Raw genomic sequence first — 55,924 nt, 5'->3', positions numbered from 1 at the left:
GGATCTGCTGAACGACGAGCGGCGGCGCGCGACGGCGGCGATGCTGGTGTACGCCGCGGAGTCGGGGTCGGTGAGCCCGGAGCTGGTCGCGGAGGTCTTCGGGGCTCCCGGAACGGATCCGGCGGCCGCGGCGGAGCAGTTCACCCTGGGCGGCCTGCTCGCCGGTCCGCGCCGGTCGCGGCGCGAACCGGCGCGGACCCGTCCCGGCCCGGGCGGCGACACCCGGCCGGTGGACGGGGTGTGCGAGGCGGGCGGTCTCATACCGGCGCGGCGGTGAATCCCGCGCCCGCGCGCGCGATCACCTCGTCGAGCACCTCGCGGGAGCGGCGCAGGTCGGCGATCATCCGGTCGATCCGGTCCCGCTCGACCTCCAGCTCACGCACCAGCCCGGGGGTCGCCGCTTCGTCCGCGCCGCCGTCGGTATCGCGCAGGCAGGGCAGGATCTCCACGATCTTCTTGCTGCAGAGTCCGGCCGCGAACAATTCCTGGATGTGGATGACCCGGTCCACCGCCTGCTCCGGATAGTCGCGGTGACCGCCCGGAGTCCGGCCGGCCGCGAGGAGCCGCTGCTCCTCGTAGTAACGCAGCGACCGTTCGCTGACGCCGGTCCGCTGTGCCAGCTCACCGATTCGCATTCTCGCCTCGCGATCCCACAGGACTTGAACTTCACATCAATGTCAGGTCTTACCTTCTCGGCATGACAACCACCGCGCCCCGCGTTCTATTCACACCCACCCGCCTGGCCGGGCTCGAACTGCCACATCGCCTGGTCATGGCGCCGTTGACCCGCAACCGCGCCGAATCCGACGGGACCCCGTCCGAACTGATGGCGACCTACTACGCGCAGCGGGCCGGAGCGGGACTGATCATCGCCGAGGCGGCCACGCCGAACCGGGTCGGGCAGACCTACGCCGATATTCCCGGTATCCACCGGGACGAGCACATCGCCGGCTGGCGTCGCGTCACCGAGGCCGTCCACGCCGCCGGTGGCCGGATGTTCCTGCAGCTCCAGCACGGCGGCCGGGTCGGCCATCCCGACAACAGCGGACTGGTGCCGGTGGCGCCGTCGCCGATCCCGCTGCCCGATACGGTGCACACCCCGTCGGGTCATCGGCCGGCCGTCACCCCGCGCGAACTCACGACCGCCGAGATCGGCGCGACCGTCGCCGATTTCGTGACCGCGGCGCGAAACGCGATCGCGGCCGGGTTCGCGGGGGTGGAGGTACACAGCGCCAACGGCTACCTGCTGCACCAATTCCTGGCCCAGAACACCAACCGGCGGACCGACTCCTACGGCGGCCCGGTGGCGAACCGCATCCGTTTCACGGTGGAGGTCGTGACGGCGGTGGCGGCCGCCATCGGACCCGAGCGCGTAGGACTTCGTATCTCTCCGGCGAATCCGGTCAACGGCATCGCCGAGGGCGATACCGCGGCCATCTACCCGGCACTGGCCACCGCGCTGGCCGGTCTCGGGCTCGCGTACCTGCATATCGTCCGGATCGACGCGGACGATCCGCTGCTGCGTGAGCTGCGCGGGCGCTGGCCGGGCAGTCTGATCGCCAACCCCGCGCGGGCGGGCGACAGCCGCGATCCCCGTGCCATCGAACAGGAGGCCGTCCGCCTCCTGGACGCGGGCGCCGATCAGATCGCCCTCGGCCGCGCCTTTCTGGCCAACCCGGATCTGGTGGAACGTCTCCGTATCGGCGCTCAGCTCAATCCGATACGCGATACGCACCTCATGTACGTGGGCGGCGCCGAGGGCTATACCGATTACCCCACCCTCGCCGAGGCCGCCGCGCCGCGGGAGGCCGCGTCCTGAGAGCGACCGTCCCGCGGCCATATCCGGGTGAGTGCGCGGGCCGCCACGCCGGGGACCGCCGATACGCACGGCCGGATCCGCTCATTCGAGGTGGGCGATGGCGTCCCGGTAGCGTCGTCCCAGGGTGCGGATGTGGTCGACGAGTTCGGGTGGACCGTCGATCCGGAAGTCCATCATGAGCATGCTCAGATAGATGGCGATGGTCTCCATCGCGTCCGCCCCGGTGAGCAGCAGGCACGAGTTCTCGTCGACCGGTTCCACCACGCCGACCGCGGGATTGATACGGGCGATCACGGTTTCGGCGGGCGCGAGCACGGTGACCCGGGCGTGTACCCGCCAACCCGTCGACGCCACCTCACGGAGCACGAAGGCGACCAGATCGCTGTCGGGCGGAGTACGGCCCGCGAAGCGGCGGGTGCCCGGCACGACCCGGCCCACCCGCGCGACCGGAAACGCGCGCCAGCTGTGCCCGTCGAGGTCGTATCCGACCAGGTACCAACGCCGCTGCCAGCTCACCAGCCGGCAGGGCTCCACCTGCCGATCGTCGAGTTCGACGACTCGCGCCGCCCGGACCGCCGCCGCGATGGTCGCCAGCGTTTCCGCGGGTACGGGTGCGTCGGGTTCCCGGGAGCCAATGGTGGCCGGACCCACCGCGGTGGCCTCGCGCAGCGCGTTCACGGTGCGCTGCAGACGTTTCGGCAGGATCCTCTCGAGTTTGGCCAGCGCGCGGGTGACGCTGTGATCGATATCGGCGATCCCGGTGGACCCGTCCTCGGCCAGCCCCATCGCCACCGCGACCGCGATGGCCTCGTCGTCGTCGAGCACCAGGGGCGGCATGGTGGCGCCCTGCCCGAGCCGGTAGCCGCCGACCGGGCCGCGGGTGCCGTGCACCGGATAGCCGAGTTCGCGCAGCCGGGCGATGTCCTGACGCAGGGTCCGGTCGGTGACGCCGAGCCGCCGAGCCAGCTCCGGTCCGGTGTACCCGCGGTCCTGGAGCAGAGACAGCAGACGTAGCACCCGGGTTGTGGTGGAGGTCACATAATCCTCCTTCGCGGTGAAGTTCTGATCAGGAAGAAAACGAGCCTAATAGCGCCATAGTCTGAGTTCAACGCCGGAAACGACCGAGAGGCAAGACAATGGACACCACCACTCCCGAAATCACCACCCAGCTCGCGCCGGTCTGGCGGGAGGTCGTCGCCTCCGCGCACGAGGCGCTCCGTTCGGTCGTCGCGCGGGTCGAGCCGGACCAGTGGCAGCTGGAGACCCCGTGCGCGGAATGGAACGTCGCGCAGGTCGCCGAGCACGCCGCCGGCGATCAGCGCGCCTTCGCGGCCGCGCTCGGGCTGGGTACCGGCCCCGACTACGACCCCTTCTCGCCCTCCGGAACCCTCGCCGACGGCCCCGTCGCACTGGTCGCGGCGGCCCTCGAGGAGACGGCCACCGCCTGGGCGACGGTCACCGACGACACCGAGAACGTGCCCACCCCGCTGCCCTTCGGCCCGCTGCCCACCCCGGTCGCCGCGGTCCTCTGCGCCCTGGACGCGGCCGTGCACGCCTGGGATATCGCGATCGCCACCGGCCAGGAGTCGCCGCTGACCGATGAGCTGTCGGCGCCGATCCTCGCCGCCGCCCGGGGCCGGATCGAACCGCTGCGCGATTGGGGCGCCTACGGCCCGGTCGTCGCGGGCGAGGGGTCCGATACCGACCGGCTCCTGCGCTACCTGGGTCGCCGGCCCCGCGCGTGATCACGCACGGCTCGCTCGCATCGACGGTGGGCGAGCCGGGCGGGTCTACTCCCCCGGTGTTTTCCGCGCTCCGGGCGAGCCTTCCGCGACGACCGTCTCCCCCGCCGCGTTCCGGCCGGCCCGCCGGCCGGAGAACACGCAGTCCGATAGCGACAGGCCGCTGACGTAGGAGTTCACGCAGATACCCGCGGCCGTCCGGCCCGCCGCGTACAGGCCGGGGATCACACCGCCCCCGGCGGCGCGGACCGCTCCGGTCTGCTCGTCGACGGCGAGACCGCCGACGGTGAACATCGGGCACGGATTGGTCAGGCTCGGTTTGATGGAGACATCGAGCATCCAGTACGGACCCGCGCCCACCGGGCGGACGTATTCCGCCGGTTTGCCCACCGGGTCGGGTGCGCCGGTGGCGTAGGCGGAGTTGTGCTCGGCGACCGTCTCGCGCAGCCCCACCGGGTCGACCCCGGCGGCGGCCGCCACCTGATCGAGTGTCCTGCCCCTCTTGGCCTTGCGCCGCATCACCTCGAACTGCATCCGCTGGAACCAGGCCGCCTGCGGGCCGATCTGGGAGATCGCGGTACGCATGAGCGCATCGTCTGCCAGCAGCCAGCCGATACCGTCGTGCCGGTTGATGAGGGCGTCGCCGACCGCCGCGCCGTAGCGGGTCTCGTCGATGACGCGCTGTCCCTTGCCGTCGACCAGCATCGCCCCGGCGAACGAGCTCGGCGGGAGCAGGAACCGCCAGGCCGACACATTGCTCATCCGGTCGGTCGCGGCGCCGACACCGCGCCCCAGTTCGATCCCGCTGCCGTCGTCACCGGAGCTGCCCAGGGCCAGGCCGTTCTTGTAGGCGGGGGCGTAGGCGTGCAGCATTTCGCGGTTGGCGATGAAACCGCCCGCGGTCAGCACCACCCCGCGCCGGGCGAGAACCCGGATGGTGGTCGCGTACCGGCGGTCCAGCCGGGCCAGTTGCTTCTCCAGGGCGCGGCGCAGCGGCGGGTAGTAGATGCCCGGTTTGGCGGCGATCGCGGCCATCCGCGTATAACGGCTCTTGACGCGCGCGGGCGCGTCGCGCAGCGTCCGGCATTCGACTCCGACGACCGCACCGGCGCCGTCGGTGATGAGCGAGGTCGCGGTGGTCAGCGTTTCCACCCGCACACCGCGCTCGGCCGCCGAGCGGGCCAGCGGCGCGAACAGTTTCTTGCCGGAGGTTCCCCAGCCTTTGACGCGGTGACCGCGCTGGGCCGGGGTGATATCGGCGAAGGCGCCGGAGATCTCGCTGCCGGAGTAGTACAGGTAGTAGTCGTTGTTCGGATACGAGGTCTTGTACGGGCACAGCGATGCCTCGAACGGCACTCCGTGCCCGGTCAGCCAGTCGATCATGGCGGGACTGTCGTCGACGAAGCGGCGCAGGGTCGCCGGGGAGACGGCATCACCGACCTCACGTTCGAGGTAGGCCAGCATCAGTTCCGGGGTGTCCTCCACCCCACCCGCGCGCTGCACCCAGGTGCCGCCGCCCGCGTAGATGATGCCGCCGGACAGCGCGGTGGCGCCGCCGCCGGTGAAACGATCCAGCACCAGGACCTGGGCCCCGTCTTCGGTGGCCTGCAATGCGGTGGCCGCACCGGCCGCGCCGTACCCCACGACCACGACATCCGCGGTGAGGTCCCATTCCTGCGTCATCTATCAACTCCACCAGAAACTGAAACGAGTTTCCCTGCTGTTTACGCTGCGGATCAAGTCTTCTGCCAGACAACATAGACCTACAGCGGCTTCATTCTATAACGTGTTCTACATGAACGATCGGGAATACGATGTGGTGGTGGTCGGCAGCGGCGCCGCCGGGATGACCGCCGCCCTCACCGCCGCGCACAACGGGCTGAGTGTGGTGATCCTGGAGAAGGCTCCCTACTACGGTGGATCGACCGCGCGCTCGGGCGGCGGGGTGTGGATCCCCGGCAACAAGGCCCTGCGCGATTCCGGCGGTCCCGACGACCGCGAGGAAGCGCGCCGGTACCTGCACAGCATCATCGGCGACGTAGTGCCCGCGGAACGGATCGATACCTATATCGACCGCGGCGCGGAGGCGATGGATTTCGTCCTCGCGCATTCGCCGCTGAAGATGGAATGGGTCAAGGGCTACTCCGACTACTACCCCGAGGCCCCCGGTGGCCGCGCGGGCGGGCGGTCCTGTGAACCCAAACCGTTCAACGCCAAAATCCTCGGCGAAGAGCGGTTCAACATCCATCCGCCCTATTCGAAGGCCCCGCTGAATGTGGCGGTCACCCAGGCCGATTTCGTCCGGCTGAACCTGATCCGCCGCCATCCCAAGGGCGTACTGCGGGCACTGCGGGTCGGGGTGCGCACCTACTGGGCCAAGTTCACCAACAAACACCTGATGGTGATGGGCCAGGCCGTGATCGCCGGGATGCGCAAAGGCCTGATGGACGCGAACGTGCCCCTGCTGCTCGATACCCCGATGACCAAACTGGTCGTTACCGACGGCAAGGTCACCGGCGTCGAGGCCACCCACAACGGCGAAACCGTCACCTTCACCGCCCGCCACGGCGTGATCCTGGGCAGCGGCGGATTCGAGCACAACGCGGAGATGCGGGCCAAGTACCAGCGTGAGCCGATCACCACTGAGTGGACAACCGGCGCCGCCACCAATACCGGCGATGGCATCGTCGCGGGTATGGACGCGGGCGCCGCTATCGGCTTCATGGAGGACGCCTGGTGGGGTCCGACGATCTTCAAGGGCGGTAAGCCCTGGTTCGCGCTGTCCGAGCGTAATCTGCCCGGATCGATCATGATCAACACCCGGGGCGAGCGGTTCGGCAACGAATCCGCCCCCTACGTCGAGGCCGTGCACACCATGTACGGCGGCGAGTACGGGCAGGGCGAGGGGCCGGGCGAGAACATCCCCACCTGGCTCGTCTTCGACCAGCGGTACCGCAACCGCTATATGTTCGCCAGCCTGCAGCCGGGCCTGAAGTTCCCGTCGCGCTGGATGGAGAACGACCTCATCGTCAAGGCCGCGACCCTGGACGAACTGGCCGAGAAGATCGGCGTTCCCGCCGATAAGCTCGCCGCCACGGTCGAGCGGTTCAACGGGTTCGCCGAAACCGGCAAGGACGAGGACTACGGCCGCGGCGACAGCCAGTACGACCGCTACTACGGCGACCCGACCGTCAAACCGAATCCGTGCCTCGCCTCGCTGGTCCAGGGTCCGTACTACGCGGCCAAGATGGTGCCGGGCGATCTCGGCACCAAGGGCGGCCTGGTCGCCGATACCGCCGCCCGGGTCCTGCGCGAGGACGGGACCCCGATCGACGGTCTCTACGCGTCCGGCAATGTCTCGACCCCGGTGATGGGCCACACCTACGCGGGCCCCGGCGCCACCATCGGACCCGCGATCGCCTTCGGCTATCTCGCGGTCCACGACATCATCGACCGCAAGAAGACCGCGGCCTGAGCCGCCGGCGAGGAGATCCGTATGCCGATCGATCCGAAAGTCGCTCTGGGAGCCGAGCTCCCGAGCAAGGAATTCTCCTGGACCGCCTCCGACGTCCAGCTCTACCACCTGGGTATCGGCGCCGGTCACCGCTGGACCGACCCCGCCGAACTGCGCTACCTCGACGACCGGGAACCGCAGGTACTGCCCACCTTCGCCACGGTCGCGCACACCCTGCGTGATACCGACCCGCCGAAGGTGAAGTTCCCCGGTGTCGATATCGACCTGGCGAAGGTGGTGCACGGTTCCCAGGAGGTGCAGGTGCACCGGCCGCTGCCCGCCTCGGGTAAAGCGACCCGCACCGGCCGTATCAGCGAACTGTGGGACAAGGGCTCCAACGCGGTGATCGTGCAGGAGTTCACCGTCACCGGTTCCGACGGCGAAGCACTGTGGACCGAACGGTCCTCCATCTTCGCCCGCGGCGAAGGCGGTTTCGGCGGCGAGCGCGGTCCGAGCAGCAAGGCCGATCTCCCCGAACGGGATCCGGATTTCGACGTCACCACCGCGACCCTCCCGCAGCAGGCCCTGCTCTACCGCCTCTGCGGCGACCGCAACCCGCTGCACTCCGATCCGGAGTTCGCGAAGGGGGCCGGTTTCCCCGCGCCGATCCTGCACGGCCTGTGCACCTACGGGATCATCTGCAAAACCGCCACCGATACGGTGCTGGATTCGGTGGCCGGCAAGGTGACCGGATTCAAGGCGCGTTTCGCCGGGGTGCTGTTCCCCGGGGAGACGCTGCGGTCGCGGATCTGGCGGGAACCGGGCCGGCTGACCATCAGCGCGACCGCGGTCGACCGCGAGAACGCGCCCGTACTCGGCGATGTGGTCCTCACCTTCGCCGACTGAGCGATGCCCGCAGTGTGGCCGGCGACCTCACCGGAGGTCGCCGGCCACATGGCGTTTCCGTCAGCTGATCGTCCCGGGTGGCGCGATCCATTGCGCCGGCTGACCGGTGACCTCGGCGACAGTTTCGAAATCGCGATCGTAGTGCAGAATTGTCAAGCTGTTCGCCTCCGCTGTCACCGCGATGGCGAGATCCGCGACCCCCGCGCTGCGGTGCCACCCCCGTTCGGTCAGCAGTTGTTGCACCTGGTGTGCTCGCGACCAGAGTTTGTCCGGAGTGACCGCCCACCCGAACAACTCCCCGAGCAGCTCCCTCTTCCGTAGCCGATCCCCCAGGGACTGCGCCCCGAACAAGAGTTCCAGCTCAACGACATCGCACGTTGCGACAACTCCCGCGGCGAAAGTCTCATGCCAGGTCTTGCGCAGCGCCGGATCACGCATTACCCGAACCGCAGCAGAGGTGTCGATCAGGTAGCTGATCACCGCCGGTATTCGGACTTGTTCAGCAGGACATCGAAATCGCCCCGCTCTGCCATCTCCCCGAGTTCGTTCAGCGCCTTGACTCTTTTGAGTCGCTTGGCGACCTCGATGAGAGCGGCGTTGACCGTATCCTTCTTGGTGCCGGTCCCCAGCAGTCGCTGTGCTTCGGCGAGAGCCTCGTCATCGACATCTATGAGTAGTTTGGACATCCGCCCTCCATATATTCGAAATATCCACTTCCAATATATCGGATATCTCAACTGGTGGCGGTACCGGCGCGCGACTCCGGCGGGTCCGACGTGGCCACCGCCGCCGGCGCCCGGTTGCCCCGGATGCGGTCGGCCCAGCGGATCGCGGAGGTCGCGCCGGCCGAGACGACGACCAGCACCAGCAGTGGCACCAAGTAGACGACCGGAGTCGGCACCGACCGGGTCGAGGCGGTCTCCCGGACATCACCGGTCGCGGGTCGCGGACCGTCCGCGACCCTGCGCACCGGATCGTCGGGTGCGACAGCCGACGGGGGCGGCACCGGGGCGAGCACGATCGGCGGGCCGCCGGGCACCGGCAGGGCGAGCGGCGGAGCGGGCCGCGGTGGGGGTACGCGGTGCAGGGCCAGATCCGTCGCCACCGCCGTGAACCAGCCCAGGATCAGACCGGTCGCGGAGCGCCCGTCCGAGGTGAACACGGCGTTCGGGTAGTCGACGTGACGGCGCACGGTATCGGCGTAGCGCAACCACTGTGCGGGGTCGAGGAGCTCGGCGTTGTCCGCGCTCAGGGCGCCGAGGGAGTCGAAGGTCTTGGATACGAGGTTGAACGCCGTCCGCTTCGGTATCGGGCGCTCGACCGCGGTGACCAGCGCATCCGCGGTCCGATGCAATCCGGACAGCGGGTCGGGCGCCGTGGCGATCGCGGCGACCTCGACGGGGGTCAGCGCGACGCCGACGATCGCCAGCAGCGTGTTGAGCGCGCTGGTCCCCAGTTTGAACAGCGCCTGCCGGGCCTCCGGCTCCCCGCCGGACCGGGGATCGGCGGCTTCGGCCAGCCGGACGCTCAGCGGTTTCTCCGGGGTCAGCGACAGCGTTCCGAGGGAATAGCCGTTCAGGTCGTGGTTGACGACGCTGGTCGCGGTGCGCGAGAGGGTGGCCGAGAAGGCATCCGAGATCGAGGTGAGCGCGGCGAGGGGATCCGACGGAACGAGCTCGGCCTGACCCAGGATGTTGACGATCATATGCAGCAGCGGCACATCCGGCGGCGCGTCACAGGCGAGGTCGCCGGGCAGGCACAGCGAGGCCACCCGGCCGGTGAGCGCACCGAAATCCGCGGCGATATCGCTCAGCGGACCGATACCGCCGCCGGGCATAGCGCGTTGCGAGAACCCGGGCACGGTACCCAGTTCCGCACCCGTGGTCCCCGGCGCCGGATCGGGCCGGTCGCGACCCGGCAGACCGGGCAGGACCGGGGCGCCCGGCGCGCGAGTGGGGTCGGCGAGCAGTGCCACCGCCGCCACCCGGTCCGCCGGAACGGCAGAGCCGCCCGCACCCACTTCACGCGCGAACATGGACACCACATGGGCGCCCTGCGAGTAGCCGATCAGGCCGAGCTGGGTGCGTGGACAGCGTTCGAGGACATCGGTCGCCATATCCCGCAACTGTCCCAGCCCTTCGGCCGCCGACGCGGAATAGGGCACCAGGGCGCCCGGCAGAGCACCGCCGAATGCCGCGGGATAGGGCACATACGCCTGCCCCACCCGCTGCCCGAGTGCCTCGGTCAGGGGATCCAGCACCGTTGCCAGCAATCCCGTGACCGCCGCACCCGCGGCGGAGGCGGCCGATGATTCACCGGTGCCCTCCACTCCGAGCACGAAAAGACTGTGGCATTCGCCGGACGCGGCACCGGCGGAGGGGTTTTCCTGAGCGATCGCGATCGACGGCCCGGCGGCGACCGTGAAAACGGATAGCGCCGACAGCACGACGATTCCGCGGAGTACTCGATTCCCCAGCGTTCGGGCACACTTCATCCGGACCTCCGAACGGAACGCCGCGCGCGAGCCCCGGCGGCGACCGATGACGTGTTCTGCGGGTGGCGTTACGGAATCAGGAGCCCGATAACGAAGTCCAAGACCGCGCCGACCACCTGTCCGACGGTGCTGATGAGCATTCGTTTACTCCTCACCCACAGGGAATTCGCCGACGCGAGAAATCAGATCGCCGACCGTTTCGGAAAAACAGAAAGACGACACCTACCCGCCTCGCCAACAAGGCGCAGGCCGTGCGAGGCGGGTAAGGCCATAGTGCAACTACCGAGAAAACAACGTTTGCCCCCGACGGGGATCACGAGCTACCTCGGGTCGAGATCACGAGCTCAGAGCAGGATGCCGATCAGGCCGGTGAGCAGGCTGCCGACGGACGCGAGCAGATCGGTAAGGAACATTTTTCGCCTCTTTCTATCGGTTGCGTTGATCGTCCGGGCAGGCGCCCGGACCACGTGATCGCGTACCTCCACAAAGCGGAACAGCCTGTGACAGCGCCGATCGCGCCTCGAGAACAGCCGAACGATGAAGCCGGGAGGAGCAATCACCAACTATTCGGCACCGGTTCGCGGGTGGATGGCCCAAAACGTGAAGTTTGTTTTGTAGCCGCATATTTGGACGAGTTGGCAGTTGGAGGCCGTGAAAACTCGCTCTCCCACAGGATTTCACGACCCCACCCCGGGGTAATCTGCGCCCCCATCGAATCGGACCGATCCTTCGGTTCGGGGAACCGGAATCGTTCCGGCGCGGCGGATCTCGACGGACTGCCGACCACCCGGGTCGCCTCCCCTCTCGCGGGTCCCGGCTGTGCGACCATGGGCCTTCCGGGGGAAGGACAGGGAGGTGCCGACCATGGGCCGGGAACCGGAAACCGGGAACGATCCGTTCGGCGGGCTACAGCCGACCGGGCACGAGGTTCGCAGTGGAAGGCCGTGGGACGCCTCCTACACCGACGGACCCGCGCCCTGGGATATCGGCGGCCCGCAGCCTGCCGTGATGCGCCTGGCCTCGCGCGGGGCGTTCACCGGCGCGGTGCTGGACGCGGGTTGCGGCACCGGGGAGAACGCCTTGCATATCGCGGCGCTGGGCCTGCCGGTGCTGGGTTTCGATATCGCGGAGACGGCGCTCGCGGCGGCCCGGGAGAAGGCCCGGCACACCGGAATCGGCGCCGAGTTCGTCACGGCCGACGCCCGCGACCTGGCCGGACTGGGCCGCCGCTTCGACACCGTGCTGGACTGCGGCCTGTTCCACAGTTTCGACCCCGGTGAACGACCCGGCTACCTCGCGAGCCTGGCCGCGGTCACCGACCCGGGCGCGACGCTGTATCTACTGTGTTTCAGCGACGAGGGGACCGATCCCGGGCCCCACCCGGTGGCCAGGGACGAACTGGCCGCCACGTTCGATCCGGACGGTGGATGGCGTCTCGCGGCGATCGATCCCGAACGAATCGAGACCCGCTTCCACCGGCACGGCGCACCGGCCTGGTCCGCGCGCGTCGAGCGAGTCGGGCGCCCCGGGTAGACGGCGGCGGGCGGTACGGCCACCGGTCCCGTGCCGGACCCGATGGCTCCGGTCTCCCGCTGCACGCGGACGGCCGGGCACGTTGACGCGTCAGTCCTCCGGTTCGGCGTCCGTCCGGCCCGGTCCGGTACCCGGCCCCGCGGTCTTCGCCGGCGTGGGGCGGCGGCGGGTCGCGGTGATGCTGTAGGTGAGGATCGACGACAGCAGGATCACCAGTACGGGCGCCGCCACCGGCGCCCAGGGCAGCTGGAAGGGCAGCAGCGCCGCGCCGCAGGCCGCGAGCGTCCACAGGATCGCGCCCAGTACCGACGGCAGGGTCGTGGGGACCACGCCGCGGGGCGCGGTGACGGTCGCGATGTTCAGCAGATACGTCGTGGCGACCAGACCGGCCGCGGCCGAAGCCACCAATTCGGTATCCGACAGGCCCAGCACGCCGATCACCAGCAGGACGGCGGCGATCGCCGACCAGCGCCACCACCAGCCGACCACCACCAGCACGATCGCGACCGGAGCGGCCCACGGCTGGATCAGAGCCACCAGCAGCACCAGCAGCGTCCCGGAGAGATGGGCCAGGAAGGCGATCATCGGCGCACCCGGATCATCCGGCGATGCTGTGGCAGCAGGCGCATCGTCTGGTCCAGCCGGGTATCGGCGGCCCAGGGCACGATATCGACGCCGACCGTGCTCATATCCCGGTACATCGAGGTCCGTTCCAGCTGCCACATCTTGTCCATGGTCGGATCCAGGTCCTGACTGAACGGGCTGCCGCGCAGCACATCCACCGCCACCACCACATGTCCGCGTTTGCGGAGATCTATCAGGGCGAGGGCGAACTGGGTGTCCAGCAGAGTGGTGAACGCGACGATGATCGCGCCCAGCGGGACCGCGGCGTACGGGGCCAGGGTGCCCGTGGTGGCGATGTATTCGTCGCCGACGTCGAGCACGGTGTCGACGATCCGGTAGAACTGGCGCCGGCCGATATCGGGTCGCAACCAGCGCGGGTGCTGTCCCAGGCACACCACCGCGGTTCGGTCACCGGCCTGCAGGGTGGACTGCACCACCTGCGCGGCGCCGCGAACCGAGAGTTCCAGCGCGTCGCTGGCGGGGCCCGGCGCCTGCTGGGAGGTGTCCACCAGAACCACCACATCCGCCGACCGGTTGGTGAGGCGTTCGGTGACGTAGAGGCGGCCCCGGCGGGCGCTCACCGGCCAGTTCACTATGCGCAACTGGTCGCCGGGGGCGTAGGCGCGGATATCGGCGTACTCCACACCCGGGCCGTGCCGGCGGGTGAGATGGACGCCGAGACGCTCCGGGAGTTCGGTGCGGGGCAGCCGCATCCGCTGCGGGTCGGTGATCGGGTAGACGTAGACCTCCCCGGCCGGCAGGGTCGCGGTGGCCAGTGCCATACCCGCCGGGCTCAGGGCCTTGACCCGCACCGAGATCGGATAGCGACCCCACCGCTGCGCCGAAACGGTCAGCCGCAACCCGGCCGGCGACGCACCGGAATCCACCGCCTCCTCGACCGTGACCGTCATCCCGTCGACCGCCACCGGTTTACACCGCAGCAGCGCATGCCCCTGGTCCACGAACGCGGCGATCGCCACGGTGACCTGCTCGTTCTCGAAACAACGCTGGGTTCCCGCCCCGTCCACCTGGATCCGGGTGCGCGTCACCTGCCAGGGGGCGCTGGCCAGGACACCGAGCATGGGCGCCGCGAACACCACCAGTTGCCAGCTGCCCGAGATCACCGCGCCGAAGAGCGCGACCGCCGAGGCGATGGCCAGCAGATACGTCAGCGGGGCGGGGCGCCAGCGCAGTCGCGCCTCCACCGTGGCACTGGCGTCGCGGTGTCTCATTGGGTAGCGGCGCGCGGAACCGGGAGGCGGCGCAGGAGTTCGCCGATCACGTCCTCACCGCGGATACGGCGCACCCACATCTCGGGGCGCAGCGTGATCCGGTGTGCCATGGCCGGAACCGCCAGGGCCTTCACATCTTCGGGGACCACATAGTCGCGGCCGTTCAGCAGCGCCCGCGCCCGCGCCATCTGCACCAGATCCAGTTCCGAGCGCGGGCTCGCGCCCACCTCGACCTGCGCGTGCGCGCGGGTCGCGCTCGCCAGCGCGACCACATAACCCACCACATCCGGGTGCACCGAGACGAATTCCACCGCGTGCCGCATCTCCAGCAGGCCTTTGGCGTCGACGACCTGATTCACCCGCGGCTGCACCGCGCCGCGTTCCAGACGCCGCCGGATCATCTCGGTCTCGTCGAGTTCGGACAGGTAGCCCAGCCGGAGCTGGATGGCGAACCGGTCCAGCTGCGCCTCCGGCAGCGGATAGGTGCCCTCGTACTCGATGGGGTTGTCGGTGGCCAGCACGACGAACGGCTGCGGTAGCGGGAAGGTTTCACCGTCGATGCTGACCTGCCCCTCCGCCATGGCCTCCAGCAGCGCGGCCTGCGTCTTGGGCGGAGTCCGGTTCACCTCGTCGGCCAGCAGCATATGGGTGAACACCGGGCCGCGGCGGAAAGTGAAACGCCCGGTGGACATATCGTAGATCGTGGACCCGAGCAGATCCGCGGGCAGCAGGTCGGGGGTGAACTGCACCCGGGTGAAATCCAGCCCGAGCGCTGCCGCGAAGGATCGCGCTATCAGCGTTTTGCCCAGCCCCGGCAGATCCTCGATGAGCACATGCCCGCCGGACAGGATCGCGATCATGATGAGCTGTAGCTCTTCGCGTTTACCGACGACGACCCGGGAAACCTCCCGGAGCACGGCTTCGGTGCGTTGGACGGTGGCGTCCAAGGGCATCGTCATGTCATCTCTCGCAATGCGTCGACCCGTTTCACATTCTCTGAAGGCGGCTCAGGATCTCGTCCAGAGCCGCGCGACCCGGCGCGGGCGTGTTCTGGTCACGCAACGCCGAGTCCGCGGGATCCACCCAGCGCCACAGTTCGGCGCCGAACAAGTGGACCCCGGCGTTTTCCAGTGCCCGCCGGTTCTTGCTGACCCGCAGGCCGGCGGACAGTTGGAATTCCTTGGCCAGCAGCGGGCGCAGATGGCGATCCCAGTCGGCACGGCTGCCGTCGGCGCGATCGACGAGCATCTCGGCACGGGCATACCAGTGGCGCAGCATCTCGGCGGGCCCGTTCTCCATCTCGTCGGCGGCTTCCTTATCGCGCTTCTCCGGGCGCAACAGCACCCAGACGAAGCAGCACAGCGCGAACGCCACCGGTACGCCCGCGGCGACCAGCATGAAATCGCGGGCCCGCAGATAGGCGGCCACCTCGAACAGCGCGACGGCGACGATCGCCGTCACCACGATCCACGGTCTGCTCACAGCGCCCCCGTCCGGTTCGCGACCCCGCCGAGCGGCAGATCGGGTGGATAACCGCCCGGATCGGCGGCCACCGCCGCGGGCACGGCGGGTGACGCCAGCCCCTGCAGGTCGGCGAGCACCACCCGGAGAAGCTGCTCGGCCCGCATCCGCTGCCATGCCAGCATCGAGTGCGGGCTGAACCGCGCCTCCTCGAACAGCGCGACCAGTTCCCGCGCGGAGGCGTCGCGCAGGGCCCCGTGTTCGAAGGCCCGGGCCAGCACCTCCATCGGGGTGTCCGATGCCCGGGGCGCCACCCCGCGGGCCCTGATCAGCCCGCGTTCCATCGCGAGGTAGCAGGCGATGATGGCGGTCCGCGGATCCTGCCCGGGCGCGTTCATCGCGGCCAGACCCATTTCGGCCGCTTTCACCAGCGAATCGGTTTCCATGGCCAGGCGTTCGCCGGCGGCGGCCTCGTCGTCGCCGGGTTCCTCGGCCCGCTCACGTCTGGTGGTATTGACGGTCACCACCGCCAGACCGGTCACCGCGACCGCGACCAGTGTGCCGGCGGCGGCGGTCGCGAGGATCATCCCGGTGCCGGTGAGCACGGGCTGGTCCTCGTCGGTTCCGGGCGGGACGGCGGTGGGCTGATCCGCCGGGCGATTGTTCGCCGGAGGTGCGGGGACCTGCTCGGCGGTGCGCTGGAATCCGATGAAGTAGACGGCGAAGAAGATGGCCGCCAGGACCCCGGCGACGGCCAGGATGAACAGCGCGACGAGCCCGAGCCGGCCCAGCCGCCAGCTGTGCGCGGCCTCCTCCAGGTCGGGCATGGCCAGCGGTAACCGGTGCTGGCTGGCGATCACCCCGGCGAGCAGCACCACGATGGAGACGGTGAGCAGCACCGGCATCAGGGCGACGGTGAGTGCGGTGGGCGTACCGCCGTCTTCGGGGGTTTCCGATACCCCCGGGATGTTTCCGCGCAGCGCGACGACAGCGCAGAACAACAGCGCGAACACCGCCACAATGCGCGCGATCAGCGCCCGCGACCCGGCCAACCCGATACCTCGAACCTGCGTACTGCCAAGAACAGCCACATATTTACATGCCGGACGGCCGGTCCGGGAGTGAATCGACAATATGAAATGCCAAGTTTTCCACCTTTACCAGCCCCTTGCCGGCAAACCTGCTGTCCATCGAGGAATCAACAGTCATATCTTGTTCCCCCCTGTGAAATCTCACAACCCCCGAACGGGATTACCGGACGGCGATATGCGCTCGCCATCGAGTAACTACACGGCGCGGCCGAGCCTCTCCGCGCCGCTCGTACCGGAGCGGCGCGGAGGGTCCCCGGAACAGTTCCCGGTCGGGTTCAATCGCGCTCAGCCCGCGTCGGCGCTGAGCACCAGTCCCGACGTGGGCACGCCCGTACCGGCCGTGACCAGCACATTCTCCACATTGTCGACCTGATTCACCGAGGAACCGCGCAACTGGCGCACCCCTTCGGCGATACCGTTCATACCGTGGATATAGGCCTCGCCGAGCTGTCCGCCGTGGGTGTTGATCGGCAGTTTCCCGCCGATTTCGATGGCGCCGTCGGCGATGAAATCCTTCGCCTCACCGCGCGCGCAGAATCCCAATTCCTCGAGCTGCATCAGGACGAACGGGGTGAAGTGGTCGTACAGAACTGCAGTTTGCATATCCTCGGGCCGCAAACCGCTCTGCGCCCACAACTGGTCGCCGACAAGGCCCATTTCCGGCAGCCCGGTCAAACCGTCCCGGTAGTAGCTGGTCATCACATACTGATCGGCGCCGCTGCCCTGTGCCGCGGCGGTGATCACGGCCGCCGGATTGGGCAGATCCCGGGCCCGCTCCACACTCGTCACCACGATGGCGACACCGCCGTCGGACTCCTGGCAGCAGTCGAGCAGATGCAGCGGTTCGGCGATCCAGCGCGAGGCCTGGTGATCGTCGAGGGTGATCGGCTTGTTGTAGAAGAACGCGTCGGGGTTCACCGCGGCGTGTTTGCGATCGGCGACCGCGATACGCCCGAAATCCGCGCTCGTCGCGCCGTACACGTGCATATACCGGCGGGCCACCATAGCGACCTGCGCGGCCGGCGTGCCCAGACCGTGCGGATACGACCAGCCGGCGTCGATACCCGAGGAGGTGGGCGCGGCGGCGAGCGAGCTGGAGAACTGCCCGAACCGCGAGACCGACCGCTCGTTGAACGCCCGGTAGGCCACCACCACATCGGCGACCCCGGTGGCCACCGCCATGGCGGCCTGCTGGACGGTGGCGCAGGCGGCGCCGCCGCCGTAACCGATATGGCTGAAGAACTTCAACTGCGGGATCCCGACCGCCCGCGCGACCGCCACCTGCAGATTGGTATCCATCGTGAAGGTGGTCAGGCCGTCGACATCGGCCGGGGTGAGCCCGGCGTCGGCCAGCGCCGCGGTGACCGCCTCGGCCGCCAGCCGCAATTCACTGCGACCGGATTCCTTGGAGAAATCGGTGGCGCCGATACCCGCGATGGCGGCCCGGCCGGACAGGGGATGTTGTGCACTGGTCATACGAACCTCACTCCGCGGGCTGGACAGGACTCGGCATCGATACGGCGCTCACGCCCCGCCCCCGGCGCCCGGGACGGTGGCGACAACGGTCGCGACGATGTGATCGCCCAGGCTGTCCTTGCCGACGACCTCCAGGCGGATGTCCTCCCCGTCGAGCTCGACGACCTTTCCGGTCAGCGTCAGGGTGTCGTAGGCGTACAGCGGCACCCCGAGTCGCAGCGAGATCGACTTCACCACGGTGGACGGACCCGACCAGTCGGTGACGAACCGCTGCACCAACCCGGTATCGGTCAGGATGTTGACGAAGATGTCCTTGGATCCCCGTTCGATCGCCTTGTCCCGGTCGTGGTGTACATCCTGGAAATCCCGGGTGGCCAGCGCCGTGCTGATGACGAAGGTGGGGTCGGCGTGGATGGACAGTTCCGGCAGTTCGGTCCCGACGGCGACCGCGGCCGGATCGAATGTGGCGGTCATGCGGTCACCTTCCAGAACGGCAGCGCCGTATCGTCGTCCAGGGTCTCGAAACCGGCGACCACCTCGAGTCCGACCTCGACCTTCCCGGGTTCGATCCCGCGCAGTTCGCCGAGCATCCGCACCCCCTCCTCCAGTTCGACCAGGGCGACCACGAACGGCAGATCGCGACCGGGCACCTTGGGCGCGTGGTGCACGACGTAGCTGAACACCGTGCCCTTGCCCGAGGAGACGATGTAGTCGACCGGTTCGGCTTTGTCCTGCCAGATCGCCGGCACCGGCGGATGGCGCAGAGTGCCGTCGGGAAGTTTCTGGATGCGCAGTTCCCCGGCCTTGGTACCCGCCCAGAAGAATTCGGTGTCCTGCGAGACCAGCGGCCGCACCCGCTCCCCCGCCGCGGGCTTCGGCGGCGCCGCGGTGCCGGGGGCGAACTTCAGGATGCGGAAAAGCATTTCGGTGACCAGTTCGTCGCCGACGTACCAGCTGGTGCGGTAGGTCAGGAAGAACCCCTCGCCCAGGCCGGTTCGCTTCGGTCCGACCACGCTGTCCAGCGCGCTGGTGATGCTCACCTCTTCGCCGGGCCGCGTATAGCGGTGGTAGATCTGCTCGCAATTGGTGCCGACCACCGAGGTGTATCCGGCGGAATCGAGCAACGCGTTGGTGGACTCCATCGGATCGTCGGCCGGACGTTTTCCGCTCAGCCCGAGCATGGTCCACACCTGGGCCATGGCCGGCGGGGCGACGATCCCGTCGAAACCCGCCGCTTTCGCGGCGGCTTCGTCGACATACACCGGGTTGGTGTCGCCCAGGGCCTCGACCCAGTTGTTGATCATCGGCTGATTGATCGGGTCGCGGCCGGGCCGCGGCGCGCTGGCTCCGGCCGCCATGATCTTCTCGGCGGCCGCGGTGATCGCTTCCGGCGTACTGGTTTCCGGCACGGACTCAACTCCTCGGTTTCATTACTCGGCACCGGTCACGTCGCGTCAACGCGGCACCCGGGGCAGCTTCAGACCCGCAGACGCGACCAGTTCCCGCATCACCTCGTTGACGCCGCCGCCGAAGGTGACCACCACGTTCTGTTTGGTGCGCCGGTCCAGCCAGGTCAGCAGTTCCGCCGTCGCGGGATCGGCCGGATCGCCGAAGCGGCCCACGATCTCCTCGGCCAGCCGGCCGGCCTCCTGCAGCGATTCGGTGGAGAAGATCTTGGTCGCGGAGGCGTCCGCGATCACCTGGGCCTGGTCCACATCGGGATTCTCCGCGGTCGCCGCGACCTGCCAGTTCAGCAATTCGTTGAGACGGGTCATGGCGTGGATACGGCCCAGTGGCCGTTGCGCCTCGGGCCGGTCGAGGACACCGCGCGGGCGGGCCCAGTCCCGGACCCGGTCGTAGAGCTGCTCGATCTTGCCGGACGGCCCGAGGCTCACCCGTTCGTGGTTGAGCTGGGTGGTGATGAGCCGCCAGCCCTTGTCCACCTCGCCCACCAGCATGCTCGCCGGAACGCGGACGCTGTCGAAATAGGTGGCATTGGTGTGGTGGGCGCCGTCGGCGGTGATGATCGGGGTCCACGAGTACCCGGGATCCTTGGTATCCGCGATCAGGATGGTGATCCCGCGATGCCGCGATTCCACCGACCCGGTCCGGCAGGCCAGCCAGACGTAATCGGCCTCGTGCGCGCCGGTGGTGAAGATCTTCTGCCCGTTGACCACCCAGTCGCCGGCGTCGTCGCGCACCGCGCTGGTGCGCAGCGCGGCCAGATCGGTACCGGCCTCCGGCTCGGAGTACCCGATGGCGAAATGGATATCGCCGGACAGGATTCCGGGCAGGAACTTCTCCTTCTGTTCCTGTGTGCCGAAGGTCTGCAACGTGGGGCCGACGGTCAGCAGCGTCACCAGCGGCAGCGGTACATCGGCGCGAGAGGCCTCGTTGTAGAAGATCTGCTGTTCGACGGGACCGAAGCCCTGGCCGCCGTACTCCTTGGGCCAGCCGACACCCAGCCAGCCGTCGCGGCCCATCCGCCGCACCACCGCGCGGTAGGCGTCGCCGTGCCGATTGACCTGCATCTCGGCGGATTCCTCCGGCGTGACGAGATCGGCGAAATAGGCCCGCAGGTCGTCGCGTAGTTTGCGTTGTTCGCTGGTCAGATCGATGAACACCCTGCTCCCAATCGTTCGAGCCGCAGTGCGGCGCCGCCCAGCCAGCGGGCGAGGTCCTTGGACTGTGAGTAGTAGCGGTGCATGGAATGCGTGACATCCACACCGATACCGCCGTGCAGGTGATGACATTTCTGCATGGCCTGCGGAAGTTCCGCGGCCACCGTATAGGCCAGCACGTTCAGATCGTCGTCGATCCGCTGCTGCCGTTCGGGGCTCGTATCCTCCTGCCCGAGCGCCCAGTTCGCGGAGAGCGCGGCGGCGTGCAAGGTGCGCGACACCACATAGAGATCCGCGATCTGCTGGGCCACCGCCTGGAATTCGGCCAGCGGCCGGTTGAACTGATGCCGGGTGCCCACATGGGTTGCGGTGAGTTTCAGCGCACCCGCCAGCAATCCGTCGGCAACCGCGCCGATGGTGCCCAGCACCATCCGGTGCAATCGCGTCGCCAGTTCGGGGAACAACCGGTCGGCCGGGACGACCACGCCGTCCAGGTGCACCGAGAATTCCGGCAGGCCCCCGGAGACCGGCGAACCGGTCAGGGTCAGGCCCGCGGCCGACGTCTCCACCAGCGCGACCCCGGAATCGGTGGTCACCAGCAGCCACCGCGCCTGGTCGGCGCAGGGCACCGCGACCTTGTGGCCGGTGATCCGGACGCTGTCGCCGGACACCTCGGCCTTGGTCGCCGGTTCGGTGGTCAGCGGCGCACCGGGTTCGCTGATCGCCGCCGAGAGCACCGCGCCCTCGGCCACCGCGGGGAACACTTCCGCGGCCACGGCCTCCGGGATCGAGCCCAGCAGGGGCAGGACCCCGAAGCCCAGGGTGGGCAGTGCGGGTGCGGCGACGGCGTCGGTGGCCAGCTCGGTCAGCAGGACCGACACCGCGTCGATGCCCATATCGTCGCCGCCGTATTGCTCCGGTAGCGCCACCGACAGCAGCCCGGTGGCCGTGAGTGCGGGCCACAGGTCCGCGTCGCGGGCCGCTTCCCGCTCCAGTAGTCCGACGACGACCTCGGCCACCGCCTCCTGGGCCTCGTCTCGGGTGAAGTCCACGTTCAGCTCTCCAGTCGTCGCACGAACTATCCGGCCGCGTCCCGGGGCAGCCCCAGAATCCGCTCGGCCGCCACGGTCAGCAGGATCTGCTCGGTACCGCCCGCGATCGACAGGCAGCGGGTGAGCAGGAATTCCGAGGTGTCCGCGGTCGCCCGGGCACCGGCCGGACCGGCCACCTGCACCGCGAACTCGGCCACCGCCTGCCGGTGCCGCACACCTACGAGTTTGCGCACACTGCTCTGCGCGCTGGGATCGGCGCCGGCCAGGATGCGGACGGCGGCGCGCTGTTCCAGCAGCAGCCCGGCGATGGCGTCGGCCACGAACCCGCCGAGCCTGTCGTTCACCAGTTCCGACCCCCGGCCGGTCGCGGGCAGTTTCGCGATGAGTTCCTCGAGCGCAGGCCCGATCCCGTTGCCGCTCATCGCGACCCGTTCGGCCGACAGCGTCGAGCGGGCGATCTTCCAGCCGTTGCCCAGGTCACCGACCACGCACTCGTCGGGAACGAACACCCCGTCCAGGAACACCTCACTGAACCGGGCCTCGCCGGTGATCTGCACCAGCGGCCGGATATCGATACCGGCGCTGCGCATATCGACGAGGAAGTAGCTGATGCCCTTGTGCTTCGGTGCGGCGGCATCGGTGCGGGCCAGGCAGATCGCCCAGTTGGCCTCCTTGGCCAGCGAGGTCCACACCTTCTGGCCGCGCAGGATCCAGCCGCCCTCGGCCCGTTCGGCGGTGGTCCGCAGCGCGGCCAGATCCGACCCCGCCTCCGGTTCGCTGAACAGCTGGCACCAGACGACCTCACCGCGCAGGGTCGGCCAGGCGAACCGCTCGATCTGATCCGGGGTGCCGTGCTGCAACAGCGTCGGCACGGCCCAGCCGCCGATGGTGAGATCCGGTACGGACACTCCGGCGCGGCGCAACTCCTCCGAGATCACCAGGCCGGTCATCGGGTCGGCGGCCCGCCCGTAGGGCTCGGGCCAGTGCGGCATGATCATGCCCGCGTCGGCCAGGGCGTCGCGCTGCTCGCCGGCCGGGAGCGCGGCGATGCGGGCCACTTCGGCGGCGAGTTCGCCGGTCGCCGCGTCCGCGGTCGCCTCGCCGGCGGCCGCGGCATCGGCGAAGACCCGGTCGGCGCCGGTGGTGCGGCGTTTACCCGCCCGGGTGAGTTCGGTGACCCGGGCCCGCCAGTACGCTCCCCCGCCCAGCAGCTGGTTGAGCGCCACCGCCCGGCGCAGGTAGAGGTGGGCGTCGTGTTCCCAGGTGAAACCGATACCGCCCAGCACCTGGATACAGTCCTTGGCGGTTTCCACCGCCGCGTCCAGGCTGATCGCGGCCGCGATGGCCGTCGCGATCGGGAGTTCGGAGGCGCCGGAATCCACGGCCGCCGCCGCGTCGGCGGCCACCGACCGGATGAGTTCGGTGCGGCACAGCATCCACGCGCAGATGTGCTTGACGGCCTGGAAGCTGCCGATCTTGCGGCCGAACTGTTCGCGGACCTTCGCGTAGTCGACCGCCGTCTCCAGGCACCAGCCCGTAACGCCCGCCAGCTCGGCGACCGCCAGCGCCGCCAGCAGATCCTCCACCGCGTACTCGGGATCGAACACCGCGTCGGGCTCCACCGGCACCCCGGCGCAGCGCACCCGGGCCAGCGGCGTCGAGAGATCCAGCGGTTCCAGGGCCTCGATCTGGACACCGGGCGTATCCGCGCCGAGCAGACACCACCGGCGGCCCGCATCGGTTTCGACCGGCAGCAACAGCGCGGTGCCGGCCGCCGCGCCCAGGACCGACTCCCAGGTACCGCCGAGCTCGCCCGCGTCGTCGAGCACCGGGATCGCCGCCGCGTCGCGTTCGCCGCCGTCGGCCACTACCGTGTCCAGCGCGATACCGCACGGCTGGTCCTCGGCCAGCCGGCCCGCGGTCACCAGCCCGGCGACCGCGGTCGTCAGGACCGGTCCGCCGACCATGTCGTGGGCCGCCTGTTCGAGGAAAACAGCGAGGTCGGTCACCGTTCCGCCCGCGCCGCCGGCCTCCTCGGAGACCGCCACGTGGAAGATTCCGAGTTCGCTCAGCGTTGGCCAGTAGGTCCGCCAGAAGCCGGTGGTGTCGGCCCGCATTGTTGCAATCGGTCGCGCCGCTGCTGCCCATCCGCTCATCGACTGCTGAACGGCTTTGTGCTCGTCAGTGGTGGCGATGGTCACAGTCCATACCGCCTTTCCGGCGTGACTCCCACACCTAGAACATGTTCTAATATCCTCGGTGGGCGGAAGTCAAGGCATGCGCCTGCGACACTGCTCCACGCGCTACGACACGTCACGGAAAGGACTCCACTCCATGGCAAGCCCCTCCCGTTCCCAGCCCGGCGACTCGGGTGCGGCCACCGCCGCACCCGTCACCACGCTGCGGGAGGACGAGCTGAGTTCGGCCGCGCAACGGGAACGGCGCAAGCGCATCCTCGACGCCACCCTCGCGCTGGCGTCCAAGGGCGGCTACGACGCCGTCCAGATGCGGGCCGTGGCCGAGCGCGCCGATGTCGCGGTGGGAACCCTGTACCGGTACTTCCCGTCCAAGGTGCATCTGCTGGTTTCGGCCCTGGCCCGGGAGTTCGAGCAATTCGAGGGCAAACGCAAACCGCTGGCCGGAACGGCCGAGGAGCGGATGCATACGCTGCTCGCCCAGATCACCCGGATGATGCAGCGCGACCCGCTGCTCACCGAGGCGATGACCCGGGCGTTCATGTTCGCCGACGCCTCCGCCGCCGCCGAGGTCGACCGGGTCGGCAAGGTCATGGACCGGGTGTTCGCCCGCGCCATGAACGACGGCGAACCCACCGAACGCCAGCTCGCCATCGCCCGCGTCATCAGCGATGTCTGGCTGTCGAATCTGGTGGCCTGGCTGACCCGGCGCGCCTCGGCGACCGACGTCTCCGAACGCCTCGAACTGACCGTCGATCTACTGCTCGGCAAACGTTCCGAGGTGTAGGCGGCCGCTCACAGTTCCCGCCGAATCGGAGTAGGGCTCTCGACACAGTATTGTCATGCGCGCCCCCCCTTAACGAAAACTCCGATCAATAGGTTGGATGGTGTGAGCGCACAGGATCTGCCACTGGAACTTCGCCGAGCGCTGTCGACGGTCGCTCGCGTGCCTCGGCTGCTGGTCGCATCGGATTACGACGGGACGATCGCGCCCATCGTGTCCGATCCGGCCAAGGCATACCCGCACGGGGAGTCGGTGAGAGCCTTACGCGCACTGGCCGGCCTCTCCGGCACCACCGCGGCCGTGATCTCCGGCCGCGCGCTGCGTGACCTGGCCGCCCTGTCGCGGCTACCGGTGGAAGTGCAGCTGATCGGCAGCCACGGTTCCGAGTTCGACGTGGGCTTCGTCCACGCCATCGACAACGACGCCCGGCAACTGCTGCGCGAGGTCGTGACGGCGCTGAACGCCATCGCCGCCGACCACCCCGGCGCCTCCGTGGAGGTCAAACCGGCCAGCGTCGCGCTGCATGTGCGCAACGCCCCGGCCGAGATCGGGCGCCAGGCCCTGAGCCAGGCCCGCCAGGGCCCGGCCTGCTGGGTCGGCGTCCAGGTCACCGAAGGTAAGGCCGTGATCGAGCTGGCCGTCGTCCCCACCGACAAGGGTTCGGCGCTCAGCACCGTGCGCCACCAGGAGAGCGCGTCGGCGGCGGTGTTCTTCGGCGACGACGTCACCGACGAGAAGGCGTTCCGGGTACTCGCCGGACCCGATATCGGTATCAAGGTCGGCGAAGGCGAATCCCTCGCCAAATACCGCGTGCACACCACCGAGGCGGTATCGCACGCCCTCGCGTACCTGCTCGAGGAGCGGCGCACCTGGCTGGCCGGCGCCAGCGCCCCCCGGATCGAACGACTCACCATGCTGGCCAGCCCGCGCTCGGTGGCACTGCTGACCCCCGACGCCACGGTCACCTGGTTCTGCCATCCCGAACCCGATTCGGCCGCCGTCTTCGCCCATCTGCTCGGCGGCATCGACGCCGGGCACTTCTCGGTGGCCCCGCAGCGCCCGGGCCTGCCGCTGTCGCAGCGCTACGTCGACGGCACCATGACCGTCGAAACCCGCTGGGCGAAACTCCAGGTCACCGATTACCTCCCGCATGACGTGGACCCCGACCGCACCGATCTCACCCGGGTGATCACCGGAACCGCCCCCGCCGAGGTCACCTTCGCGCCGCGCCCGGAATTCGGGCAGGTCCCGGTCTCCATCCAGGTGGAGCGCGACGGACTGCGGGTCTGGGGCACCAACGACCCGGTGGTACTGCGCTCGCCCGGAGTCACCTGGCAGATCCACAGCGACGGCGCCCACGATACGGCGACCGCCGTGGTCGACCCCACCGACGGGCCCGTCGTGCTGGAACTGCGGTGCGGCACACACGATCTGACCCCCGCCACCACCGGCGAGGCCGAACGCCGGCGGATCGCCGAGCTGTACTGGTCGGAATGGGCGGCCGGGCTCGACCTGCCCGTCCTCAAACCCGACCTGATGAAACGGTCCGCGCTAACCCTGCGCGGCCTGGTGCACGCCCCCTCCGGGTCCATTCTGGCCGCCGCCACCACCTCGCTGCCCGAGGACATCGGCGGCGTGCGCAACTGGGATTACCGCTACTGCTGGCTGCGCGATGCCGCACTCACCGCCAACGCCCTGGTCTCACTGGGGTCGCTCGGGGAGGCCGAACAGTATCTGGACTGGGTGCACCGGGTGCTGGAAACGCTGCCCGGCCCCGAACGCCTCCACCCCCTGTACACCATCTACGGCGAAACCCTCCCCCCGGAAGCGGTGATCGATCAGCTGCCCGGCTACGCCGGATCGCGGCCGGTGCGTGTCGGCAACGCCGCGAACATGCAGGTCCAGCTGGACGTTTTCGGCCCCATCGTCGATCTCATCACCGCCCTCGCGCACGCCCGCGAGAAGCAGGGCACCACCGACCCGCGCAAGGTCCTGCCCGACGCCGACTGGGAACTCGTGCACGCCATGGTCTCGGCGGTGCAGCGCCGCTGGACCGAACCCGACCACGGCATCTGGGAGATCCGCGGAAACCCCCGCCACCACGTGTACTCGAAGGTGATGGGCTGGCTCACCGTCGACCGCGCGCTCGTTCTGGCCGAGAAGTTCGACCGCCCGATCGACGCCGCGTGGGCCCCGCTGCGCGACACCATCTCCGAAGAGGTGAAGACCAAGGGCTGGAACGACGAGGTCCAGTCCTACACCGCCGCCTACGACGGCACCGACCTCGACGCGGCCACCCTGCACATCGGCCTCAGCGGTCTCATCGACCCCTCCGATCCGCGCTTCGCCGCGACGGTGGTGGCCACCGAGGCCGAACTCCGCAGCGGATCCACGGTCTACCGGTACCACCACGACGACGGCCTGCCCGGCGGCGAAGGCGGCTTCCACCTGTGCGCGGCCTGGCTGGTGGAGGCCTATCTGCTGATCGGGAAGCGTTCCGACGCCGAAGCGCTGTTCGCGCAGCTGGTGGATGTGGCGGGGCCGACGGGGTTGCTGAGCGAGGAATACGACCCGGTGGCGGAGCGGTCGCTGGGGAACCATCCCCAGGCCTACAGCCACCTCGGCCTCCTGCGCTGCGCCCAGTTGCTGGGGCAGTGATTTCGGAGCTGTAATTTTGGAGCGGCTCCGCCGCTCGAGGTTCGGCCCTCCTGAGCGTCGGCTGTCAGCGCTCGAGACTTGTGGCTTCGCCACGTGCGCTTCGAGCGCTGACAGCCGACGCGGGCCGAACCAGGGCCTCCGGGGCTCGGCGGTGGGAAGGTGATCTTCGGAGGGTGGGGTGTCCGGATGGGCCGGGTTGTCGATGGGGGCGTTACTGGTTGAGGCGTCGGGGGGCGGACTGGGCGGTTGGTTCAGGGGGCTGGTTCTGTCCTGCTAAAGTAAAACGGAAACGATTTCCATTAACTCTGGTAGGTAGACCCGTGTCCTTGAAGTCCGTCCGTAGCGCCCTGGTTCTCTCGGTGGGGGTCGCGGCTGCCGCGATGCTGACCGCGTGCGGGGGTGCGGGGGGTGATTCCGGTAAGCCTTCGGTGGTCGCGTCGACCAATGTGTGGGCCGATATCGCCGGTGCGGTCGCGGGGCCGGATGCCGAGGTTTCGGCGATCATCTCCGATCCCGCCGCCGACCCCCATTCGCACGAGACCTCGGCGGCGGAGTCGGCGCAGCTCAGTGACGCCGATCTGGTGGTCTTCAACGGCGGGCACTACGACGAGTTCGTCGCCAAGGCGATCGAGGGCCGGGACAAGCGGACGGTGGAGGCCGTGGCTTCGCGGGACGCGCAGATCCGCGACGATGCCAACGAGCACGTCTGGTACGACATGGAGACCGTGGCGGCGGTGGCAGGACAGATCGGATCGGCGCTCGCGGCGATCGATCCGGAGCACGCCCAGGCCTATGCCGACCGCGCGGCCCAGTTCACCGACCGGGTCGCCCAGGTGAGCGCGCAGACCGACCGGATCGCGGCCGACCGGCCCGGCGCCACGGTGCTGCAAACCGAGCCGCTGGCGTACTACCTGCTGCAGGACGCGGGTACGGTCGACCGGACGCCGCGTGACTATCAGGAAGCGATCGAGCAGGAAACCGATCCGGCGCCCGCGGCGGTCGCCGCGACCCGCGATCTGATCACCGGGAAGAAGATCCAGGTACTGATCTACAACGTCCAGACCGAGGACAAGGTGAGCCAGGATCTACGGGCGGCGGCCGAGGCCGCCGGGATTCCGGTGGTCGAGGTGACAGAGACGCTGCCGGACGGGCTCGATTTCGTGGCATGGCAGACCCAGAACGCCCAGGCCCTGGCCGAGGCTCTCGGCTGACGCGGACCGGCGACGAACGGATGGATGCAATGAGCGATACCGCGCCTGCGGGCCGCCGCACCGCGCCCGCGGTCGACGGGGCGGTCCACCCGAACGGGTCGGCGGCCCGCAACGGTTCGGCGGCGGCGCGCGGCGAAACGCCCGCGGTCCGGCTCGACGCGGCCACCCTCGCCTTCGGGGACCGGACGCTGTGGCGGGAACTGGACCTGAGTGTCGCCCGCGGTGAGTTCATCGCGATACTCGGACCGAACGGGTCGGGGAAGACGTCGCTGCTGCGGGTGCTGCTGGGCCAGCTCGCGCTGTCCTCGGGCAGCGCGCGTATCGCCGGGGCCGCGCCGCGCGCCGGGCACCCCGATATCGGCTATATCCCGCAGCAGCGCACCATCGACGCCGGAGTACAGTTGCGCGGCACCGATCTCGTCGGCCTGGGTGTCGACGGGCATCGCTGGGGGCTCGGTCTGCGCGGGCGGGCCGAACGCCGCCGCAAGGTGTCCGCCGCCATCGCCGATGTGGGCGCCGAAGCCTTCGCGAAGGCCCCGCTGGAGAGTATGTCCGGCGGCGAACAGCAGCGGTTGCGGGTGGCGCAGGCGCTGGTCGGCGACCCGACGGTCCTGCTCTGCGACGAACCGCTGCTCAGCCTCGACCTGGCCAGCCAGCAGCTGGTGTCGGGGCTGATCAACGCGCGCCGCCGCGAGCACGGCACCGCGGTGCTGTTCGTCACCCACGAGATCAACCCGATCCTGCCGCTGGTGGACCGGGTGCTCTACCTCGTGGACGGGAAGTTCCGGATCGGTACCCCCGACCAGGTCATGACCTCGGCGGTGTTGTCGGAGCTGTACCAGACCGATGTCGATGTGCTGCGGGTCCGCGGCCGGCTGGTCGTGGTCGGCACCGGTGACACCATGGACGCCCTCGGCACCGCGGGCGCCCACTGTCACGGCGATCCCGGCACTCCGCACCGGACGGCGGACGCCGAACCGGTGCGCCGGACCGAGCAGGCCCGCGGATGAACCAGCTCTCCGATGTGCTGGCCGAGATCTTCGATATCGGGACCACCGTCCATCTCCTCGGCTACGACTTCGTCCAGCAGGCGGTTCTCGCCGCGGCCCTGCTGGGCCTGCTGGCCGGGGTGATCGGTCCGTTGATCATCAGCCGGCAGATGTCGTTCGCGGTCCACGGCACCAGCGAGTTGTCGCTGACGGGTGCGGCCGCCGCGCTGCTGGTCGGCGCGGGGGTCGGCGTCGGCGCGATCGCCGGATCGGTGGTGGCGGCGGTCCTGTTCGGGGTCCTGGGCACTCGCGCCCGCGAACGCGACTCGGTGATCGCGGTGGTGCTCTCCTTCGGCCTCGGCCTCTCGGTGCTGTTCCTGTGGCTCGGCCCGGAACGCGCCGGATCCAAGTTCTCCCTGCTGACCGGCCAGGTCGTCAGTGTGGGATTCGGCGGACTGACCCTGCTGGCCACCTGTACCGCCGCGGTGCTGGCGGTGCTGGCCGTGGTCTACCGTCCGCTGCTGTTCGCCAGCACCGACCCCGAGGTCGCCGTGGCACGCGGAGTCCCGGTGCGCGCGCTGTCCATCCTGTTCGCGGTGATGCTCGGCATCACCGCGGCGTTCGGAGTGCAGATCGTGGGGGCCCTGCTCGTACTCGCGCTGCTGATCACGCCCGCCGCCGCGGCGGCCCAGCTCACCGCCGACCCGATGCGGGCCACCCTGCTCGCGGTCCTGTTCGCCGAGATCTCGGCCGTCGGCGGCATCCTGCTGTCGCTGGCACCCGGCGCCCCGGTCTCCACCTTCGTCACCACGATCTCGTTCGTGATCTACCTGGTCTGCCGGGTGATCGGCGCAAGGCAACGCCAGGTCGCCAGGGTGCGGTAATTTCGGCGCCGCCTCCGGCGGCGGATGCGACCGGCGGGGTTTCGGGGGCGCGGCACACGGATATGCGGGAGGGTTCGGCCGGATCGGGGGTTCGATTCTGCGGGCAGGTGCCTTCAGTACGGATGGGCGGGTTTCGTATGCTCGATCCAACGCTCCCGGAACGAAGGTGACCACAGATGATCGACTTCACGATTCCCGCCGACCTCGCCACCGAACGTGACCGGGTCCGACGCTTCGTCGCCGAGAAGATCGTCCCCTACGAGCGCGATCCCCGCCTCACCGCGCACGGCCCCACCGACGAACTCCGCCAGGAACTCGTCGAACTCGCCCGCGCCGAGAAACTGCTGACCATCCAGGCCCCCACCGCGCTCGGCGGCCGGGGACTGACCCATATCGAGCAGGCCGTCCTCTACGAGGCCGCCGGCTGGTCGACCCTGGGCCCGGTCGCGATGAACTGCGCGGCGCCGGACGAGGGCAATATGTTCCTGCTCTCCAAGATCGCGAACCCGGAACAGACCGAACGGTATCTTCAGCCCGTCATCGACGGCCACCAGCGCTCGGTATTCGCCATGACCGAACCCGACGGCGCCGGCTCCGATCCCGGCCAGCTCGCCACCACCGCCACCTTCGACGGCGAGAACTTCACCATCGAAGGCCGCAAATGGCTCATCACCGGCGCCAACGGCGCGAAAACCTGGATCATCATGGCCCGGCTCGAGGACAACCCGCACCTGCCGTCGGGCCCCACCCTGTTCCTCACCGACGGCGATCAGCCCGGCATCGTCATCGAACGCACCATGAACACCATGGACCGCAACTACGTCGCCGGTCACTGCGTGGTCCGCTTCGACAAGCTCACACTCCCGCAATCGGCCCTCCTCGGCGAAGCCGGCCAGGCCCTGCGCTACGCGCAGCTGCGGCTGGCCCCCGCCCGCCTCACCCACTGCATGCGCTGGCTCGGAGCCGCCGAACGCGCCCAGAGCATCGCCATCGACCACGCGAAAACCCGCACCGCCTTCGGCAAAACCCTCGGCGAACACCAGGGCGTGTCGTTCATGATCGCCGACAACGAAATCGCCCTGCACCAGTGCCGGCTGACCATCTGGCACACCTGCTGGCTCATGGACCAGGGCGAAAAAGCCCGCCACGAGAGCTCGATGGCGAAGTCGTTCGTCTCCGAGGAACTGTTCAAGGTCGCCGACCGCTGCGTCCAGATCCTCGGCGGAATCGGCGTCAGTGACGAAACGGTCGTCGAGATGATCTTCCGCGACATCCGCCCCTTCCGCCTCTACGACGGCCCCACCGAAGTCCACAAATACGCCATCTCCCGCAAACTGCTCAGGTAATTCGGCGGCGCCTCCGGCGCCGCGGGGTTGCGGGCCCCTTGTGTCCCGTGTTTCAGCGCCCGAGACTCGTGGCTTCGCCACATGCGCTTCGGACACTGAAACACGGGACGGCCCGCAACCCTCGGAAGGCCTCGCTGAACTCGGCACACGCAGTATGAGCAAGCCCCGCCATGCGAGCCCCTGAAAGGGTTCGGCCCGCGCCTGCTGTCAGCCCTCGAAGCGCATGTGGCGAAGCCACGAGTCTCGAGGGCTGACAGCAGGCGCTCGAGAGGGCCGAACCTCGAGCAGCGGAGCTGCTCCAAGTTACAGCTCCAAAATTACAGCTCCGGGTTACTGGGCGTGGGGGGCGCGCCATAGACTCCCTGCCATGAGTTCGGAATTGCTCGTCGATGTCTCAGCGGGCATCGCCGTCCTCACCCTGAACAGGCCGGCCAAGCAGAACGCTTTCAACCCCGCCATGACCGAGGCGCTGGGGGCGGCGCTGAAGAGGTGCGACGCCGAGGACGCGATCCGGGTCGTGGTGATCACCGGGACTCCGCCGGCCTTCTGCGCGGGAGCCGATCTGTCCGATCGGGTGGGCGAGGTGAGCGCCAGTATCGATCCGCCGCCCTTCCTGGTGCGCAAGCCGGTGATCGCGGCGGTCAACGGACACGCGGTGGGGGCCGGGCTGGCGCTGGCGCTGCAGTGCGATCTGCGGTACCTGGCCGACGACGCGGTGTACGCGCTGAGTCAGGTGCGGCGCGGGGTGCTCGCCGACGGGTACGTGCACTGGACGCTGCCGCGGCTGGCGGGGCTGGCCAACGCCGCCGATATCCTGCTCACCGGCCGCACCTTCGACGGGGACGAGGCCAAGGCGATGGGGCTGGCGAACGCCTGCCTGCCGGCCGCGGAGGTATTGCCCACGGCTATGGCGGTCGCCCACGATATCGCCAACGGTTCCGCGCCGCTGAGCGCCGCGCTGTCGAAGCGGCTGCTGTGGGAGGGCATCGGGCTGGAACCGAATGTCGTCGGACAGCTCGAGGGCGATCTGAACGAACATATCGCCGACGGGCGGGACGCGGGCGAGGCGATGGCGGCGTTCCGGGAACGCCGGCAACCGACCTGGTCGGGTTCGATCAGTGAGGAGTGGCCGACCTGGGCCCGGACGAAATGGGCGGGCCAGCAGAGCCTGGATTGAGTGGGCGGTCAGCCGCCGCTGAACCAGACGAGCAGGAAGAGCACGGCCAGCACGATCATCAGGATGGTGCCGATGACACCGAGCGTGAATCCGACCACCACCTGGGTGTGGCCACCGTACGCGCCGCCGGACTCCTCGATCTGATCGAGAGCCCGCTTACCCAGCGCCCAGGCCACCGGCCCGGCCAGTCCACAACACAGCACGCTGAGCGCACCCAGGAACAGCACCGTCGTCGCGTGCGGGTGCTCGACCGGCTTGTCGATAGGCGCGTTGGGTATCACCACACCACGAATTCTACGGTGCCGAACCGATTTTGCCGTGATTTGGAGCTGTAACACTGGAGCAGCTCCGCTGCTCGAGGTTCGGCCCTCCTGAGCGTCGGCTGTCAGCGCTCGAGACTCGTGGCTTCGCCACATGCGCTTCGAGCACTGACAGCCGACGCGGGCCGAACCGGGGCCTCACGGGGCTCGGCGCGGGGTGGGGGCGGTGCCGAGTGGGTGAGCGGGACGTAATGAGTCACCCGGGGGTGGTGGCCGCCTTCGGGGCGGGCTGTCGGGGCCGACGGCTCAGATGCGGCGTTGTCTGGCCGTTTCGGCCAGGACCACGCCCGCCGCTACCGAGGCGTTGAGCGATTCGACCGGGCCCGCCATGGGGATGCTGAGGATGGCGTCACAGTTCTCGCGGACGAGCCTCGAGAGGCCTTTGCCTTCGGAGCCGACGACGATCACGGTGGGAGTGGTGCCGTCGAAATCGTCGAGGGAGGTGTCGCCGCCGGCGTCGAGGCCGATCACCTGCACGCCGCGGGATGCCCAATCCTTGAGCGTACGAGTGAGATTCGTGGCACGGGCGACCGGCAGCCGGGCGGCGGCGCCGGCGCTGGTGCGCCAGGCGACCGCGGTGACGCTGGCGCTGCGCCGTTGCGGGATCACCACGCCGTGACCGCCGAACGCGGCGACCGAGCGCACCACGGCGCCCAGGTTGCGCGGGTCCGAGATGTTGTCCAGGGCGACCAGCAGTGCCGGTTCCGGTGATTCGAGCGCACGGGTGAGCAGGTCGTCCGGATGGGCGTAGCGATAGGGCGGAACCTGCAGCGCCATGCCCTGATGCAGACCGTTGCTGCTCATCCGGTCCAGATCGGTGCGCGGCACCTCGAGGATGGAGATACCGGCGTCCGCGGCGATACGCACACTCTCGGTGAGGCGTTCGTCGTTCTCGGTGCCCACCGCCACATAGAGCGCCGTCGCGGGCACCCCGGCGCGCAGGCATTCGATCACCGGATTACGGCCCAGCACCAACTCGGGACCGTCGTCGCCGTGCCGGCCCGCGGGACGGCCGCCGCGGGGGGCCGGTTTGTTCTGCGCCGCTTTGGCTTTCGCCGCGGAACGCCGGGCGGCCGGATGTTTGGTGCGTGCTTCGGCGGGCGGGGTCGGGCCGCGGCCCTCCAGTCCGCGCCGCCGCTGCCCGCCGGATCCGACGACCTGCCCCTTCTTGGTGCCGCCCTTGCGGATAGCACCTCGACGTTGTGAGTTGCCGGCCATCTCAGCCCGCCTTTCCGGGGGTAGGTGCGCCCAGCGACCATTCCGCGCCGTTGGGGGTGTCGGTGACTTCGATACCGGCCGCCTGCAACCGATCGCGGACGGCGTCGGCGCTGGCCCAGTCCTTCGTGGCCCGGGCCTGCTGGCGCCGCTCCAGTTCGGCGGCGACGAGCACCTCGAGCGCGGCGTCGGCGGCGGAATGGTCGGCGCCCGCGTGCCAGTGCGGGTCCAGCGGGTCCACGCCCAGCACGTCGAGCATCGCGCGGACCTGTCCGGCGTGCTCACGGGCGGTATCGATGACTCCCGCGTCCAGTGCCCTGTTGCCCTCGTGCACACCGTGGTGGATCTCGGCGAGCGCTTTCGGCACGCCGAGATCGTCGTCGAGGGCGGCGGCGAAACCGTCGGTCCATTTCCCCATCGGGATATCGCCGCCACGTTCGGCCACCCGGTTCACGAACGCTTCGATCCGCTGATACGACTGGGCGGCGTCGGTGAGCGCCTTGTCGGAATACTCCAGCATCGACCGGTAGTGCGCGCTGCCCAGATAGAAACGCAATTCCACCGCGCGCACCGATTTCAGCACATTCGGAATGGACAGCACATTGCCGAGCGATTTCGACATCTTCTCGCCACCCATGGTGACCCAGCCGTTGTGCAACCAGTACTGCGCGAAGCCGTGCCCGGCCGCTTTGGACTGAGCGATTTCGTTCTCGTGATGCGGGAAGACCAGATCCATTCCACCGCAGTGGATATCGAATTCTGACCCGAGGTAGAACTCGGCCATTGCCGAGCATTCCAGATGCCAGCCCGGCCGTCCCGGCCCCCAGGGCGAGGGCCAGGTGGGCTCGCCCGGTTTCGCCGCCTTCCACAGGGTGAAATCCCGCGGATCGCGTTTACCGACGCCGGCGCTCTCGCCCTGATGCACATCGTCGAGCCGGTGGCCGGACAACTGCCCGTATTCCGGATAACTGCGCACATCGAAATAGACATTGCCCTCGGAGGCGTAGGCATGACCCCGGTCGATCAGCCGCTGCATCAAATCGACCATCTGGGTGATATGGCCGGTGGCCCGGGGCTCCGCCGAGGGCGGCAGTACGCCGAGTTGCCGATAGGCCTGGTCGAAGGCGCGCTCATGGGTCGCGGCCCACTCCCACCAGGGCCGTCCGGCCGCGGCCGCCTTGGTGAGGATCTTGTCCTCGATATCGGTGACATTGCGGATGAATGCCACGTCGAAACCGTTCGCGGTGAGCCAGCGGCGGAGAATATCGAACGCCACGCCGCTGCGGACATGACCGATATGTGGCTGACCCTGCACGGTCGCGCCACACAGGTACACCGAGGCATGGCCGGGTACCAGCGGCGTGAAATCACGCAGGGTCCGTTTCTCGGTGTCGAACAGGCGCAGCGTCACGGCAGTCGATCCTAGTTTCGTGTATGGATTGCACTCGGATGTTGTGCAGGGGGATATGGGCAGGGTAGCGGGGCGGGCCGGTGTTGCGGCATTCGGCCGGGCCGGGGCTCGCCGATCACCTTCGAGCCCGGTTCACCCCGAATACGCGGCCTCGCAGTATCCGGTGTTCGTACCGGTCAGATCTCGCTACCGGCTCCGGGCGTGCTCGGCCGCTCCGGACAGTGCAGCAGCGCGGTGGCCACGGCGGCGATACCTTCCCCACGGCCGGTGAGCCCCAGGCCGTCGCTGGTGGTGCCCGATACCGAGACCGGCGCGTCCAGCAGATCACCGAGCACCTGCTGCGCCTCGGCCCGGCGCGGGCCGATACGCGGGCGATTGCCGATGACCTGGACCGCGGCGTTGACCACCGCGTATCCCGCCTCTTCCAGCAGCCGCCGGACCTCTTTCAACATGGCGGCCCCGGAAACTCCGGCCCACTCGGGCCGTCCGGTGCCGAACACCGAGCCCACATCGCCCATGGCGGCCGCGGACAACAGGGCATCGCACAACGCGTGCGCGGCGACATCACCGTCGGAGTGACCGGCGCAGCCGTCCTCACCGTCGAACAACAGGCCCGCCATCCAGCAGGGCCGGCCCGGTTCGATCGGGTGGACATCGGTGCCGATGCCGACACGGACGTTCAGCACGAGCTCACCACCGGACTGCCGTGCAGTACGGCATCGGCCAGCCGCAGGTCCAGCGGCGTGGTGATCTTGAAAGCCAATGGATCGCCGGTGACGGTGCGCACGGGGACACCGAGCCGCTCGACCAGACCGGCATCGTCGGTCGCGGCCTCGGGGTGGGTGTAGGCGTGGCGCAGCACATCGGCGGCGAAGCCCTGAGGGGTCTGCACGGCGCGCAGGGCCGATCGGTCGGGCGTCCCGGTGACGACACCGGCCGGATCCACCGATTTCACGGTGTCCACCACAGGCAGCGCGGGTATCACCGCCGGATGCCCGGAGCGCAGCTCGGCTACCACCCGGGCGATCAGCTCGGGCGGAGTGAGCGCCCGCGCGGCATCGTGGACCAGGAAGTACCCGGTGGCCGCGTCGGCGGCCGCCAGACCGGCGCGGACGGAGTCGGTGCGCTCGGCGCCACCGACCACGATCCGTACCGGGGCGTCGGACGGTAGCAGGGCCGCGGCGCGGTCGACGAGAGTGGCGGGCACCATCACAATGATCTCGTCGACGACCTCGGCGGCCATCAGGCCTTTCACAGCCAGCCCGAGCATGGGTGTGCCGCCGACCGCGACAAACGCCTTGGGTTCATTCGCACCCAAGCGTTCACCACGGCCGGCGGCAGGAACCAACGCGGTGACGGGACCGGCGGTACGGCCGGCACCGTCCGATTCACGCACGGTCAGGACGCCGCGGCGAGAACCTCGTCGAGCAGCGTCTCGGCCTTGCCGTCATCGGTCCCCTCGGCGAGCGCGAGCTCACCGACGAGGATCTGCCGAGCCTTGGCCAGCATCCGCTTCTCGCCCGCGGACAGGCCACGATCCTGTTCCCGGCGCCACAGGTCGCGTACGACCTCGGCCACCTTGTTCACATCGCCGGAGGCGAGCTTCTCCAAGTTGGCCTTGTAACGACGGGACCAATTGGTGGGTTCCTCGGTATGCGGCGCACGCAGAACCTGAAAGACCCGATCGAGGCCTTCCTGGCCCACGACATCGCGGACGCCGACATATTCCGCGTTTTCCGCGGGAACCCGAACAGTGAGGTCACCCTGTGCGACCTTCAGGACCAGATACTCTTTCTGCTCACCCTTGATGGTGCGGGTCTCGATAGCTTCGATCAAAGCCGCCCCATGATGGGGATAAACGACGGTATCTCCGACCTTAAAAATCATGTGTCCCGTGCCCCTTTCGATGTTCACAGTTTAACACGCGACTCGATAACGGCGCGATCAACTGCGCAGGTCAGGGCCACAACGACCAGGTACTGGCACTTGACAGGACCGGATGGGTGTGCATTACGTTGTGCCCGAACGGGTGTCGGAACACCCCTCGGGCGCGACCCCGGCGACCCCGCTCCGAGCGGGTCGGAGATTCGCCCGCGGAGGCCGAATCGTTACCGGTCAACGCCGCCCCCGCCCCGGCCCCGCGGCGCCCCGTCCAACCGGCCCCGGGCGCATCGATCCCGCCGTCCGACCCGGCGAACCCCGAGATATGCCTGCACCCGCCCCGACGTGCGACAAATCACACAGGCGACACGGCGCAATCCCCCCTGACACCGCCCGGTGCACCCGCCGTTCCGAACCGACTACTACAGTGCCTAGTTGGAGTGCGCCCACTCGGACATGGAGGACAACCCGTGACTGCACTGAATGCCGCGACCGCCGCGAGCCCGGTCTCCCCGACTCGGCGTCGGCGCCGCCTGGTGACGGTCGCCGCGCTCGCCGCCGGTGCGGCGCTCGCCCTGTCCGGCTGCGGCGCCGGCATGGTCTCGCAGACCGCCGACCAGGTCGCCGCGATCAACGGCAACACCGCCGATATCGGCGCCATCGCACTGCGCAACGTCCACCTCGTGTACCCCGGGAACGGCTCCCCCGCCAACACCACGGGCGGCCAGGCGGCACTGTCGCTGTCGATCGTGAACACCGGCGAAACCGTCACCGACGAACTGACCGGTGTCACCACCGACCTCGGCCCCGTGAAGATCACCCCCGCCCAGGGCGACAAGCTCGAGATCTCGCCCGCGGAAACCGTCGTGGTGTCCACCCCCGCGGCCGGTGCGGAAACCCACACCACCGGTGAGACCATCCAGACCGAGGGCGGTACAACCGAACACGCCCGTATCGAGGTCACCGGCCTGACCAAGAACATCATCCCGGGCCTCACCTACGACTTCACCTTCAACTTCAAGCAGAGCGGCTCGGTCCTGGTACAGGTCCCCGTCGACGCCGGCCTCGATGCCGCCCGCGTCGAATCCGAACTCTCCAAGAGCACCACCGGCCCCGCGGGCGGGCACTGAGATATTGGAGCGGCTCCGCCGCTCGAGGGCGGGGCCCTATTAACCCCGGTTCTTCACTCCCGCCGGTCGGTCGCTGCGCTCCCTCCCTCTGGTCGCTCCAGAACCGGGGCGGGCCCCGCCCTGGCGTAGGCGACCATTCGGGCAAACGCGGGGCGTCGGCGTGCCGAACCCGACTTCCCTGTGGACACCCCGAACTGCCTCCACCCCGGGTCCAACGAGGCCCTGGTTCGGCCCGCGCCTGCTGTCAGCACTCGAAGCGCATGTGGCGAAGCCACGAGTCTCGAGGGCTGACAGCAGGCGCTCAAGAGGGCCGAACCTCGAGCAGCGGAGCTGCTCCAATATTCCAGCTAGGGTCTTGTTCTGTGGCAGTGACCAAGAACAAGGCCGTGTACCGGTGTTCGGAGTGCGCGCACGAAGTCGCCAAATGGGTCGGGAAGTGCCCGGGGTGCGGGGCGTGGGGGACCGTGGACGAAGCGCTGCCGGTGGCCGCGGCGGCCGGTGGTGGGCGCAAGGCGATGTTGCCGACCACCGCGGCGGCGCCGCTGTCCCGGATCGATTCGCAGACCACGACCGCCCGGCCCACCGGGGTCGCCGAACTCGACCGGGTGCTGGGCGGAGGTATCGTCGCGGGTTCGGTGGTCCTGCTCTCGGGCGAGCCGGGGGTCGGTAAATCCACGCTGCTGCTCGAGGTCGCGCACCGGTGGGCCCGGCAGCGCGACGAACGGGCGCTGTATGTGACCGCGGAGGAATCCGCGGGGCAGGTCCGGTTGCGGGCGGACCGGACGGGCGCGGTGCATGATCGGGTCTATCTCGCCGCGGAATCGGATCTCTCGATCGTTCTCGGGCATGTCGATCAGGTGAAACCGACACTGCTGGTGGTGGATTCGGTGCAGACGATGCTGGCTCCGGATACCGACGGCGTCATCGGCGGCGTCACCCAGGTCCGTGCCGTGACCGCCGCGCTGACCTCGCTGGCCAAGGCGAGCGGAATCGCGGTGCTGCTCGTGGGACATGTCACCAAGGACGGCGCCGTGGCCGGTCCGCGCACGCTCGAGCATCTGGTCGATGTGGTGCTGCAGTTCGAGGGCGACAAGAACACGGCGCTGCGGATGATCCGGGGGATCAAGAACCGCTTCGGCAGCGCCGACGAGGTGGGTTGCTTCGAACTCCACGACGACGGAATCGTCTGTGTCACCGACCCTTCCGGCCTCTTCCTGCACCACCGCGCGGATTCGGTGCCGGGAACCGCGGTCACCGTGGCCATGGACGGGAAACGTCCACTGGTCGGCGAGGTCCAGGGGCTCACCGTGGAGACCCAGGCACCGGCCCCACGCCGCGCGGTGAGCGGACTGGACTACAACCGGGTCGCCATGGTGCTGGCGGTGCTGCAAAGCCGCTGCGGGCTGTACGTGGGCAAACAGGACGTCTACGCGGCCACCGTGGGCGGGATGCGGCTGGTCGAGCCGGCGGCCGATCTCGCGATCGCGCTCGCCATCGCCGGCGCGGCCCGCGATACCGCCCTGCCGCCGGGCTGGGTGATCCTCGGAGAGGTGGGGCTGGCCGGTGAGGTCCGCCGGATCACCTCCACCACCCGGCGCCTGGCCGAGGCCGAACGACTCGGTTTCACCGACGCGGTGGTGCCGCCGGGCGTGGACGGCAAGGACACGCCCATGAAGCTGCATGAGGCGTCGAGCCTGCGCGGCGCCCTGCGGCTGGCCGGGCTTTCGCGGAAGTAGGCGGTCAGGCGATATTGAACGGTTCGGGGGCGCTGCGCACCGAACCCAATTGCGCCACCACGTTGTAGGCGCCGGTCGGCACCGGCACCCGTTCGCCCGCGCACTCCGGCTGTGAGGTGGCGCCCGTCCAGGTCACCGTGAACGCGGCCTGTTCACCGCGGTCCAGGGTCCGCATATCGGGGTCGCCGTCGGGGTAGCAGTCGGTGCTGGCCCACAGCCGCCGTCCGCCGTCCAGGCTGTGCACGGACACCTGCTGCAGGCCCGAGCCCATATCCCGGGAGCACGGTTCGCCCGAGATATTGGTGATGACGATGCCGAAGACCGGCTCCTCCCCCACCCGGTAGGTGGGTTGCTGGACCGATACCTTGATCGCCAGCGACTGATCGGAGCATTCTCCGGAAGCCACCGGCGCCGAACCGGAAGTCTGCCCGGCCGAGGTGGTCTCCCGGGACGCGCTGGTGGTGGAGGACGGCACCGACGTCGAACGCGCGGCGGGTTCGGTGGTCTCGGTGGACGAGGTCGCCGCGGCCGCACCGGGCGAATCGCCGCCCCGGGAGACGGTCACGACCAGCCAGATCACCACCGCGAGCGCGACGATCAGCGCTCCGATGGCAAATACTCGACGCCGCCAGTAGATCTCCGGCGGAAGTGGTCCTGTCGGTTCCAACACGTGTCAACGGTAAGCGCATCGAGCGGCGAGGGCGGTCAACGGCACACCGCGAGTGCCCGGCCGTGCCGGTTCCGGCCGCGGGCCGGGCCGGCACGGTACGCCGTGGCCCGGTCCGGACCGCGGACCGTCAGGCGATTTCACCGATATCGCCGACAACGCGCTGTAGTTGCACCCGTCCCTCGGCCAGACTGTAGGTGGCACAGGCGATCGCGCATTCTCCCGCCCGCACCCGCTGCGCCACCACCGCGGACTGTTCCATCAGCCGGCTGCTGGTCTCCACCACATGGCGGGCCGTGAACTCGTAGGCGTCGGTGAGCCCTTCCCGCCGGCCCGCCAGGATCGAGGGTGTGACCTTCTCGACGATGCTACGGATGAACCCGTCGGGCACCTCGCCGCCGTCGAGGGTGTCCAGCGTCGCCTTCACCGCACCGCAACTCTCGTGGCCGAGCACCACGATCAGCGGGATGTTCAGCACGCCGACCCCGTATTCGATCGACCCGAGCACCGAGGCATCGGTCGCGTGGCCCGCCGTCCGCACCACGAACATATCGCCGAGCCCCTGATCGAAGATCAACTCCGCGGCGACGCGGGAATCGCTGCAACCGAACAGCAGGGCGGTCGGGCTCTGGCCCGCCACGAGCTTGGCTCGGTCGGCGGCCCCCTGGCTAGGATGCTGCGACGTGCCCTTCACGAAACGCTCGTTTCCTTCGCGCAGCGATTTCCAGGCACTTACCGGGTTGGAGTGAGGCATGGTGTCCATTCTGCACGATTCGATGCACACCCCTGCATCCGTGTTGTTACGGCACCGCTTACCTCTGCGCCATCCCGGTGGCACTGCACTGTGAGGACGAACGGAGCGAGTCGGGTGAGCAGCGGGATCGTCGGAACACCGGATACCGGGGCGCGCCCCGCCACCGATCCCACCGCGATCGACGCCGACGCACTGCTCGGCTGGTATGCCCGCACCGCCCGCGATCTGCCCTGGCGGCGGCCCGGCGTCACCGCCTGGCAGATCCTGATGAGCGAGATCATGCTGCAGCAGACCCCGGTGGTACGGGTCGAACCGATCTGGCGGGTGTGGGTCGAACGCTGGCCGGTGCCCTCGGCCATGGCGGCGGCGAGCCCGGGCGAGGTATTGCGCGCCTGGGGCAAACTCGGCTACCCGCGCCGGGCGCTGCGGCTGCACGAATGCGCGCAGGTCCTGGCCGCCGAACACGGCGACGAGGTCCCCGACGATGTCGAGGTACTGCTGGGATTGCCGGGCATCGGCGCCTACACCGCGCGTGCGGTCGCCTGCTTCGCCTACGGACGCCGGGTCCCGGTGGTGGACACCAATGTCCGCCGGGTGGTGGCGCGGGCCGTGCACGGACGCGGCGAGGCCGGTAATCCCGCCACCCGCGACCTGCGGGAAACCGAAGCGCTGCTGCCGATCCGGGTCGACCGCGCCGCCCGGTTCTCCGCCGCGCTCATGGAACTCGGGGCCACCGTATGCACCGCCCGCGCACCCGACTGCGAACGCTGCCCGCTACCGCGCTGCGCCTGGGTGACGGCGGGCCGGCCGGTCATCGAATCCACCCGGCGCACCCAGAAGTACGAGGGCACCGACCGGCAGGCCCGCGGCCGGCTCCTCGACGTTCTGCGCGCGGCCCACGGCCCGGTGGAACGCATCCGGCTGGACACGGCCTGGACCCGCGATCCCGGCCAGCGCGACCGCGCACTGGATTCGCTGCTGGTGGACGGCCTGATCGAACAAACGCAGGACGGCCGGTTCGCGCTGGCGGGAGAGGGCTGAGCCGCTCACACCCCGGTGGCGTGCTCCGCCGGTAGGACACGGTCGAGGAACCGTTCGACCGCGGCGCGGTACAGATCCGGCCGGTCGTCGTGGACCAGATGCCCCGCCTCCGGGATCAGCACATGTTCGGCGGCCGGATGCAGTTCGGCCATCCGCCGCATCTGGCCCGGCGGGGTGATCGTGTATTCGCCTTCGAGCAGCAGCGTCGGCAGCCGTAGCCGCCCCCACTCCGGCCAGAACGCCCGGACGCCCCATTCCTCGGAGATATCCCGGAAGGTGGCGATATCCCCGTGCAGGCGGTAGCCCTGCGGGGTCCGCTCGAAGGAATTCTGGAAGTAGCGGCCCGCTACCGGACCGAAGTATTCGGCGAGCGCGTCACCGTCCCGGAAAGGCTGCGGCCAGGCCTCGACCATCGCCGCCCAGTGCTCGGCCGTGCGACCGGTGAAATCGGCCGCCATATCCTCCACCACCAGCGCCCGGACCCGCTCCGGATACGCCGCGGCGAAAACCCACCCGTGCAGACCACCCATCGAATGCCCGATCACCACCATCGGCTCGGTGATCCCGGCGGTAGCGGCGGCCAGATCGGCTACGAAGGCGTCGGTGCCGAGGTCGGCCGGAGCGGGCCGGCCGTGCCCCGCCGCGTCGAAGGTGTACACCCGGCCGTACCCACGCAGCCATTCGAGCTGGTCGACCCAGGTCCGGGCGCTACCCATCAGACCGTGCAGCAGCAGTATGGGGGTGCCGGCCCCGCCCTCGTCGTGCAGCATCGGCCGAGTCTAATCGGGATCGCTCACGCCACGGAACCACCCCAGGCGCACCGGCACGCACCCATCACCGTCCGACGTCGCCCGGCTCCACGGCCACCTGACCCGCGCTTATTCGCTCACATCTCTCCCTACGGTCGCCTCCCCCCGGGTGGGGCCCGCCCGGTTCTGGAGCGACCAGAGGGAGGGAGCGCAGCGACCGACCGCCGGGAGTGAAGAACCGGGTCAACAGGGCCCCACCCTCGAGCGGCGGAGCCGCTCCAAAATTAGAGGCAGAATGGGCCCATGGCTGTTGTGAAGATCAATGCGATCGAGATCCCCGAAGGCGCGGGTCCGGAGCTGGAGAAGCGGTTCGCTCACCGCGCGCACGCCGTCGAGAACTCCCCCGGGTTCCTCGGCTTCCAGCTGCTCCGGCCGACCGCCGGCGAGAACCGGTACTTCGTGGTCACCCAGTGGGATTCCGAGGAGTCCTTCGCGGCATGGCGGGACGGACCGGCCAAGGAAGCCCACGCGGGGCAGCAGAACAAGCCGGTGGCCACCGGCGCCTCGCTGCTGGAGTTCGAGGTGGTCCTGGACGTGGCGGGTAAGCCCGCTTCCTGACTTCGCCCGGAGAAAGCGCTGGCCACGGCACCCGCGGGTGCCGTGGCCAGCGCTGTTTCGCCGAGGCGATATTGACGACCAGGCCCGATGGTGTCAAAGTTCCGAGGGTAAGCGAAGGTGCGGCGGTAATCCGGTGGGAACCCGGAGCGGTCGCGCCACTGTAAGTCCACCCGGTCGGGATGGACCGAGCCAGACACCGGCATCTTCGCAGAACTCGCGACCGGACGCGAGCATCCGGATGAGGAGGATCCATCATGGCCATAGTCCACGCCCCGGCCCGGAGCGCCGACACCTTGGCGACCGTCCTGGTCACCGTCGGCGTCGTTCTGCTGGCATTGCTCACCCTGTACCTGGTCGGTTTCGATCAGGGCGCCATCTCGCGCAGCGGGATGTTCATGCATGAGCTGATGCACGACGGACGACATCTGCTCGGTGTGCCGTGCCACTGACCGGATCATTCGGTGCCCTGCTGATCCGTGGATTACTCGCCGGTCTGATCGCCGGCCTGCTGGCCGGGATCGTCGGTAATTTCGTCGGCGAACCCAAGGTGGATGCCGCGATCGCCATCGAGGAGGCGGCGGCCGCGCCCGCGGAGGAGTCCCACGGAACCGAGGCCGGGCACAGCCACGGGGAAGAGGCCGGCGGTCACAGCCACGGTGAGGACGAGGCCGTGGTCAGCCGGCCGTGGCAGAAGTTCGGGCAGTTCCTGGCGAACGCGCTGGCCGGAATGGCCTTCGGCGCGATCGTCGCCACCGCGGCGCACTACGCCCGCCGGTTCACCTCGATTCCGGGACCACGGCTGGTCCTCGGCGTCGGCGTGGCGGGCTGGCTCGCGGTGGTGCTGGTGCCGTTCTTCAAGTACCCGGCCAACCCGCCCGCGGTCGGCGACCCCGAGACGATCAACGACCGCACCCTGCTGTGGGTGGCCGCGGTGGTCCTGGGTCTCGTCGCCGTCGCGGCGGCGGTGTCCGCCTGGAATCTGCTGCGTGCGCAACTCGGCTCGCTGCGGCTCGTCGCCGCCGCGGCGGCGTTCGTGCTGGTGGTGACGCTGGGATACATCCTGCTGCCCGGCGTGAACGAGGTCGGGGCGGATTTCCCGGCAAGCCTGCTCTGGGAGTTCCGTACGGCGTCGCTGGCGGTTTCCACCACCCTCTGGCTGAGTATCGGCCTGGTTTTCGCCGTGATCACCGAGTGGCTCGAACGCGGTAGTACCCGGGTAGCCGAACCGGTCGCTACGGCAGGTTGATTCCCGCACCGGCTCGCCGGGTGCACGGTCGGTGGTATGGCTTCCACCGATACCCACCCGGCGTTCCGTGGTCGTGGTCAGACCACCCGTAGGCTCCCCCAGCGTCGCCCTGCGGCCGTGACCACGGCGTTTCTGGCCTTCCTGGCCGCGGTGGGTTTCGGAGTGGCGGAGACGGCGATACGGAGCGCGGATTCGCTCCTCGGCGATTCCGGGACGACCGCTGCCTCGACGGCCGGTGGGTGGGCGCTGCGCGCCGCGATATACGCGCTGGTGACCGTCGCCGCGTGGCGAATGTTTCGCGGTGGCCGGTGGGCACGTCTCGCGCTCACCGTGGGTATCGGCGTGATCGGCCTGGCATCGCTGGTCGTCGAACCGCTGTCCGCTTTCGCGGAGAACGGTATCGGTGACCTGTCCGGGGTCACCGGAGTCGACATACTGGTGGCCGTGACCCGCGTCGGGCATCTTCTCGCGGTACTGGTCGCGATTCCCGCGATGTACACCCCCGCGGCACGAGCCTGGTTTTCCGGCGGGGCGTGAACGGTCGGAATACCGAGCGACGGCGGGCCGCCGACGACCCGCCCGCGTCCCGGGTCCCGCCGCGTAACGGGACCCGGGACCCGCTCAGGACTCCAGCGCGGCGTCGAGCGTGATCTCGTCCACACCGGTCAGCGCCTTGCTGATCGGGCAACCGGCCTTGGCGGCCGCGGCGGCCGTCGCGAAACCGGCCTCGTCGAGCCCGGAGACCCGGCCCCGGACGGTGAGCGCGATCCGGCTGATCCGGAAACCGCCGGCCGGATCCGGGCCGAGCGTGACCGCCGCCGAGACATCGAGACTCTGCGGGGTGCCGCCGGCCTGGGCGATCTCGTTCGACAGCGCCATCGCGTAGCAGGACGAATGCGCCCCCGCGATGAGTTCCTCGGGACTGGTGGTACCGCCGGCGTCGTCCGCCGAACGTTTGGGGAAAGACACCTCGTACTTGCCGACTCCCGAGCTGACCAGTTCGACCTGGCCGGAGCCGTCCTGCAGGCCGCCGGTCCAGGCGGTGCGCGCGGTACGTGTGGGCATCACGATCCTTTCGATGACGATTCGTTTCGCGTCCGATACGAAACTACTCGCACCCGTCAGACCGTGGCGGCCGTTCGTTCGTCGAGCCGGGTCAGCACCGCCGGCCAGGCTTCGCGGTGCCGATCGCGGGCGATCTCGCCGGTGAACCCGCTGTGCCGCAACCGCAACCGGATACCCCGCGGCTGTTTCACGAACTCCACCCGGACCACGGTTTCCGCACCCTCGGTCCCGCCTTCGCCCGTCACCCATGTCATCTCGACCAGCCGTCCCGGTTCCAGACGCAGGAAACGCCCGTAGTGGGGCCGGATCGTCCCCTCGTGCCGGGTCTCGAAATAGAACGGCTCGCCTACCTCCGGCCGCATCCGCACCGAGGACGGTTCGGCGAACCAGATATCGAATCCCTGTGTCCAGGCCAGGTACAGGAGTTCCGGTGCAGCGGTCATCACCCTCTCCACCGTGAGCTCGTAAGGCCGTGCTGACAGGTCCGGTACACGCACTTGCTGGTCGACCATCTCCAGAACCATACTCGCGCGCACCCGGGTACGGCCGTGGATGCGGTGTTCACCGCGCCGCCACCCCGCGGGCCGCCGCGAACAGGCACGGTGACCACCGGGAATACCATTGCGGCACCGGGAATCCGGGTGTGCGCCGACGGTCCGTGCGATGGGCGAATAGGGTGATGCGGGTGGAGAGTTCGCGATGACGAGCTGGCAGATTATCGGGCTACTGGGCTGGCCGGTGCTGGCCGGTGTGCTGGTCGAACTGGTGCGGCAGCGCCGCGCGCTGGTCGCCCTGCGCCGGGAACTGGGTGCTGCCGGCCGGACGGTCGCGCGGCAGCGACGGGAACTGGAGGTGGATGCCGAACGTCTGCTGATCGCGCGCGAATTGCACGATGTCGTGGCCCACAACCTGTCGCTGATCAATGTGCAGTCCGGAATGGCGCTGCAGCAGGTCGAGAACAAATCGGCCAAGGCCGTGGGCACCGTCGCCGAGATCAAGACCACCAGCCGCAACGCACTCGAGGATGTGCAGGCCCTGCGGCACGCGATCCAGGCGGTCGAAGCCGCCGCGGCGGACAGCGACACCGAGTCACCGGGCGTCTCCGGCGACCGGCCGGACCGGCCGGCCCGCGAGAAACGGCCCCGGCGGGGCGGATTCGGCCGACGTGACAGGCCCGGTACCGCGGGCCGGCCGCCCACCGGCGCCGAAACCGGCGGTCAGCCCATACCCGCGGCACCGCCACCTCCGCCCCGCGAACCGGACCCCACCCTGTCCGACCTGGACGAACTGCTGCGCAAACCGCGTACGGCCGGATTGACGGTCGAGACGCGGGTCCTGGGTACCGCCGCCACGCTCCCGGCCGCGATCGATGACGCCGCGACCCAGATCGTGCGCGAATCCCTGGCCAACGTGCTCCTGCACGCGCCCGGGGCGCAGGCCTCGGTCACCGTGCGCTACACCGGCGATTCGGTCGATCTCACGGTCGACAACACCCGGCCCACCGGAAAACCCGAACACACCGGGCCCACCCGCGGGATGGGCATCATCGCCATGCGCGAACAGACCCACGCCCTGGGCGGTGCGTTGACGGCGGGCCCCAAGCCCAGCGGCGGCTACCGTGTCGCGGCCAGGCTTCCGAGCCGGCCGCTGCGGGTCGCGGCCGATCCGGACGCAGCTCTGCGGTCGCGGGTGGGGTCGCAGTCGACCAAGCGGATTCCGGCCCCGGACGCCGACCGCTCCACCGGGCGCGAGAACCCGTCCGAGCGAGTCGAAACCGGTCCCACCACAGTGGAATAGCGGGCACCGGCGCCCGGTGGAAACCGTCGGTACGTACCGCTAACGTCCACCCCGCTGTCGAATTCCGACCATCGGGGTGAACTATGGGAATCGTTGTTTCGTTCGATCGCGTATCCGAGGCGCAGCTGGCACAGGTCCTCGCCGATCCGGATAAACACTGGGAAGTGATCGACGACGGCCGCGACCGCAGGACCGAGCCCGACGGTTATCTCGATAAGGCCTGGGAGGGCCTGTCCGATCTTCTCGAGAGCGCCGGAACCGGGATCGACCTGGTTCTGGACGGCCATCCGATCGACGATTCCGAGATCCTGTTCGGCTGGTCGTCCGCGCTGGTCCGACGGACCGCGGAAAAGCTGAGCGGAACACCTTTCACGACGCTCGCCGCGCACGCCGAAGCCGCGGCGGTCGACGAGGCCGAGCTCGGCTATCTGCGCCAGTACTACGACGTCCTGGTGAAATTCTTCGATTCGGCCGCTGTCGCGGGTTCCGCGGCAATCATGAGCATGAGTTGACAGACGACCGGAGACGGCGAAGAGGGCCTGCCCACCGGATCCGGTGGGCAGGCCCTCTTCGTTGTTGCTTCTACTCGCCCGAGGCGGCCTCGGCCGGGCCCTCGGACGCACCGGTCAGCACGACCTCCGGCTTCTTCTCACCGTCGTCCTTGGTGAGCTTGGCCTTCGGGGTGAAGGTGAAGTGGGCGTCCTCGCCCGAACCTTCGCCGTCCCAGCCCTCGACATCCACCACGACGTTCTGACCGGGGCCGATCTCGCCGAAGAGGATCTTCTCCGACAGCTGGTCCTCGATCTCGCGCTGGATGGTGCGACGCAGCGGCCGGGCGCCGAGCACGGGATCGAAACCGCGCTTGGCCAGCAGGCTCTTGGCCTGGTCGGTCAGCTCCATCGACATATCCTTGTTCTTCAGCTGCACGCCGACGCGGTTGATCATCAGATCCACCATCTCCACGATCTGCTCGGTGGTGAGCTGGTGGAAGACGATGACGTCGTCGATACGGTTGAGGAACTCGGGCCGGAAGTGCTTCTTCAGCTCGTCGTTGACCTTGAGCTTCATCCGCTCGTAGTTCGAGCCCTCGTTGTTCGACTGGGTGAAGCCCAGGCCGACCGCCTTCGAGATATCCGAGGTGCCGAGGTTCGAGGTGAAGATCAGCACCGTGTTCTTGAAGTCGACCGTGCGTCCCTGACCGTCGGTCAGGCGGCCGTCCTCGAGGACCTGCAACAGGGTGTTGTAGATCTCCTGATGGGCCTTTTCGATCTCGTCGAACAAAACCACGGAGAACGGCTTGCGGCGCACCTTCTCGGTGAGCTGGCCGCCCTCTTCGTAGCCGACGTACCCGGGAGGGGCGCCGAAGAGCCGCGACGCGGTGAAGCGGTCGTGGAACTCGCCCATATCGATCTGGATGAGGGCGTCGTCGTCGCCGAACAGGAAGTTCGCCAGCGCCTTGGACAGCTCGGTCTTACCGACGCCGGACGGGCCGGCGAAGATGAACGAACCGGACGGACGCTTGGGATCCTTCAGACCCGCACGGGTACGGCGGATGGCCTTGGAAACGGCCTTGACCGCGTCCTCCTGGCCGATGATCCGCTTGTGCAGCTCGTCCTCCATACGGAGCAGACGGGTGGTCTCCTCCTCGGTGAGCTTGAACACGGGGATACCGGTCCAGTTGGCCAGCACCTCGGCGATCTGCTCGTCGTCGACCTCGGCCACGACATCCAGATCACCCGAACGCCACTGCTTCTCGCGCTCGGCGCGTTTGGCGACGAGTTGCTTCTCCTTGTCGCGCAGCCGCGCGGCCTTCTCGAAGTCCTGCGCGTCGATCGCCGATTCCTTCTCCCGGCGCGCGTCGGCGATCTTGTCGTCGAATTCGCGCAGGTCGGGCGGGGCGGTCATCCGGCGGATACGCATCCGGGCGCCGGCCTCGTCGATCAGGTCGATCGCCTTGTCCGGCAGGAACCGGTCGTTGATGTAGCGATCGGCCAGGGTGGCGGCGGCCACCAGGGCACCGTCGGTGATGGACACCCGGTGGTGCGCCTCGTAGCGGTCGCGCAGACCCTTGAGGATGTTGATGGTGTGCTCGACGGTCGGCTCGCCCACCTGCACCGGCTGGAACCGGCGTTCCAGGGCGGCGTCCTTCTCGATGTACTTGCGGTACTCGTCGAGGGTGGTGGCGCCGATGGTCTGCAGCTCACCGCGGGCCAGCTTCGGCTTCAGGATCGAGGCCGCGTCGATGGCGCCCTCGGCGGCACCCGCACCGACCAGCGTATGCAGCTCGTCGATGAACAGGATGATGTCGCCGCGGGTGTTGATCTCCTTGAGCACCTTCTTCAGGCGCTCCTCGAAATCACCGCGGTAGCGGCTGCCCGCGACCAGGGAACCCAGGTCGAGGGTGTAGAGCTGCTTGTCCTTGAGGGTCTCGGGGACCTCGCCGTTGACGATGGCCTGGGCCAGGCCCTCGACCACCGCGGTCTTACCGACACCGGGCTCGCCGATCAGCACCGGGTTGTTCTTGGTGCGGCGGCTCAGCACCTGCATGACCCGCTCGATCTCCTTCGAGCGGCCGATGACGGGATCGAGTTTGCCCTCGAGCGCGGCCTGGGTGAGATTGCGGCCGAACTGGTCGAGGACCAGCGAGGTGGACGGGGTCCCGGTCTCGCCGCGGGCGCCGGATTCCACGGGCTCCTTGCCCTGGTACCCGGACAGCAGCTGGATGACCTGCTGGCGGACCCGGTTGAGGTCGGCGCCGAGTTTGACCAGTACCTGGGCCGCGACACCCTCACCCTCGCGGATCAGGCCGAGCAGGATGTGCTCGGTACCGATGTAGTTGTGACCGAGCTGCAGCGCCTCGCGCAGGCTCAGTTCCAGCACCTTCTTGGCGCGGGGGGTGAACGGAATATGCCCGGACGGGGCCTGCTGGCCCTGGCCGATGATCTCCTCGACCTGGCTGCGGACGCCCTCCAGCGAGATTCCGAGCGACTCCAGGGACTTGGCCGCGACACCTTCACCCTCGTGGATCAGACCCAGCAGGATGTGCTCGGTGCCGATGTAGTTGTGGTTGAGCATCCTGGCCTCTTCTTGGGCCAGGACGACGACACGCCTCGCGCGGTCGGTGAACCTCTCGAACATCGCTCCCTCACTCTCCTGCTCCGGACTCTATGGCCGGCCGGTGCCGTGGTGTGTCGTGGACAACCGTCGGTTTCAGCCTGCCATGTAGGCCAGGGGTTGCGGCCCCCGCCTCCCACTCTAGTTGGCAGGGGATTACACCGCCGCCGGTCCACCCTAATGATCTGCGGCCGTTGGCAGGGTTATTCACTCATAACGCCGGTACCCACGGATTGGTTTCCCATTCCGGTTTTGCCCACAGCGAACACAACCCGCTCCCAGGCCTGGGGAGCGCCGGGACGGGCGGTCAGAGGTCGCGATCGGTGATGAGCCCGCTGCGCATCGCCAGCGCGGCGAGTCGCACCCGCTTCTGGTTCTGCGGCAGATCCTCCACGCCGAACTTGGCGAACAGGGCCCGCAGATGGGTCTTGACGGCATCGACGCTGAGGAACAACTCGTCGGCGATCTGCTGATTGGAGGCCGGGGCGGCGAAGCCGGCATCGCCCTTGTACGGGCGGCACAGGGCCACCAGCACCCCGCGCTGGGCCGCGGTCAGCGATCGGACGGTGGGAATGGAGGCGCTGGAGGCGCGGGTGGCGTCGTCGGCCACACCGTTGAAATCGTGGAACGACACCAGTGACGTGCCGACCCGGATCCGGTCGCCCGGCATCAGCCGGCGCCGGCCGTGCAACCGTTCGCCGTTGACGAACGTGCCGTTGCGTGAGAGGCCGTCATCGACGATGGTCCACTGGGCAGCGAGATATTCCACCGCCGCGTGCAACCGCGAGACCTCGGCATCCCAGCGCAGCGAGAGGTCCGCGCCGGCCGAGCGGCCGATGGTGATCCGCTGCCGATCCGGGCTGAGCATCACCTCGCGCCGGCGGCCTTCGTCATCGGTGAATCGTAGGAACGAGCCGACGGATCCGGTCACTGCGCCGATACCTCACCTCTCCATACCGGCAGCACCTGCCGAACCACGAACCCCCCGAACTGCGTCGCGCAACGAGCCCGGCCGGACCTGTCTATGGTGCCGGGCGAGCGGGCGCCGGAGCAAGGTGGAAGCCCGCCGGGCGCAGTAACCCCGGCGCGCAGCGCCGGGGCCAGCGGTAATTCCAAATCGCTATCGAGAAAGACCAGCCGCCGTCGGGTAAAGCCTGGTACACGGCGGTTGAAAGAAGAACTATCCCTTCGCGGCCTTGTTGTACGCGTCGGTGATATCCGCGGAGATTCGTCCCCGTGCGGAAACCTTGTGACCATTCCGGCGCGCCCACTCGCGAATTGCCGCGCTTTGTTCGCGGTCCATCGTGGCGCGCGCCTTGGTGCCCCCGGCTGCGGCGACAGCGGACTTCACCCGGCGCCGGCCACTCACGCGGCGGGCGCTGCCCACCCACTGCTCCAGCTCGTCCCGGAGCTTCGTCGCATTCGACGACGACAGATCGATCTCGTACGACACCCCATCGATTGCGAACTCGATGGTCTCGTCCGCGATGGACTCACCGTCGACATCGTCGATCAGGCTAACGGTGACCTTCTTTGCCATGAGATGAACGTCCTCTCGAAATCGTGCGACCCGCCAAAAACAGGCCGATTACCCGAGGCAAGAATACCTCTGATTCGGAAAATTCCAAGACGAGCGATCGGCTATGCAAACCGTTCGCTCAACGGCCGGCCGGCCGAACTATTGGGAACAGTATCGTTTCGCGGATTCCCAATCCGGTGAGAGCCATCAACAACCTATCGATTCCCATACCCGTTCCGGTCGTCGGCGGCATCCCGTGTTCCATCGCGGCGAGGAAGTCTTCGTCGAGCACCATTGCCTCGTCGTCACCGGCCGCGGCCAGCCGGGCCTGGTCGACGAAGCGTTCGCGCTGGATCACCGGGTCCACCAACTCCGAATAACCCGTAGCCAACTCGAAGCCACGGACATACAGATCCCACTTCTCCGTGACACCCGCGCGCGAACGATGCTGCCTGGTCAGCGGAGAGGTCTCGACCGGGAAATCACGGACGAAAGTCGGCACGTACAGCTTGTCGCCGTAGGTGTGCTCCCACAGTTCCTCGACGAGTTTGCCGTGACCGTAGCCCTTGCCCTCGGGAATTTCCAGACCGACCCGATCGGCCAGCTCCAGCAATTCCTGAACAGTTGTTTCCGGGGTGACCTCGACCCCCACCGACTCCGATAGCGACGGATACATCTCGACGGTTGTCCACTCACCACCCAGGTCGTATTCCGACCCGTCGGCGAGGGGCACCACCTGGGTTCCCAGAGCCTCCTGCGCGACTTCCTGGATCAATTCCCGAATCATCCGCGCGGAGTCGTCGTAGGTGCCGTACGCCTCGTATGTTTCCAACATCGCAAACTCGGGCGAATGGGTAGAATCGGCGCCTTCGTTACGAAAGTTGCGATTGATCTCGAAGACCCGATCGATACCACCGACAACGCACCGTTTCAGAAACAGTTCCGGAGCAATGCGCAGGTAGAGATCCATATCGAGCGCATTGGAGTGGGTCTGGAACGGCCGCGCGGCGGCCCCGCCGTGCAGGGTCTGCAGCATCGGCGTCTCGACCTCGAGGAAACCCCGCCTCTCGAGTGCGTTCCGCAGCGCCCGCACCACCGCGACCCGGGTACGAGCCATATGGCGGGCCTCCGGGCGCACGATCAGATCGACATAGCGCTGCCGGACCCGGGACTCCTCGCTCATCTCTTTGTGCGCGACGGGGAGGGGGCGCAGCGACTTGGCGGCCATCGACCAGGAATCGGCCATGATGCTCAATTCGCCGGTCCGCGACGAGATGACCTCGCCGTGCACGAAGACCATATCGCCGAGGTCCACATCGGCCTTCCACGCCGCGAGGGCGTCCGCGCCCACGCCGTTCAGACTGATCATCGCCTGCAGCGTGGTCCCGTCGCCCTCTTGCAATTGCGCGAAGCACAATTTCCCGGTATTCCGCATGAATATGACGCGGCCCGCCACACCGGCCTGCTGCCCGGTGGCGGTATCGGCGGCCAGATCCGGATAGGCGGCACGGATTTCGGCGAGCGTATGCGTACGCGGGACAGTGACCGGATAGGCCTCACCGCCGGCCGCCAGCAACCGCTCCCGCTTCTCCCGCCGGATCCGCATCTGCTCGGGGACGTCGTCGACTTCCGCGGAACGGCTCGCTCGCCCCGCAGGAACAACGCCCGCGGAGCCGCCGGATGACGAGGAGTTCGGGTTGCTCACAGCGAACCACCCTAGCGTGCACGGCAAATCGATTCGTCGGCCGCCCGCCCTCTACAGTGCGATATCGAATCGGCGGGACAGCGCGCGGCTACCCGCCGACCGAAAAAAGACCATTCGGTAGCTTCGAATTAATCCACGATACGTCCGGCGCGGCGGAAATGTATTGCCGTTCTGCCGCATTCGCCGCCCGCCGAGCTTATTCAGAGAACTGCCAGCGAGCGCACTTCCCGGGTGAAGTGCGCGGCACCGGTCGCGACCGCCCGCATACCCGCGGCCTCCAGCGCCCGATATCCGCCGACCAGATCGGTCGCCCGGTGCAGGCCCAATTGGCGCAACGACGCCGCGGCCAGACTGGAGGTATAGCCCTCCGAGCACAGCACGATCCATTCCACATCGTGGTCGGTGGCCAGTGCCAGACGTGCCGAACTACTGGGGTCCAGCCGCCACTCCAGCACATTCCGCTCGATGACCAGCGCGCCCGGGAGAGTGCCCTCCCGGTTTCGCTGTGCGGCGGGCCGGATATCGACCAGGATCGCGCCCCGGGCGAGGGCGGCCGGTAATTCCACGGGATGGATACGCCGCAACTGCGCGCGGGCATTGTCGAGCATCTGATCGATGGTCAGTCGCGACATCAGAGTTCACCTTCGGGCTGATCGGTGAGGACAGTGCGAGTACGGCGCAGACTGCCGTGCCCCGTCACCTCGTAATAGGACATGGCGGTGAGCGGCGGCGAATACGCGTGCACGCTCAGAGTGGGGTCGAGAGGCCCGGCCGAACCGGAAATCGATATCCGATCGGGAGCGCGGACGACGTCGTGCACCCAGCCGATCGGAAACGCCGCCTGATCGCCGGCCGACAGCACCCGGTGCCGCAGCTCGGTTCCATTCCAGCGATACTCGGCCAAGGCGCCGCTGAGCACCGTGAGGGCGCCCAGGGAACCGGCGTGATCGTGTAACTGGGTGGATTTGTCGGGGGTCCAGCTGATCAGCCAGACATCGACCTCGTCGTCGGAGACGAGCCGGGTGGCCCACCGGTCCACGGCCGGCCAGCGGCCGTCGGTGGGCAGCAGATGGTCGTACCGGCCGGAGAGCACGTCCTCACCGGTTTCGTCCGTGAGCCGCAGCAGATCGGCGGGCCGCAGCCGGGTCGGCAGCGCCGGGGCGATCGGGCGATCGGGGATCGGATTCGCGGCGGCAGAGATCTCACG

At 68.7% G+C, this 55,924-nt stretch carries 56 protein-coding genes and 1 riboswitch (2 of these 57 running past the window's edge); of the genes, 22 read left to right on the top strand and 34 right to left on the bottom strand.

Annotated features, from left to right (window positions below; translation table 11 throughout):
- On the top strand, positions 1 to 277 hold the final stretch of the coding sequence (locus ACZ6SF_RS30280) for a hypothetical protein (protein WP_466066733.1). 365 nt of this gene lie to the left of the window's left edge; 277 of the gene's 642 nt are visible here — the last part of the coding sequence; its start codon lies off the left edge, out of view; it ends in the stop codon at positions 275 to 277.
- Here ACZ6SF_RS30280 and ACZ6SF_RS30275 read toward each other — a convergent pair.
- Complete coding sequence (locus tag ACZ6SF_RS30275; RefSeq protein WP_466066731.1) at positions 258 to 635, bottom strand: MerR family transcriptional regulator; 378 nt, start codon at positions 633 to 635, stop codon at positions 258 to 260. The two genes, ACZ6SF_RS30280 and ACZ6SF_RS30275, sit on opposite strands and share 20 nt — an antisense overlap.
- Before the next feature lie 62 nt (positions 636 to 697).
- On the opposite strand from ACZ6SF_RS30275, the gene ACZ6SF_RS30270 reads away from it, so the two are divergent.
- Positions 698 to 1,819, top strand: coding sequence for an alkene reductase (locus ACZ6SF_RS30270; protein ID WP_466066729.1), 1,122 nt, complete (start codon positions 698 to 700; stop codon positions 1,817 to 1,819).
- A gap of 81 nt (positions 1,820 to 1,900) precedes the next feature.
- On the opposite strand, the gene ACZ6SF_RS30265 is transcribed toward ACZ6SF_RS30270, so the two are convergent.
- Positions 1,901 to 2,857 (bottom strand): helix-turn-helix transcriptional regulator, encoded by a 957-nt coding sequence (locus ACZ6SF_RS30265; RefSeq protein ID WP_466066727.1) that lies wholly within the window; start codon positions 2,855 to 2,857, stop codon positions 1,901 to 1,903.
- A 98-nt stretch (positions 2,858 to 2,955) separates the two neighbouring features.
- Here ACZ6SF_RS30265 and ACZ6SF_RS30260 point away from each other — a divergent pair, with 98 nt between their 5' ends.
- Positions 2,956 to 3,564: a TIGR03086 family metal-binding protein gene (locus ACZ6SF_RS30260; protein ID WP_466066725.1), complete on the top strand. Its 609-nt coding sequence runs from the start codon at positions 2,956 to 2,958 to the stop codon at positions 3,562 to 3,564.
- Positions 3,565 to 3,609: 45 nt separating this feature from the next.
- On the opposite strand, the gene ACZ6SF_RS30255 is transcribed toward ACZ6SF_RS30260, so the two are convergent.
- Entirely contained in the window at positions 3,610 to 5,244 is a 1,635-nt protein-coding gene (locus ACZ6SF_RS30255) for an FAD-binding protein (RefSeq protein ID WP_466066723.1), read from the bottom strand.
- Between the two features lie 103 nt (positions 5,245 to 5,347).
- On the opposite strand from ACZ6SF_RS30255, the gene kstD reads away from it, so the two are divergent.
- Together kstD and ACZ6SF_RS30245 are read left to right on the top strand one after the other, a co-directional pair.
- A complete protein-coding gene (gene kstD / locus ACZ6SF_RS30250) occupies positions 5,348 to 7,036 on the top strand; it encodes a 3-oxosteroid 1-dehydrogenase (protein ID WP_466066721.1) in 1,689 nt (562 codons plus the stop codon).
- Positions 7,037 to 7,057: 21 nt separating this feature from the next.
- Positions 7,058 to 7,921: a MaoC/PaaZ C-terminal domain-containing protein gene (locus tag ACZ6SF_RS30245; protein ID WP_466066719.1), complete on the top strand. Its 864-nt coding sequence runs from the start codon at positions 7,058 to 7,060 to the stop codon at positions 7,919 to 7,921.
- A gap of 60 nt (positions 7,922 to 7,981) precedes the next feature.
- Here ACZ6SF_RS30245 and ACZ6SF_RS30240 read toward each other — a convergent pair whose 3' ends face one another.
- The 3 genes from ACZ6SF_RS30240 to ACZ6SF_RS30230 are packed head-to-tail and all read right to left on the bottom strand — an operon-like array spanning position 7,982 to position 10,415.
- Complete coding sequence (locus tag ACZ6SF_RS30240; RefSeq protein WP_466066717.1) at positions 7,982 to 8,401, bottom strand: PIN domain-containing protein; 420 nt, start codon at positions 8,399 to 8,401, stop codon at positions 7,982 to 7,984.
- On the bottom strand, positions 8,398 to 8,607 hold the full coding sequence (locus tag ACZ6SF_RS30235; RefSeq protein WP_466066715.1) for a type II toxin-antitoxin system VapB family antitoxin: 210 nt from the start codon (positions 8,605 to 8,607) through the stop codon (positions 8,398 to 8,400). Before ACZ6SF_RS30235 ends, ACZ6SF_RS30240 begins: the two co-directional genes overlap by 4 nt.
- A gap of 47 nt (positions 8,608 to 8,654) precedes the next feature.
- Complete coding sequence (locus ACZ6SF_RS30230; protein WP_466066714.1) at positions 8,655 to 10,415, bottom strand: cutinase family protein; 1,761 nt, start codon at positions 10,413 to 10,415, stop codon at positions 8,655 to 8,657.
- Between the two features lie 864 nt (positions 10,416 to 11,279).
- Here ACZ6SF_RS30230 and ACZ6SF_RS30225 point away from each other — a divergent pair.
- Positions 11,280 to 11,948: a class I SAM-dependent methyltransferase gene (locus tag ACZ6SF_RS30225; protein ID WP_466066938.1), complete on the top strand. Its 669-nt coding sequence runs from the start codon at positions 11,280 to 11,282 to the stop codon at positions 11,946 to 11,948.
- Between the two features lie 90 nt (positions 11,949 to 12,038).
- Here the strand turns inward: ACZ6SF_RS30225 and ACZ6SF_RS30220 are convergent, their stop codons facing one another.
- The 11 genes from ACZ6SF_RS30220 to ACZ6SF_RS30170 form a co-directional block, all read right to left on the bottom strand.
- Positions 12,039 to 12,533: a hypothetical protein gene (locus ACZ6SF_RS30220; RefSeq protein ID WP_466066712.1), complete on the bottom strand. Its 495-nt coding sequence runs from the start codon at positions 12,531 to 12,533 to the stop codon at positions 12,039 to 12,041.
- The gene (locus tag ACZ6SF_RS30215) at positions 12,530 to 13,804 is read right to left on the bottom strand and encodes a DUF58 domain-containing protein (RefSeq protein WP_466066710.1); all 1,275 of its coding nucleotides are present in this window, start codon (positions 13,802 to 13,804) and stop codon (positions 12,530 to 12,532) included. Before ACZ6SF_RS30215 ends, ACZ6SF_RS30220 begins: the two co-directional genes overlap by 4 nt.
- The gene (locus ACZ6SF_RS30210; protein ID WP_466066708.1) at positions 13,801 to 14,763 is read right to left on the bottom strand and encodes an AAA family ATPase; all 963 of its coding nucleotides are present in this window, start codon (positions 14,761 to 14,763) and stop codon (positions 13,801 to 13,803) included. The genes ACZ6SF_RS30215 and ACZ6SF_RS30210 overlap by 4 nt, the downstream gene beginning before the upstream one ends.
- Before the next feature lie 28 nt (positions 14,764 to 14,791).
- On the bottom strand, positions 14,792 to 15,286 hold the full coding sequence (locus ACZ6SF_RS30205) for a hypothetical protein (protein ID WP_466066706.1): 495 nt from the start codon (positions 15,284 to 15,286) through the stop codon (positions 14,792 to 14,794).
- Entirely contained in the window at positions 15,283 to 16,317 is a 1,035-nt protein-coding gene (locus ACZ6SF_RS30200) for a DUF4129 domain-containing protein (protein ID WP_466066704.1), read from the bottom strand. Before ACZ6SF_RS30200 ends, ACZ6SF_RS30205 begins: the two co-directional genes overlap by 4 nt.
- 324 nt (positions 16,318 to 16,641) lie before the next feature.
- Positions 16,642 to 17,832 carry a lipid-transfer protein gene (locus tag ACZ6SF_RS30195; RefSeq protein ID WP_466066702.1) on the bottom strand — a complete coding sequence of 397 codons (1,191 nt, stop codon included), beginning with the start codon at positions 17,830 to 17,832 and terminating at the stop codon, positions 16,642 to 16,644.
- A 48-nt stretch (positions 17,833 to 17,880) separates the two neighbouring features.
- Complete coding sequence (locus tag ACZ6SF_RS30190; protein ID WP_466066700.1) at positions 17,881 to 18,306, bottom strand: MaoC family dehydratase; 426 nt, start codon at positions 18,304 to 18,306, stop codon at positions 17,881 to 17,883.
- Positions 18,303 to 19,190 (bottom strand): bifunctional MaoC family dehydratase N-terminal/OB-fold nucleic acid binding domain-containing protein, encoded by an 888-nt coding sequence (locus tag ACZ6SF_RS30185; protein WP_466066936.1) that lies wholly within the window; start codon positions 19,188 to 19,190, stop codon positions 18,303 to 18,305. The genes ACZ6SF_RS30190 and ACZ6SF_RS30185 overlap by 4 nt, the downstream gene beginning before the upstream one ends.
- Positions 19,191 to 19,286: 96 nt before the next feature.
- Positions 19,287 to 20,456, bottom strand: a complete 1,170-nt coding sequence (locus ACZ6SF_RS30180; RefSeq protein WP_466066698.1) for an acyl-CoA dehydrogenase family protein — start codon at positions 20,454 to 20,456, stop codon at positions 19,287 to 19,289.
- Positions 20,441 to 21,505 carry an acyl-CoA dehydrogenase family protein gene (locus tag ACZ6SF_RS30175; RefSeq protein ID WP_449997648.1) on the bottom strand — a complete coding sequence of 355 codons (1,065 nt, stop codon included), beginning with the start codon at positions 21,503 to 21,505 and terminating at the stop codon, positions 20,441 to 20,443. Before ACZ6SF_RS30175 ends, ACZ6SF_RS30180 begins: the two co-directional genes overlap by 16 nt.
- Positions 21,506 to 21,531: 26 nt before the next feature.
- Positions 21,532 to 23,706: an acyl-CoA dehydrogenase family protein gene (locus ACZ6SF_RS30170; RefSeq protein WP_466066696.1), complete on the bottom strand. Its 2,175-nt coding sequence runs from the start codon at positions 23,704 to 23,706 to the stop codon at positions 21,532 to 21,534.
- Positions 23,707 to 23,839: 133 nt separating this feature from the next.
- Between ACZ6SF_RS30170 and kstR the strand changes: the two genes are divergently transcribed.
- The 7 genes from kstR to ACZ6SF_RS30135 all read left to right on the top strand — a co-directional run bounded on the left by kstR (position 23,840) and on the right by ACZ6SF_RS30135 (position 32,749).
- The gene (kstR, locus tag ACZ6SF_RS30165) at positions 23,840 to 24,487 is read left to right on the top strand and encodes a cholesterol catabolism transcriptional regulator KstR (protein ID WP_466066694.1); all 648 of its coding nucleotides are present in this window, start codon (positions 23,840 to 23,842) and stop codon (positions 24,485 to 24,487) included.
- 102 nt (positions 24,488 to 24,589) lie between these two features.
- Positions 24,590 to 27,142 carry a trehalose-phosphatase gene (otsB, locus tag ACZ6SF_RS30160; protein ID WP_466066692.1) on the top strand — a complete coding sequence of 851 codons (2,553 nt, stop codon included), beginning with the start codon at positions 24,590 to 24,592 and terminating at the stop codon, positions 27,140 to 27,142.
- A gap of 320 nt (positions 27,143 to 27,462) precedes the next feature.
- Positions 27,463 to 28,353: a metal ABC transporter solute-binding protein, Zn/Mn family gene (locus ACZ6SF_RS30155; protein WP_466066690.1), complete on the top strand. Its 891-nt coding sequence runs from the start codon at positions 27,463 to 27,465 to the stop codon at positions 28,351 to 28,353.
- A gap of 29 nt (positions 28,354 to 28,382) precedes the next feature.
- Positions 28,383 to 29,363 carry a metal ABC transporter ATP-binding protein gene (locus ACZ6SF_RS30150; protein WP_466066688.1) on the top strand — a complete coding sequence of 327 codons (981 nt, stop codon included), beginning with the start codon at positions 28,383 to 28,385 and terminating at the stop codon, positions 29,361 to 29,363.
- A complete protein-coding gene (locus tag ACZ6SF_RS30145) occupies positions 29,360 to 30,226 on the top strand; it encodes a metal ABC transporter permease (protein ID WP_466066686.1) in 867 nt (288 codons plus the stop codon). The genes ACZ6SF_RS30150 and ACZ6SF_RS30145 overlap by 4 nt, the downstream gene beginning before the upstream one ends.
- 176 nt (positions 30,227 to 30,402) lie before the next feature.
- Positions 30,403 to 31,572 (top strand): acyl-CoA dehydrogenase family protein, encoded by a 1,170-nt coding sequence (locus tag ACZ6SF_RS30140; protein WP_466066684.1) that lies wholly within the window; start codon positions 30,403 to 30,405, stop codon positions 31,570 to 31,572.
- 367 nt (positions 31,573 to 31,939) lie between these two features.
- A complete protein-coding gene (locus ACZ6SF_RS30135; protein WP_466066682.1) occupies positions 31,940 to 32,749 on the top strand; it encodes an enoyl-CoA hydratase/isomerase family protein in 810 nt (269 codons plus the stop codon).
- A gap of 8 nt (positions 32,750 to 32,757) precedes the next feature.
- On the opposite strand, the gene ACZ6SF_RS30130 is transcribed toward ACZ6SF_RS30135, so the two are convergent.
- The 6 genes from ACZ6SF_RS30130 to carD form a co-directional block, all read right to left on the bottom strand.
- Positions 32,758 to 33,033: a DUF4190 domain-containing protein gene (locus ACZ6SF_RS30130; RefSeq protein ID WP_466066681.1), complete on the bottom strand. Its 276-nt coding sequence runs from the start codon at positions 33,031 to 33,033 to the stop codon at positions 32,758 to 32,760.
- A 282-nt stretch (positions 33,034 to 33,315) separates the two neighbouring features.
- Complete coding sequence (rlmB, locus tag ACZ6SF_RS30125; protein ID WP_466066679.1) at positions 33,316 to 34,287, bottom strand: 23S rRNA (guanosine(2251)-2'-O)-methyltransferase RlmB; 972 nt, start codon at positions 34,285 to 34,287, stop codon at positions 33,316 to 33,318.
- Position 34,288: 1 nt separating this feature from the next.
- The gene (cysS, locus tag ACZ6SF_RS30120; protein WP_466066677.1) at positions 34,289 to 35,695 is read right to left on the bottom strand and encodes a cysteine--tRNA ligase; all 1,407 of its coding nucleotides are present in this window, start codon (positions 35,693 to 35,695) and stop codon (positions 34,289 to 34,291) included.
- A 176-nt stretch (positions 35,696 to 35,871) separates the two neighbouring features.
- Positions 35,872 to 36,378, bottom strand: a complete 507-nt coding sequence (ispF, locus tag ACZ6SF_RS30115; protein WP_466066934.1) for a 2-C-methyl-D-erythritol 2,4-cyclodiphosphate synthase — start codon at positions 36,376 to 36,378, stop codon at positions 35,872 to 35,874.
- On the bottom strand, positions 36,375 to 37,091 hold the full coding sequence (gene ispD / locus ACZ6SF_RS30110) for a 2-C-methyl-D-erythritol 4-phosphate cytidylyltransferase (RefSeq protein WP_466066675.1): 717 nt from the start codon (positions 37,089 to 37,091) through the stop codon (positions 36,375 to 36,377). Before ispD ends, ispF begins: the two co-directional genes overlap by 4 nt.
- Positions 37,092 to 37,093: 2 nt before the next feature.
- Positions 37,094 to 37,582 (bottom strand): RNA polymerase-binding transcription factor CarD, encoded by a 489-nt coding sequence (gene carD, locus ACZ6SF_RS30105; protein ID WP_011206964.1) that lies wholly within the window; start codon positions 37,580 to 37,582, stop codon positions 37,094 to 37,096.
- Between the two features lie 464 nt (positions 37,583 to 38,046).
- Here carD and ACZ6SF_RS30100 point away from each other — a divergent pair, with 464 nt between their 5' ends.
- Positions 38,047 to 38,706 carry a copper chaperone PCu(A)C domain-containing protein gene (locus tag ACZ6SF_RS30100; protein ID WP_466066673.1) on the top strand — a complete coding sequence of 220 codons (660 nt, stop codon included), beginning with the start codon at positions 38,047 to 38,049 and terminating at the stop codon, positions 38,704 to 38,706.
- Positions 38,707 to 39,074: 368 nt separating this feature from the next.
- Positions 39,075 to 40,442, top strand: coding sequence for a DNA repair protein RadA (gene radA, locus ACZ6SF_RS30095; RefSeq protein WP_466066932.1), 1,368 nt, complete (start codon positions 39,075 to 39,077; stop codon positions 40,440 to 40,442).
- 4 nt (positions 40,443 to 40,446) lie between these two features.
- Here the strand turns inward: radA and ACZ6SF_RS30090 are convergent, their stop codons facing one another.
- Positions 40,447 to 41,112 (bottom strand): hypothetical protein, encoded by a 666-nt coding sequence (locus ACZ6SF_RS30090; protein WP_466066671.1) that lies wholly within the window; start codon positions 41,110 to 41,112, stop codon positions 40,447 to 40,449.
- A 127-nt stretch (positions 41,113 to 41,239) separates the two neighbouring features.
- Positions 41,240 to 41,863 carry a carbonic anhydrase gene (locus tag ACZ6SF_RS30085; RefSeq protein ID WP_466066669.1) on the bottom strand — a complete coding sequence of 208 codons (624 nt, stop codon included), beginning with the start codon at positions 41,861 to 41,863 and terminating at the stop codon, positions 41,240 to 41,242.
- A 177-nt stretch (positions 41,864 to 42,040) separates the two neighbouring features.
- On the opposite strand from ACZ6SF_RS30085, the gene ACZ6SF_RS30080 reads away from it, so the two are divergent.
- A complete protein-coding gene (locus ACZ6SF_RS30080) occupies positions 42,041 to 42,904 on the top strand; it encodes an HhH-GPD family protein (protein ID WP_466066931.1) in 864 nt (287 codons plus the stop codon).
- A gap of 5 nt (positions 42,905 to 42,909) precedes the next feature.
- Here ACZ6SF_RS30080 and ACZ6SF_RS30075 read toward each other — a convergent pair whose 3' ends face one another.
- Complete coding sequence (locus ACZ6SF_RS30075; protein ID WP_466066668.1) at positions 42,910 to 43,674, bottom strand: alpha/beta fold hydrolase; 765 nt, start codon at positions 43,672 to 43,674, stop codon at positions 42,910 to 42,912.
- A gap of 282 nt (positions 43,675 to 43,956) precedes the next feature.
- Here ACZ6SF_RS30075 and mhuD point away from each other — a divergent pair, with 282 nt between their 5' ends.
- From mhuD to ACZ6SF_RS30055, 4 genes are all read left to right on the top strand, one after another.
- Positions 43,957 to 44,271, top strand: a complete 315-nt coding sequence (gene mhuD, locus ACZ6SF_RS30070; protein ID WP_058853342.1) for a mycobilin-forming heme oxygenase MhuD — start codon at positions 43,957 to 43,959, stop codon at positions 44,269 to 44,271.
- Positions 44,272 to 44,371: 100 nt separating this feature from the next.
- Positions 44,372 to 44,490, top strand: a riboswitch (cobalamin riboswitch).
- 35 nt (positions 44,491 to 44,525) lie between these two features.
- Positions 44,526 to 44,720 (top strand): CbtB domain-containing protein, encoded by a 195-nt coding sequence (locus ACZ6SF_RS30065; RefSeq protein ID WP_466066666.1) that lies wholly within the window; start codon positions 44,526 to 44,528, stop codon positions 44,718 to 44,720.
- Positions 44,711 to 45,517 (top strand): CbtA family protein, encoded by an 807-nt coding sequence (locus ACZ6SF_RS30060; protein WP_466066664.1) that lies wholly within the window; start codon positions 44,711 to 44,713, stop codon positions 45,515 to 45,517. Before ACZ6SF_RS30065 ends, ACZ6SF_RS30060 begins: the two co-directional genes overlap by 10 nt.
- A 117-nt stretch (positions 45,518 to 45,634) precedes the next feature.
- Positions 45,635 to 46,054 (top strand): hypothetical protein, encoded by a 420-nt coding sequence (locus ACZ6SF_RS30055; protein WP_466066662.1) that lies wholly within the window; start codon positions 45,635 to 45,637, stop codon positions 46,052 to 46,054.
- Between the two features lie 84 nt (positions 46,055 to 46,138).
- Here the strand turns inward: ACZ6SF_RS30055 and ACZ6SF_RS30050 are convergent, their stop codons facing one another.
- Together ACZ6SF_RS30050 and ACZ6SF_RS30045 are read right to left on the bottom strand one after the other, a co-directional pair.
- Positions 46,139 to 46,582, bottom strand: coding sequence for an OsmC family peroxiredoxin (locus ACZ6SF_RS30050; protein ID WP_466066661.1), 444 nt, complete (start codon positions 46,580 to 46,582; stop codon positions 46,139 to 46,141).
- 56 nt (positions 46,583 to 46,638) lie between these two features.
- Entirely contained in the window at positions 46,639 to 47,025 is a 387-nt protein-coding gene (locus ACZ6SF_RS30045; RefSeq protein ID WP_466066659.1) for an SRPBCC family protein, read from the bottom strand.
- 256 nt (positions 47,026 to 47,281) lie between these two features.
- Between ACZ6SF_RS30045 and ACZ6SF_RS30040 the strand changes: the two genes are divergently transcribed.
- Positions 47,282 to 48,379, top strand: coding sequence for a sensor histidine kinase (locus tag ACZ6SF_RS30040; protein WP_466066657.1), 1,098 nt, complete (start codon positions 47,282 to 47,284; stop codon positions 48,377 to 48,379).
- Between the two features lie 83 nt (positions 48,380 to 48,462).
- The gene (locus tag ACZ6SF_RS30035) at positions 48,463 to 48,891 is read left to right on the top strand and encodes a DUF1877 family protein (protein WP_466066656.1); all 429 of its coding nucleotides are present in this window, start codon (positions 48,463 to 48,465) and stop codon (positions 48,889 to 48,891) included.
- 70 nt (positions 48,892 to 48,961) lie between these two features.
- On the opposite strand, the gene ACZ6SF_RS30030 is transcribed toward ACZ6SF_RS30035, so the two are convergent.
- From ACZ6SF_RS30030 to ACZ6SF_RS30005, 6 genes are all read right to left on the bottom strand, one after another.
- A complete protein-coding gene (locus ACZ6SF_RS30030; RefSeq protein WP_466066654.1) occupies positions 48,962 to 51,517 on the bottom strand; it encodes an ATP-dependent Clp protease ATP-binding subunit in 2,556 nt (851 codons plus the stop codon).
- Positions 51,518 to 51,800: 283 nt separating this feature from the next.
- Positions 51,801 to 52,424 (bottom strand): FHA domain-containing protein, encoded by a 624-nt coding sequence (locus tag ACZ6SF_RS30025; RefSeq protein ID WP_466066652.1) that lies wholly within the window; start codon positions 52,422 to 52,424, stop codon positions 51,801 to 51,803.
- A gap of 249 nt (positions 52,425 to 52,673) precedes the next feature.
- Positions 52,674 to 53,033, bottom strand: a complete 360-nt coding sequence (locus ACZ6SF_RS30020; RefSeq protein WP_466066650.1) for a histone-like nucleoid-structuring protein Lsr2 — start codon at positions 53,031 to 53,033, stop codon at positions 52,674 to 52,676.
- Between the two features lie 118 nt (positions 53,034 to 53,151).
- Positions 53,152 to 54,618: a lysine--tRNA ligase gene (gene lysS, locus ACZ6SF_RS30015; protein WP_466066929.1), complete on the bottom strand. Its 1,467-nt coding sequence runs from the start codon at positions 54,616 to 54,618 to the stop codon at positions 53,152 to 53,154.
- A 299-nt stretch (positions 54,619 to 54,917) separates the two neighbouring features.
- Positions 54,918 to 55,340, bottom strand: a complete 423-nt coding sequence (locus ACZ6SF_RS30010) for a rhodanese-like domain-containing protein (RefSeq protein WP_466066927.1) — start codon at positions 55,338 to 55,340, stop codon at positions 54,918 to 54,920.
- Positions 55,341 to 55,348: 8 nt separating this feature from the next.
- Positions 55,349 to 55,924, bottom strand: the 3' portion of a protein-coding gene (locus ACZ6SF_RS30005) for a cupin domain-containing protein (RefSeq protein ID WP_466066648.1). Its footprint extends 42 nt past the window's final position; 576 of the gene's 618 nt are visible here — the last part of the coding sequence; its start codon lies off the right edge, out of view; its stop codon occupies positions 55,349 to 55,351.

Source organism: Nocardia sp. NPDC049935 (assembly GCF_055586645.1).
The sequence above is the reverse complement of the archived record's forward strand: the minus strand, read 5'-3'. Positions and strand labels throughout refer to the sequence as shown.

Excerpts from the sequence above, each read along its gene's own strand:
- lysS (WP_466066929.1), bottom strand. The coding sequence starts at position 54,618 with ATGCGGATCCGGCGGGAGAAGCGGGAGCGGTTGCTGGCGGCCGGCGGT.
- ACZ6SF_RS30050 (WP_466066661.1), bottom strand. The coding sequence starts at position 46,582 with ATGCCCACACGTACCGCGCGCACCGCCTGGACCGGCGGCCTGCAGGAC.
- ACZ6SF_RS30020 (WP_466066650.1), bottom strand. The coding sequence starts at position 53,033 with ATGGCAAAGAAGGTCACCGTTAGCCTGATCGACGATGTCGACGGTGAG.
- ACZ6SF_RS30220 (WP_466066712.1), bottom strand. The coding sequence starts at position 12,533 with ATGATCGCCTTCCTGGCCCATCTCTCCGGGACGCTGCTGGTGCTGCTG.
- ACZ6SF_RS30210 (WP_466066708.1), bottom strand. The coding sequence starts at position 14,763 with ATGACGATGCCCTTGGACGCCACCGTCCAACGCACCGAAGCCGTGCTC.
- ACZ6SF_RS30040 (WP_466066657.1), top strand. The coding sequence starts at position 47,282 with ATGACGAGCTGGCAGATTATCGGGCTACTGGGCTGGCCGGTGCTGGCC.
- ACZ6SF_RS30260 (WP_466066725.1), top strand. The coding sequence starts at position 2,956 with ATGGACACCACCACTCCCGAAATCACCACCCAGCTCGCGCCGGTCTGG.
- ACZ6SF_RS30065 (WP_466066666.1), top strand. The coding sequence starts at position 44,526 with ATGGCCATAGTCCACGCCCCGGCCCGGAGCGCCGACACCTTGGCGACC.
- ACZ6SF_RS30140 (WP_466066684.1), top strand. The coding sequence starts at position 30,403 with ATGATCGACTTCACGATTCCCGCCGACCTCGCCACCGAACGTGACCGG.
- ACZ6SF_RS30215 (WP_466066710.1), bottom strand. The coding sequence starts at position 13,804 with ATGAGACACCGCGACGCCAGTGCCACGGTGGAGGCGCGACTGCGCTGG.
- ACZ6SF_RS30255 (WP_466066723.1), bottom strand. The coding sequence starts at position 5,244 with ATGACGCAGGAATGGGACCTCACCGCGGATGTCGTGGTCGTGGGGTAC.
- ACZ6SF_RS30235 (WP_466066715.1), bottom strand. The coding sequence starts at position 8,607 with ATGTCCAAACTACTCATAGATGTCGATGACGAGGCTCTCGCCGAAGCA.
- ACZ6SF_RS30030 (WP_466066654.1), bottom strand. The coding sequence starts at position 51,517 with ATGTTCGAGAGGTTCACCGACCGCGCGAGGCGTGTCGTCGTCCTGGCC.
- ACZ6SF_RS30145 (WP_466066686.1), top strand. The coding sequence starts at position 29,360 with ATGAACCAGCTCTCCGATGTGCTGGCCGAGATCTTCGATATCGGGACC.
- rlmB (WP_466066679.1), bottom strand. The coding sequence starts at position 34,287 with ATGGCCGGCAACTCACAACGTCGAGGTGCTATCCGCAAGGGCGGCACC.
- ACZ6SF_RS30190 (WP_466066700.1), bottom strand. The coding sequence starts at position 18,306 with ATGACCGCCACATTCGATCCGGCCGCGGTCGCCGTCGGGACCGAACTG.
- ACZ6SF_RS30045 (WP_466066659.1), bottom strand. The coding sequence starts at position 47,025 with ATGACCGCTGCACCGGAACTCCTGTACCTGGCCTGGACACAGGGATTC.
- kstR (WP_466066694.1), top strand. The coding sequence starts at position 23,840 with ATGGCAAGCCCCTCCCGTTCCCAGCCCGGCGACTCGGGTGCGGCCACC.
- ACZ6SF_RS30270 (WP_466066729.1), top strand. The coding sequence starts at position 698 with ATGACAACCACCGCGCCCCGCGTTCTATTCACACCCACCCGCCTGGCC.
- ACZ6SF_RS30185 (WP_466066936.1), bottom strand. The coding sequence starts at position 19,190 with ATGGCGGCCGGAGCCAGCGCGCCGCGGCCCGGCCGCGACCCGATCAAT.
- carD (WP_011206964.1), bottom strand. The coding sequence starts at position 37,582 with ATGATTTTTAAGGTCGGAGATACCGTCGTTTATCCCCATCATGGGGCG.
- mhuD (WP_058853342.1), top strand. The coding sequence starts at position 43,957 with ATGGCTGTTGTGAAGATCAATGCGATCGAGATCCCCGAAGGCGCGGGT.
- ACZ6SF_RS30075 (WP_466066668.1), bottom strand. The coding sequence starts at position 43,674 with ATGCTGCACGACGAGGGCGGGGCCGGCACCCCCATACTGCTGCTGCAC.
- ACZ6SF_RS30245 (WP_466066719.1), top strand. The coding sequence starts at position 7,058 with ATGCCGATCGATCCGAAAGTCGCTCTGGGAGCCGAGCTCCCGAGCAAG.
- ACZ6SF_RS30135 (WP_466066682.1), top strand. The coding sequence starts at position 31,940 with ATGAGTTCGGAATTGCTCGTCGATGTCTCAGCGGGCATCGCCGTCCTC.
- ACZ6SF_RS30230 (WP_466066714.1), bottom strand. The coding sequence starts at position 10,415 with ATGAAGTGTGCCCGAACGCTGGGGAATCGAGTACTCCGCGGAATCGTC.
- ACZ6SF_RS30035 (WP_466066656.1), top strand. The coding sequence starts at position 48,463 with ATGGGAATCGTTGTTTCGTTCGATCGCGTATCCGAGGCGCAGCTGGCA.
- ACZ6SF_RS30275 (WP_466066731.1), bottom strand. The coding sequence starts at position 635 with ATGCGAATCGGTGAGCTGGCACAGCGGACCGGCGTCAGCGAACGGTCG.
- ACZ6SF_RS30195 (WP_466066702.1), bottom strand. The coding sequence starts at position 17,832 with ATGACCAGTGCACAACATCCCCTGTCCGGCCGGGCCGCCATCGCGGGT.
- ACZ6SF_RS30225 (WP_466066938.1), top strand. The coding sequence starts at position 11,280 with ATGGGCCGGGAACCGGAAACCGGGAACGATCCGTTCGGCGGGCTACAG.
- ACZ6SF_RS30150 (WP_466066688.1), top strand. The coding sequence starts at position 28,383 with ATGAGCGATACCGCGCCTGCGGGCCGCCGCACCGCGCCCGCGGTCGAC.
- ACZ6SF_RS30085 (WP_466066669.1), bottom strand. The coding sequence starts at position 41,863 with ATGCCTCACTCCAACCCGGTAAGTGCCTGGAAATCGCTGCGCGAAGGA.